The organism is Paenibacillus sp. OV219, from assembly GCF_900110075.1.
Taxonomy (GTDB): domain Bacteria; phylum Bacillota; class Bacilli; order Paenibacillales; family Paenibacillaceae; genus Paenibacillus_Z.
On sequence record NZ_FOCJ01000001.1, the window covers coordinates 692,057 to 749,524 of the forward strand.

At 50.6% G+C, this 57,468-nt stretch carries 59 protein-coding genes and 4 tRNA genes (2 of these 63 only partly in view); 48 read left to right on the forward strand and 15 right to left on the reverse strand.

Annotation, left to right across the window (positions count from 1 at the left end):
* Positions 1–244: the 3' portion of an ArsB/NhaD family transporter gene (locus tag BMY11_RS02960; RefSeq protein WP_090572967.1), read on the forward strand. The gene continues 1,043 nt to the left of window position 1, outside the view; the window shows 244 of its 1,287 coding nt (coding positions 1,044–1,287); its start codon lies off the left edge, out of view; it ends in the stop codon at positions 242–244.
* Here the strand turns inward: BMY11_RS02960 and BMY11_RS02965 are convergent.
* A complete protein-coding gene (locus BMY11_RS02965; protein ID WP_143069200.1) occupies positions 230–958 on the reverse strand; it encodes a hypothetical protein in 729 nt (242 codons plus the stop codon). The genes BMY11_RS02960 and BMY11_RS02965 overlap by 15 nt on opposite strands.
* A gap of 197 nt (positions 959–1,155) precedes the next feature.
* On the opposite strand from BMY11_RS02965, the gene BMY11_RS02970 reads away from it, so the two are divergent.
* The 13 genes from BMY11_RS02970 to BMY11_RS03030 all read left to right on the forward strand — a co-directional run bounded on the left by BMY11_RS02970 (position 1,156) and on the right by BMY11_RS03030 (position 11,293).
* Complete coding sequence (locus BMY11_RS02970; protein ID WP_090572969.1) at positions 1,156–1,725, forward strand: xanthine phosphoribosyltransferase; 570 nt, start codon at positions 1,156–1,158, stop codon at positions 1,723–1,725.
* Positions 1,726–1,802: 77 nt separating this feature from the next.
* Positions 1,803–2,123, forward strand: a complete 321-nt coding sequence (locus tag BMY11_RS02975) for a hypothetical protein (protein WP_090572970.1) — start codon at positions 1,803–1,805, stop codon at positions 2,121–2,123.
* Between the two features lie 97 nt (positions 2,124–2,220).
* The gene (locus tag BMY11_RS02980) at positions 2,221–2,430 is read left to right on the forward strand and encodes a hypothetical protein (RefSeq protein ID WP_177182472.1); all 210 of its coding nucleotides are present in this window, start codon (positions 2,221–2,223) and stop codon (positions 2,428–2,430) included.
* Between the two features lie 191 nt (positions 2,431–2,621).
* Positions 2,622–3,770, forward strand: a complete 1,149-nt coding sequence (locus tag BMY11_RS02985; RefSeq protein ID WP_090572972.1) for a GntR family transcriptional regulator — start codon at positions 2,622–2,624, stop codon at positions 3,768–3,770.
* 199 nt (positions 3,771–3,969) lie between these two features.
* Positions 3,970–4,995, forward strand: coding sequence for a carbohydrate-binding family 9-like protein (locus BMY11_RS02990; protein WP_090572973.1), 1,026 nt, complete (start codon positions 3,970–3,972; stop codon positions 4,993–4,995).
* 37 nt (positions 4,996–5,032) lie between these two features.
* Complete coding sequence (locus BMY11_RS02995; RefSeq protein WP_090572974.1) at positions 5,033–6,079, forward strand: glycoside hydrolase family 18 protein; 1,047 nt, start codon at positions 5,033–5,035, stop codon at positions 6,077–6,079.
* An 87-nt stretch (positions 6,080–6,166) separates the two neighbouring features.
* Positions 6,167–6,253, forward strand: a tRNA-Leu gene (locus BMY11_RS03000).
* Between the two features lie 215 nt (positions 6,254–6,468).
* Entirely contained in the window at positions 6,469–6,846 is a 378-nt protein-coding gene (locus BMY11_RS03005; protein ID WP_256217277.1) for a GntR family transcriptional regulator, read from the forward strand.
* Between the two features lie 3 nt (positions 6,847–6,849).
* Positions 6,850–7,566 carry an ABC transporter ATP-binding protein gene (locus tag BMY11_RS03010; protein WP_090572975.1) on the forward strand — a complete coding sequence of 239 codons (717 nt, stop codon included), beginning with the start codon at positions 6,850–6,852 and terminating at the stop codon, positions 7,564–7,566.
* Positions 7,567–8,310 (forward strand): hypothetical protein, encoded by a 744-nt coding sequence (locus tag BMY11_RS03015; protein WP_090572976.1) that lies wholly within the window; start codon positions 7,567–7,569, stop codon positions 8,308–8,310.
* Between the two features lie 5 nt (positions 8,311–8,315).
* Positions 8,316–9,386, forward strand: coding sequence for a DUF4097 family beta strand repeat-containing protein (locus BMY11_RS03020; RefSeq protein WP_090572977.1), 1,071 nt, complete (start codon positions 8,316–8,318; stop codon positions 9,384–9,386).
* A 40-nt stretch (positions 9,387–9,426) separates the two neighbouring features.
* Positions 9,427–10,356, forward strand: coding sequence for an ABC transporter ATP-binding protein (locus BMY11_RS03025; RefSeq protein WP_090572978.1), 930 nt, complete (start codon positions 9,427–9,429; stop codon positions 10,354–10,356).
* Positions 10,349–11,293, forward strand: coding sequence for an ABC transporter permease (locus BMY11_RS03030; RefSeq protein WP_090572979.1), 945 nt, complete (start codon positions 10,349–10,351; stop codon positions 11,291–11,293). The genes BMY11_RS03025 and BMY11_RS03030 overlap by 8 nt, the downstream gene beginning before the upstream one ends.
* Positions 11,294–11,305: 12 nt before the next feature.
* Here the strand turns inward: BMY11_RS03030 and BMY11_RS03035 are convergent, their stop codons facing one another.
* Together BMY11_RS03035 and BMY11_RS03040 are read right to left on the reverse strand one after the other, a co-directional pair.
* Complete coding sequence (locus BMY11_RS03035; protein WP_256217278.1) at positions 11,306–11,620, reverse strand: hypothetical protein; 315 nt, start codon at positions 11,618–11,620, stop codon at positions 11,306–11,308.
* A gap of 90 nt (positions 11,621–11,710) precedes the next feature.
* On the reverse strand, positions 11,711–12,106 hold the full coding sequence (locus BMY11_RS03040; RefSeq protein ID WP_090572980.1) for a winged helix-turn-helix transcriptional regulator: 396 nt from the start codon (positions 12,104–12,106) through the stop codon (positions 11,711–11,713).
* 153 nt (positions 12,107–12,259) lie between these two features.
* Here BMY11_RS03040 and BMY11_RS03045 point away from each other — a divergent pair, with 153 nt between their 5' ends.
* The 6 genes from BMY11_RS03045 (at position 12,260) to BMY11_RS03070 (ending at position 16,135) form a co-directional block, all read left to right on the forward strand.
* Entirely contained in the window at positions 12,260–12,613 is a 354-nt protein-coding gene (locus BMY11_RS03045) for a DoxX family protein (protein ID WP_090572981.1), read from the forward strand.
* 11 nt (positions 12,614–12,624) lie between these two features.
* Positions 12,625–13,392 (forward strand): DODA-type extradiol aromatic ring-opening family dioxygenase, encoded by a 768-nt coding sequence (locus BMY11_RS03050; RefSeq protein WP_090572982.1) that lies wholly within the window; start codon positions 12,625–12,627, stop codon positions 13,390–13,392.
* A gap of 107 nt (positions 13,393–13,499) precedes the next feature.
* Positions 13,500–13,583, forward strand: a tRNA-Leu gene (locus tag BMY11_RS03055).
* A 153-nt stretch (positions 13,584–13,736) separates the two neighbouring features.
* Positions 13,737–14,657, forward strand: coding sequence for a glycoside hydrolase family 43 protein (locus BMY11_RS03060; protein ID WP_090573507.1), 921 nt, complete (start codon positions 13,737–13,739; stop codon positions 14,655–14,657).
* Between the two features lie 88 nt (positions 14,658–14,745).
* Complete coding sequence (locus BMY11_RS03065; protein ID WP_090572983.1) at positions 14,746–15,168, forward strand: hypothetical protein; 423 nt, start codon at positions 14,746–14,748, stop codon at positions 15,166–15,168.
* Positions 15,169–15,313: 145 nt separating this feature from the next.
* Positions 15,314–16,135, forward strand: a complete 822-nt coding sequence (locus BMY11_RS03070; protein WP_256217280.1) for a divergent polysaccharide deacetylase family protein — start codon at positions 15,314–15,316, stop codon at positions 16,133–16,135.
* Here the strand turns inward: BMY11_RS03070 and BMY11_RS03075 are convergent.
* Entirely contained in the window at positions 16,103–16,858 is a 756-nt protein-coding gene (locus tag BMY11_RS03075) for an N-acetylmuramoyl-L-alanine amidase family protein (protein WP_090572984.1), read from the reverse strand. The two genes, BMY11_RS03070 and BMY11_RS03075, sit on opposite strands and share 33 nt — an antisense overlap.
* Positions 16,859–16,996: 138 nt before the next feature.
* Between BMY11_RS03075 and BMY11_RS03080 the strand changes: the two genes are divergently transcribed.
* A complete protein-coding gene (locus BMY11_RS03080; protein ID WP_090572985.1) occupies positions 16,997–17,251 on the forward strand; it encodes a YqzE family protein in 255 nt (84 codons plus the stop codon).
* On the opposite strand, the gene BMY11_RS03085 is transcribed toward BMY11_RS03080, so the two are convergent.
* The 4 genes from BMY11_RS03085 to BMY11_RS03100 form a co-directional block, all read right to left on the reverse strand.
* Positions 17,231–18,139: a hypothetical protein gene (locus BMY11_RS03085; RefSeq protein WP_090572986.1), complete on the reverse strand. Its 909-nt coding sequence runs from the start codon at positions 18,137–18,139 to the stop codon at positions 17,231–17,233. The two genes, BMY11_RS03080 and BMY11_RS03085, sit on opposite strands and share 21 nt — an antisense overlap.
* 192 nt (positions 18,140–18,331) lie before the next feature.
* Positions 18,332–19,342 (reverse strand): YqhG family protein, encoded by a 1,011-nt coding sequence (locus BMY11_RS03090; RefSeq protein ID WP_090572987.1) that lies wholly within the window; start codon positions 19,340–19,342, stop codon positions 18,332–18,334.
* Entirely contained in the window at positions 19,339–21,138 is a 1,800-nt protein-coding gene (locus BMY11_RS03095; RefSeq protein ID WP_090572988.1) for a DEAD/DEAH box helicase, read from the reverse strand. Before BMY11_RS03095 ends, BMY11_RS03090 begins: the two co-directional genes overlap by 4 nt.
* A 155-nt stretch (positions 21,139–21,293) precedes the next feature.
* Positions 21,294–22,067, reverse strand: a complete 774-nt coding sequence (locus BMY11_RS03100; RefSeq protein WP_090572989.1) for a hypothetical protein — start codon at positions 22,065–22,067, stop codon at positions 21,294–21,296.
* Between the two features lie 131 nt (positions 22,068–22,198).
* Here BMY11_RS03100 and BMY11_RS03105 point away from each other — a divergent pair, with 131 nt between their 5' ends.
* Positions 22,199–22,981, forward strand: coding sequence for a GNAT family N-acetyltransferase (locus BMY11_RS03105; RefSeq protein WP_090572990.1), 783 nt, complete (start codon positions 22,199–22,201; stop codon positions 22,979–22,981).
* 23 nt (positions 22,982–23,004) lie between these two features.
* A complete protein-coding gene (locus BMY11_RS03110; RefSeq protein WP_090572991.1) occupies positions 23,005–23,421 on the forward strand; it encodes a DUF1284 domain-containing protein in 417 nt (138 codons plus the stop codon).
* A gap of 5 nt (positions 23,422–23,426) precedes the next feature.
* Here BMY11_RS03110 and BMY11_RS03115 read toward each other — a convergent pair whose 3' ends face one another.
* Positions 23,427–24,341, reverse strand: coding sequence for a LysR family transcriptional regulator (locus tag BMY11_RS03115; protein WP_090572992.1), 915 nt, complete (start codon positions 24,339–24,341; stop codon positions 23,427–23,429).
* 115 nt (positions 24,342–24,456) lie between these two features.
* Here BMY11_RS03115 and BMY11_RS03120 point away from each other — a divergent pair, with 115 nt between their 5' ends.
* From BMY11_RS03120 to BMY11_RS03145, 6 genes are all read left to right on the forward strand, one after another.
* Entirely contained in the window at positions 24,457–25,737 is a 1,281-nt protein-coding gene (locus tag BMY11_RS03120) for an adenylosuccinate synthase (protein WP_090572993.1), read from the forward strand.
* Positions 25,738–25,839: 102 nt separating this feature from the next.
* A complete protein-coding gene (locus BMY11_RS03125) occupies positions 25,840–26,685 on the forward strand; it encodes a phytanoyl-CoA dioxygenase family protein (protein ID WP_090572994.1) in 846 nt (281 codons plus the stop codon).
* Between the two features lie 177 nt (positions 26,686–26,862).
* Entirely contained in the window at positions 26,863–27,738 is an 876-nt protein-coding gene (locus BMY11_RS03130; RefSeq protein WP_090572995.1) for a cation diffusion facilitator family transporter, read from the forward strand.
* A 157-nt stretch (positions 27,739–27,895) separates the two neighbouring features.
* Positions 27,896–29,038, forward strand: a complete 1,143-nt coding sequence (locus BMY11_RS03135) for a hypothetical protein (protein ID WP_143069201.1) — start codon at positions 27,896–27,898, stop codon at positions 29,036–29,038.
* Between the two features lie 162 nt (positions 29,039–29,200).
* Positions 29,201–30,877, forward strand: a complete 1,677-nt coding sequence (locus BMY11_RS03140) for a hypothetical protein (RefSeq protein WP_090572997.1) — start codon at positions 29,201–29,203, stop codon at positions 30,875–30,877.
* Positions 30,878–30,921: 44 nt separating this feature from the next.
* Positions 30,922–31,911: a 3'-5' exonuclease gene (locus BMY11_RS03145; protein ID WP_090572998.1), complete on the forward strand. Its 990-nt coding sequence runs from the start codon at positions 30,922–30,924 to the stop codon at positions 31,909–31,911.
* Between the two features lie 95 nt (positions 31,912–32,006).
* Here BMY11_RS03145 and BMY11_RS03150 read toward each other — a convergent pair whose 3' ends face one another.
* Positions 32,007–32,837 carry an AraC family transcriptional regulator gene (locus BMY11_RS03150; protein WP_090572999.1) on the reverse strand — a complete coding sequence of 277 codons (831 nt, stop codon included), beginning with the start codon at positions 32,835–32,837 and terminating at the stop codon, positions 32,007–32,009.
* 208 nt (positions 32,838–33,045) lie between these two features.
* Between BMY11_RS03150 and BMY11_RS03155 the strand changes: the two genes are divergently transcribed.
* Positions 33,046–34,449, forward strand: a complete 1,404-nt coding sequence (locus BMY11_RS03155) for a HEAT repeat domain-containing protein (RefSeq protein WP_090573000.1) — start codon at positions 33,046–33,048, stop codon at positions 34,447–34,449.
* A 71-nt stretch (positions 34,450–34,520) separates the two neighbouring features.
* Here the strand turns inward: BMY11_RS03155 and BMY11_RS03160 are convergent, their stop codons facing one another.
* The 4 genes from BMY11_RS03160 to BMY11_RS03175 form a co-directional block, all read right to left on the reverse strand.
* Complete coding sequence (locus tag BMY11_RS03160; RefSeq protein WP_256217282.1) at positions 34,521–35,438, reverse strand: ribokinase; 918 nt, start codon at positions 35,436–35,438, stop codon at positions 34,521–34,523.
* A 176-nt stretch (positions 35,439–35,614) separates the two neighbouring features.
* Positions 35,615–35,691, reverse strand: a tRNA-Pro gene (locus BMY11_RS03165).
* 12 nt (positions 35,692–35,703) lie between these two features.
* Positions 35,704–35,779: transfer RNA gene (locus tag BMY11_RS03170), tRNA-Thr, on the reverse strand.
* Positions 35,780–35,857: 78 nt separating this feature from the next.
* Positions 35,858–36,334 (reverse strand): GNAT family protein, encoded by a 477-nt coding sequence (locus tag BMY11_RS03175; RefSeq protein WP_143069202.1) that lies wholly within the window; start codon positions 36,332–36,334, stop codon positions 35,858–35,860.
* Between the two features lie 141 nt (positions 36,335–36,475).
* Between BMY11_RS03175 and BMY11_RS03180 the strand changes: the two genes are divergently transcribed.
* The 17 genes from BMY11_RS03180 (at position 36,476) to BMY11_RS03260 (ending at position 54,385) form a co-directional block, all read left to right on the forward strand.
* Positions 36,476–37,837: an aspartate aminotransferase family protein gene (locus BMY11_RS03180; RefSeq protein WP_090573003.1), complete on the forward strand. Its 1,362-nt coding sequence runs from the start codon at positions 36,476–36,478 to the stop codon at positions 37,835–37,837.
* Between the two features lie 15 nt (positions 37,838–37,852).
* A complete protein-coding gene (locus tag BMY11_RS03185; RefSeq protein WP_090573004.1) occupies positions 37,853–39,109 on the forward strand; it encodes a M20 family metallo-hydrolase in 1,257 nt (418 codons plus the stop codon).
* Between the two features lie 13 nt (positions 39,110–39,122).
* A complete protein-coding gene (locus tag BMY11_RS03190) occupies positions 39,123–40,487 on the forward strand; it encodes an NAD(P)-dependent oxidoreductase (RefSeq protein WP_256217283.1) in 1,365 nt (454 codons plus the stop codon).
* A gap of 32 nt (positions 40,488–40,519) precedes the next feature.
* Positions 40,520–41,791 carry an NAD-dependent dihydropyrimidine dehydrogenase subunit PreA gene (preA, locus tag BMY11_RS03195; RefSeq protein ID WP_090573005.1) on the forward strand — a complete coding sequence of 424 codons (1,272 nt, stop codon included), beginning with the start codon at positions 40,520–40,522 and terminating at the stop codon, positions 41,789–41,791.
* Between the two features lie 5 nt (positions 41,792–41,796).
* Positions 41,797–43,194, forward strand: a complete 1,398-nt coding sequence (gene hydA / locus BMY11_RS03200) for a dihydropyrimidinase (protein WP_090573006.1) — start codon at positions 41,797–41,799, stop codon at positions 43,192–43,194.
* Between the two features lie 15 nt (positions 43,195–43,209).
* Complete coding sequence (locus tag BMY11_RS03205; protein WP_090573007.1) at positions 43,210–43,440, forward strand: hypothetical protein; 231 nt, start codon at positions 43,210–43,212, stop codon at positions 43,438–43,440.
* Between the two features lie 136 nt (positions 43,441–43,576).
* Entirely contained in the window at positions 43,577–44,350 is a 774-nt protein-coding gene (locus BMY11_RS03210) for an IclR family transcriptional regulator (RefSeq protein ID WP_090573008.1), read from the forward strand.
* A 217-nt stretch (positions 44,351–44,567) separates the two neighbouring features.
* Positions 44,568–46,517: a primary-amine oxidase gene (locus BMY11_RS03215; protein WP_256217284.1), complete on the forward strand. Its 1,950-nt coding sequence runs from the start codon at positions 44,568–44,570 to the stop codon at positions 46,515–46,517.
* Positions 46,514–46,927 (forward strand): hypothetical protein, encoded by a 414-nt coding sequence (locus BMY11_RS03220; RefSeq protein WP_090573010.1) that lies wholly within the window; start codon positions 46,514–46,516, stop codon positions 46,925–46,927. The genes BMY11_RS03215 and BMY11_RS03220 overlap by 4 nt, the downstream gene beginning before the upstream one ends.
* 138 nt (positions 46,928–47,065) lie before the next feature.
* Positions 47,066–48,346, forward strand: a complete 1,281-nt coding sequence (locus BMY11_RS03225; protein ID WP_218150163.1) for an ammonium transporter — start codon at positions 47,066–47,068, stop codon at positions 48,344–48,346.
* A 149-nt stretch (positions 48,347–48,495) separates the two neighbouring features.
* Positions 48,496–49,386 carry a phytanoyl-CoA dioxygenase family protein gene (locus tag BMY11_RS03230; protein ID WP_090573011.1) on the forward strand — a complete coding sequence of 297 codons (891 nt, stop codon included), beginning with the start codon at positions 48,496–48,498 and terminating at the stop codon, positions 49,384–49,386.
* 136 nt (positions 49,387–49,522) lie between these two features.
* Complete coding sequence (locus tag BMY11_RS03235) at positions 49,523–50,194, forward strand: PspA/IM30 family protein (protein ID WP_090573012.1); 672 nt, start codon at positions 49,523–49,525, stop codon at positions 50,192–50,194.
* 118 nt (positions 50,195–50,312) lie between these two features.
* Complete coding sequence (locus BMY11_RS03240; RefSeq protein WP_090573013.1) at positions 50,313–50,717, forward strand: DUF350 domain-containing protein; 405 nt, start codon at positions 50,313–50,315, stop codon at positions 50,715–50,717.
* A 26-nt stretch (positions 50,718–50,743) separates the two neighbouring features.
* Positions 50,744–51,250, forward strand: a complete 507-nt coding sequence (locus BMY11_RS03245; protein WP_090573014.1) for a DUF4178 domain-containing protein — start codon at positions 50,744–50,746, stop codon at positions 51,248–51,250.
* Positions 51,251–51,266: 16 nt separating this feature from the next.
* The gene (locus tag BMY11_RS03250) at positions 51,267–52,007 is read left to right on the forward strand and encodes a DUF4247 domain-containing protein (RefSeq protein WP_090573015.1); all 741 of its coding nucleotides are present in this window, start codon (positions 51,267–51,269) and stop codon (positions 52,005–52,007) included.
* 165 nt (positions 52,008–52,172) lie between these two features.
* Positions 52,173–53,369: a lysophospholipid transporter LplT gene (gene lplT / locus BMY11_RS03255; RefSeq protein WP_177182474.1), complete on the forward strand. Its 1,197-nt coding sequence runs from the start codon at positions 52,173–52,175 to the stop codon at positions 53,367–53,369.
* A 122-nt stretch (positions 53,370–53,491) separates the two neighbouring features.
* The gene (locus tag BMY11_RS03260) at positions 53,492–54,385 is read left to right on the forward strand and encodes a helix-turn-helix transcriptional regulator (protein ID WP_090573017.1); all 894 of its coding nucleotides are present in this window, start codon (positions 53,492–53,494) and stop codon (positions 54,383–54,385) included.
* Between the two features lie 146 nt (positions 54,386–54,531).
* Here the strand turns inward: BMY11_RS03260 and BMY11_RS03265 are convergent, their stop codons facing one another.
* Positions 54,532–55,698 (reverse strand): iron-containing alcohol dehydrogenase, encoded by a 1,167-nt coding sequence (locus tag BMY11_RS03265; protein ID WP_090573018.1) that lies wholly within the window; start codon positions 55,696–55,698, stop codon positions 54,532–54,534.
* Between the two features lie 248 nt (positions 55,699–55,946).
* On the opposite strand from BMY11_RS03265, the gene glgB reads away from it, so the two are divergent.
* A protein-coding gene (glgB, locus tag BMY11_RS03270) for a 1,4-alpha-glucan branching protein GlgB (protein WP_090573019.1) crosses the window boundary here: on the forward strand, positions 55,947–57,468 show its 5' portion. The gene runs 425 nt beyond the window's last position; only the first 1,522 of its 1,947 coding nucleotides appear in the window; it begins with the start codon at positions 55,947–55,949; its stop codon lies off the right edge, out of view.

A 57,468-nucleotide genomic window follows, 5' to 3' on the forward strand; every position in this document is an offset into this window, starting at 1 on the left:
CGTGTCCTCGCTTTCGATTGAACATATGGCAGGACCGCATTACTTGCCGTTTGCAAGTCTTCTTGGAACATCGGTAGGCGCGAAGCTGACCCCGATTGGGTCGCTCGCTACACTGCTGTGGATGCAACTGCTCCGTAGAGGCGGCATCGAGATCTCCTGGCGGGAGTACGGCAAGTTAGGCTTGCTGCTGACGATGCCAATCCTGTTCGTTGCGCTTGTCACGCTCTGGCTAGTTTGGATTTGAGAACAGCTTAATGGAGAGAACCTGATTGTTAGCGGGGTCAAGATCGAGCTTCAGTAAAGCACCGGTTCCTTTGTAAGCAAGAACGCTTGCGGTTTGTATGTCGGGTTTTCCGAGCGATTTAACGACAGCATTCTGGCTGTCGCCAACGTTCAGCCCATTTAAACCTGTACCCGCACTCTTGTCAAATACATCAACGAATTTGACCTTCTTATCGGCACCGTAGCCGACGGAGAAAGCTGCATATTCGGACACCGTGACGGACTCTTTATCATCATCTATCTTGTAGATGTCCGCTGGCTTGCCGAGCTTGCTGTCCCAATTCGCTTTGGAGTCGCCGATGGCAATGCCGAGGAGCTTAGGGGCGTTGGAGTCCCACTTCTTCTCGTTCTTCGCTGCAGGCGACTTAGCAGACGGCTTCATAGTGGTGGAGGTGGATTCTGTTGTTGCATCGGCAATCGTTGTCGCATCGTTATTTGCAGGAGTCTCGCCAGAATTGACTTCAGCTGCAGATAGGTTTGTATCCAGTGCTTTCTGCGGACTGTCTGATTGCTCATTCGTTGAAGCGGAATTGATGTGGCTCACCACAGCATTATCGTTGTTTTCCAACGAGTATTCGCCAGTGCTGAGCTGACAACCCGCCATGAGAAGAATCATGAGGCATGCAGCCCCGGTTAAAGCAGGTTTTTTTAATCCATGTATCGAAGTCATATTCATGTGCATTAGCACCACCTGTATGTTCTGCAGAACACGCCATTTAAGCTAGCGTTTCTGGTAACCAATTAGACGCTCATTTTGGAAGAAAGTTGCAGTGAATTTGCTTTGCATTGCTATTTTTGTACCTGTAAGTTGCACACCTCAGGGTACATATGGTAACTTTAACGGAAAAGATTTTTACGGTGGAGGTTTAGCGAATGGAACTGTTAAAAGAACGCATACTGCGCGAGGCTTCTATTCTGAATCAGGACGTCCTGAAGCTGGATGCATTGCTTAATCATCAGGTCGATCCGCTGTTAACACAAGAGATGGGCAAGGAGTTCGCACGCCTCTATGCCGAGACTCCGATTACAAAGGTTATTACGGTGGAATCCTCTGGTATTCCTGTTGCTTACGCGACAGCGCTTGCCCTTGGAGTACCGCTCGTGTTCGCTAGAAGGAAGAAGACGCTAATCGCTGACCCGGATGCCTACTGCGAGCGCGTGCCTTCTTTCACGAAAGGAATTGTAACGGATATTATGGTTTCCCGTCAATTCTTACATGCGGATGATACGGTCCTCTTTATTGATGATATTATTGCCAACGGCGATGCAGCGCGCGGGCTGATCAAGATTATAGAGCGCTCCGGCGCGAAGCTTGCAGGACTTGGTATCGTTGTGGAGAAATCATTCCAGTCAGGAGCACGTACGATCCGCGAGCAAGGTATTCGCGTAGAGTCGCTTGCGAAGATTGCTTCCCTGGATGGCGGTCAAATCCGCTTCGAATAATACCAAGATTCAGTATCTTTCCACACGCTCTAATTTGACTTATAATGTTCATAAGCAATGGAGGGAGGCGTCAATATATGGGTAAACTTACAGCAGATTACTTAATTAGCAAATTGTCGGACGCGAAAATTCATTTCGAACGTGCACTCGACTGCAAGCATACTGAATTTGATGACTTGTACCCTTATATGATTGAGCACCCGCAGTTCTTCTGGTACAAACGTTATGTCGCATGGTCAGAGCTACTGACAATTGTGAAGCTTGCCGAAGAGCTTGAGATTGACTGGAAAGAACAGTTTTCCGAGAAGCAGTCGGAGTATATTGCGAGCCGTGTCATGTCGTCCCGTGTGTTGGATGAATGGTATGAGACGAATGACTCCAAGGAGCATGTCGGTTAGCGAGAACGAGAACTGGAAGGCCTCAGGGCAAGGAGCAATCCTCCACGCCCCTGAGGTTTTTTTATAACGATGAAGCGTAAAGGAGTGGAATACAATCGTGATTTCCGAAGAGCAGCTGGATCAATACCGGATAGAAGGGATCTCACTCCGTGTCGTTCGTGACGGCATGGAGGCCAATGATGTGATGGGCATCGTCGTTGCCTGGGACGCAGATAGCGTCGTCATCCGCAAGCGCAATCGTAAAGTGGTGAAGCTTAGCCGTGGCTATACTTATGAGCCGGTTACCGCACCAAGAACGCAGCTGTAAACATAGCACAAACCGTACATAGCTTTCTTATTGCAGAAGCCCCTTGATGATAATCAGGGGGCTTTTTTTTCACAGGCTAGTTTTTATAAATTGTATTGGATTCGCAGCCTAAATACCGATATACTGACAATTGAGAAAAGGTTTTGTAAATCAAACTAACATTTGAACCTATAGGCTGAGGTGTAACTATTTTGCTGAGCGATAATAAACCGTTATATAGTCAAATACTCGGGATATTGCGCGAGCGCATTTCCCAAGGAGAATATGTTACCGGTCAGCAGCTTCCGACGGAGCTTGAGCTCGCGGATAAGTTCGGCGTCAGCCGCATCACGTCCAAACGTGCATTAATCGAGCTAGAAAGAGAAGGTCTAATCTACCGGAGACGAGGGAGCGGCAGCTTCGTGAAGAAGCGGGATGAGGCTAAGAAGCCTGCAGAAGTGCCGATTAAGCCATCATCCAGCATGATTATCTCGATGGTGCTTCCTTTCGTATCTCCGAACAATTCATTGGAGCATATGCAATCCGTTGCCAAATATTTGGAGTCCAAAGGCTACTACTTGAGCATTCATAATAGTAATTGGAACATAGAACGGGAGCGAGAGCTGCTTATTTCATTGCCAAAGCGGGGGACGGCAGGCATTATTCTCTATCCGGTGAGCACGCAGCATAACCTCGATGTCGTCCATGCACTTCATATGAATGATTATCCGATCGTGACGCTCGATCAATATTATAATTTGTTAACGATGGGGAGCGCCGTGTCTGATAATGCGGACGGCGGGTATATCGCTGCATCCAAGCTAATTGAGCTAGGCCATACGCGAATCGCGTTTATATCGACGGTCGGCATTCAATACCGAAGTACCGTTCGAGACCGATTCTTCGGTTATAGCAAAGCATTGAATGATAACGGGATTCCTCTTGATATCGAGCTATGCTTCAGTAATTTGCCGAGTGATGCCGAAGGTGCTGGGCCTGCCCGCCGAGAGTTTTATAAGAAGCTCGTCGGGCAGCTTCAGGAGCTGAACGTAACTGCCATTCAGGCCGAGCATGATATGGTCGCGCTCGATTGCTTAAAGGCAGCGCTCGATCTCGGGATCAAGGTTCCGGAGGAGCTATCGATCATCGGTTTCGATAATAATGAGCTCTGTGAACAGGCTGAAGTTCCGATCTCGACGCTCGAGCAGAATTATGAAGAGATCGGCCGGCGCTCAGCGATGATGATCGTCGATCAATTGGAGAATGGAGCAATCCAACAGGAGCGCGCTGTTATCCCTGTGAAATGGGTTTCAAGGCAGTCGGTCGGCCCTGGTCCTGAGCTGCATGAACGAAATGAATAATTAGCTGCTTAGCAAGCCTTCTTGGGAGGATCTCTATATGAGCCTCGTGGGGAGGTTCTTTTTTTTGATATATAAATATTACGATTTTGAAGATAAAGATATATCTTATGCTTACATTTTCCGATAAAAACGGTATAATTAAGGCAGTTAACTACGAAAATATGATTAAAAGATATATCTAATAAGGAGAGAGACGAACATGAACGTTAGTAGAGTTGAGGAGCCAGCTATCTTGGACTATGCTCCAAAGCATTATGTTTGCCGTCGTGCTGCAGGGCCGCTTGAGCTGGATGGCAGGCTGGATAAGCCGTTCTGGGAGCACGCACAATGGACGGACGAGTTCGTAGACATTGAAGGCGATGCCAAGCCGCTGCCAGCAAAGCGCACACGTGTGAAAATGCTATGGGATGATGAGTATTTCTATTTCGGCGCGGAGCTAATGGAAGACGAGATATGGGCGACGCTTACCGAGCGTGACTCCGTCATTTTCTACGATAATGACTTTGAAATCTTCATTGATCCTGACGGCGATTCGCATCAATATTATGAGTTTGAGATTAACGCTCTGAATACGGTGTGGGATTTGCTGCTTGTTAAGCCTTACCGTGACGGCGGGCCGCCTGTCGATGCTTGGGATATTGCCGGATTGAAAACTGCCGTGCATATCGTTGGAGAACTGAATAATCCGCTTGCGGCTAACCGCAGCTGGAGCGTTGAGGTGGCCATGCCTTGGAAGAGCTTGCTGGAATGCTCGAACGACCGCAAGCGTCCATCAGTCGGACAGTTTTGGCGTGTCAACTTCTCCCGGGTTGAATGGCAGGTAGAAGTGAAGGATGGCCGTTATGAGAAGGTCATTAACCTGGCAACAGGTAAGTCTTATCCGGAAGATAATTGGGTATGGTCGCCAATGGGCATTATTAACATGCATTACCCCGAGCTATGGGGCTATGTTGTTTTTGGCGATGACGCTACACCTTCTGCATTCACGCTGCCGGCTGATGAGCTTGTGAAATGGGAATTACGTCGCTTGTACTACCGTCAGCGCAATTATTTCGCGGAGCATGGTCAATATACGGCAGATCCATCGGTCCTAATGGGGAATGAATCTTGGACCATTCAGCCGCAGATCGGCATGACAAGCCGTCTTTTCCAAATTTCGGCTGCCTCGGCAGATGGCCAAGGCACTTATTATATCGGGCAAGATGGCAAGTTGTGGAGCGAGTAACAGCACATTCATTTATACATAGATGGAGGAGAACGAGTTGAATTCGAACTATATTAAAGCAGGCTATGTAGGGGATGCATGGCTGTCTAGAGTAAGTGAAGAAGATGCGCGTAAGCTTACGCATATGAACATTGCATTCGGTCATGTCGTGAATGACGGAATCAGTATCAGTCATTTGAAGCAATTGGGCAGTCTGAATACGCTGAAACAATACAATCCAGACTTGGTCATTCTACTTTCTGTAGGCGGTTGGAGTGCTGGTGGATTCTCTGAAGCCGCATCAACCGCGAATGGCCGCAAGCGGATGGCGGATACAGCTGTCGAGATTTTGCTCCAATATCCGATTGATGGAATAGATCTGGACTGGGAATACCCTTGTTATGGTGTTGCAGGCATCGGATCGAGTCCTGATGACCGTGTCAATTTTACACTGCTGCTCAAAGAAATAAGGGAAGCGATTGACCTCCTGGGGGCAGAGACTGGCCGTCATTACTTATTGACGATTGCAGCAGGGGCGGACCAATATTATATCGACGGGACGGAAATGGATCAGGTGCATCGATATCTGGACTTCATTCAATTGATGACGTACGATATGCGCGGTGGATTCCAAACTTTGACCGGACATCATACAAATCTGTATGCCGCAACTGGCGATCTGTTCCGTATCAGTGTCGAAGCGTCGGTTCGTTTGTTTAGAAATGCTGGAGTGCCGAAGGAAAAGCTCGTCATCGGTGCAGCGTTCTACTCACGCTTATGGATGCATGTGCCTAATGTGAATCATGGCCTGCACCAGATGGCAGGAACAGCTGGCGGCTACGGCCCGGATTTCGCGAAGCTTGCGAATGAGTACATCAACAAAAACGGATACATCAGGTATTGGGATGACGAAGCGAAAGCGCCGTACTTGTTCAATGGACAGAGCTTCATTACTTATGAAGACGAGGAGTCTCTGAAGAATAAGGCTGATTTTGTCATCCAAGAGGGGCTTGCAGGCATTATGTTCTGGGAGTATTACTGTGATACAACGTACCGGCTGTTTGATGCGATTCATCATGGTTTTGAATCCGATATGAAGAAATAAAAAAATATGAGTTGTTTGTTGACTTGTCATATAGCATTATGGTATATTAATTTCCGTTGCTTCACTTGGAAGCAATAACTGCAAGATGCGGTCGTGGCGGAATTGGCAGACGCGCTAGATTCAGGTTCTAGTGTCAGCAATGACGTGGAGGTTCGAGTCCTCTCGACCGCACCATCTATCAAACACAACTCTTCGAATTATTCGAGGAGTTTTTTTGTGTCTAGTGACACAACAGTGGGCAAATGCGGCATCCGAGAGGGTGTCGCTTTTTTGCGTGCTCTTTCCACAGGTTTCAGTAAAGAAGAATTGACAACAGCAATAAGAAATTATAACATCATAGTGCACTAGTTAAATAGTGCACTGGTACGCGGTCAGAAGGAGGGTCGGACGTGCAACTGAATTTTAACAGTCCTAAACCGATTTATTTGCAAATGGTGGATGAAGTTAAGAAAGCGTTGGCCCGAGGAGAGCTTTCGCCGGGAGATAAAATCCCTTCACTTAAGGAAAGAGCGCAAATGTCGCAAGTGAATCCCAATACAGTGCAACGGGCATATCAAGAAATGGAGAGGGAAGGCTTGACGGAAACGCTTCGGGGCCAGGGTACGTTCATTAAGAACGACCTCGCATTGCTGCAAACGATCAGATCAGAAATGGCGCAAGCGGCGGTACGGCATTTTATCGTGGAGATGCAAGAGCTTGGCATCGAGCCAGTAGAGATGGAACGTATACTGAACATGGAATTACATAAGGGGAGCAAGGAGGGATAGCTAATGGCGGAGACAGAACTGCATTCGAACATCATCGAGCTCAAGGATGTTCATAAGAGATATCTATTAAAGCAGGCTTTGAGCGGGATCGACCTGCAGATTAACACAGGTAGCATCGTCGGTTTGCTAGGCCCTAACGGAAGCGGCAAATCAACATTGCTCAAAATGATAGCAGGGCTGATCTATCCGACTTCAGGCAGTATCCTCGTTAACGGGAGGAAGCCGGATGTGCGCAACAAGCAGCACGTCGCCTATTTGCCCGAGATTGATTACTTATATGGCTGGATGACGGTTAAGGAAACGCTCCATTTTATTTCCGGATTCTATGCCGATTGGCAGGCGGATAAAGCGGCTGATATGGTGCTGGCGATGGAGCTAGACGAGAAGCAGAAGGTTCGGTATCTCTCGAAGGGGATGCGGGCTCGGCTGAAGCTGGTTGCGGCGTTATGCCGAAAGGTGCCGCTGGTGCTGTTGGATGAGCCGTTCTCGGGCATTGATCCGCCTTCGCGGGCCAAAATCATTCAGTCCATCATTAGCGAGTTTCAGGCTGGCGAGCAGACGATTCTGTTATCCACCCATTCTGTGAAAGAATCCGAGCCGATGTTCGATGATGTCATCTTCCTTCAGAATGGTCGAGTTACAATTCATGACTCTGCGGAAAATTTGCGCTCCACGTATGGATGCTCGCTTGAGAATTTATGGGAGAAGGTGTACGTGTAGATGGCATTTCGTAAATTGTTCGTTAAGGAATGGAGAAGTGCGCTACCTCTGTACGGCGTGTTCTCCGCACTTGTTCTCGCGTTGCAACTTCTCGTTTTGTACAAAAGCAGTGGGTGGGATGATGCGGACATTTGGCTGTTATCCTTCTTCCTTCCTATTATTGGAGCAGGTCTAATAACGATTGGCACAAGCTACTATCAGCTTCATATGGAGTGGAGAACGAATTCCGTCTACCTACTCTTATCATTGCCTGTTCGCGGGTGGAAGGTATTGACGGCGAAGGCAGCTGCGGTTATATCTCTGCAGCTTCTGTCCTGCCTATGGATTGCAGTCAGCTTTACCCTTGTAATTGGATTGGCCAATTGGAATGACTGGGTGCTTGGCTCAGATCTTGAAGCGCATTACCCTTGGATGATCAATCTTGTTGCGAATAGCTGCTGGCTCTATTTTCTTATTACCGCTTTACTGCTGGTAGTTGTTCAGTTTGCATATTTGAGCGGTCAATTGGTATTCAAGTTCAAATGGCTTGTTGTGGGCAGCGCTTGTCTAGCGGCAATATGGTTGCTGCTTCGGATCAGCCCGTTGATATCGGATCTGCTGAACTGGCTGCCTGAGATTGTCGTTAGAGGCGGAGAGAAAGATATTGTGTATTTGCATTCAGGTCCTTTCATCGGCTTGCTGTTTCTGTGCGCCGGTCTGATGTGGCTGAACGGTTATATTTTCGAGAAGGAAGTGGAGGTGTGAAGGGGATGTTTCGTAAGAAAAAAAAGCTTCTTCTCGCCTCGATTGCGGTTCTTATCGTGCTCATGATTGCTGATATTTGGACCAAACAGTTTTATCAGATCTTCGAACAGTTCGGGGAACAATTCGTCAATGAACAGAAGACCTATAATTATTCGAAGGCGCATCCGGATGCTACAGCAGACTCCAAGCATGAGCTTACGGTTGACAGGAAGTCGATAGAGCACGTGCTGCTCACCGGGGTAGAGGGGGATATCTCCGTAAAACGAACACCGGAATCGGTCATACGGTTGCAGTATACGGTTACCGCTAAAGCCAACGATCAGAATGAAGCGAACCGGAAACGAGACGCCGTTCAAGTCGAGAAAAAGGTCGAGAACGGACAATTAACATTCGTAACTTTGGTGGATGGGAAACCGATCGGCAGCGATTCAATCACGACAGATTATGTGCTTCTTATTCCGGATCAGCTCAAGCTCTCCGTGGAGAGCGAAGAAGGGTCGATACTAATTGACGGGATACATGGGGATGTAAATGTGAAGTCAACTCACGGACTAATGGATGTGTCTAACACGGTTGGAACGGTCTCTGTGGACACCGCATCCGAGAATGTTTATATCGATGGCATTACAGGGGATGTTCACCTTGTCAGTCATTCAAGTGAAGTAAATCTGAATCGCGTTGCAGGCAACGTTACAACAGATGTTCACCAGGGCAGCATCTTTCTAACTCAAATTAAGGGCGACGTAACAGGAGTATTCGAGAGCAGTCCATCGTACATGCGGGAAATTGCAGGCTCTGTTAAGGTTGAAGGTCAGTATTCCGATATTCAGATGGATCAAATTCGCGGCGCCGCCCAAATTGTGTCTCATGGAGGAACCACCCGGTTGGTGCTGTCCAAAGACGTTGGCTACACGTTGCGCGCATCGGTTGATGGAGGAGCCATTCAATCGAACCTTCCAGCAAAGCAAGAAGCTAGCGATGACAATAAGGTCCAGCTAAACCGTACAATTGGTAACGGTACTTGGCCAGTTGATGTGGATGCGGAATCGTGCACCATTATTATTCATTCCAATTGATTTGGATTTTGATTGAACGACTAAAGAGGAGGCGTAGAACATGAGCAATGAAGCAGTCGTAAGCTTGCGAAATGTGACCAAACGCGTCGGGCGAAAGACACTTATCAACAATCTTACATTTGATGTTCCGCAAGGGGAAATTTTCGGATTTTTAGGGCCCAATGGAGCCGGGAAGACGACAACGATTCGGATGATGGTCGGCCTGATGTCGATTACAAGCGGTGAAATCATCATTAAAGGGAAAAATATAAAAAGCGAGTTTGAGCAGGCCATTCGCCATGTTGGAGCTATTGTAGAAAACCCGGAGATGTACAAATTTCTTAGCGGCTACCGCAATTTGATTCACTACGCGCGCATGGTTCCGGGAGTGACCAAGGAACGGATTGACGAAATCGTGAAGTTAGTCAAACTGGAGGATCGAATTCACGATAAAGTGAAGAGATATTCGCTTGGCATGCGCCAGCGGCTAGGCGTCGCGCAAGCGCTGCTGCACAGGCCATCGCTACTGATTCTCGATGAGCCAACCAATGGACTTGATCCGGCAGGTATTCGCGAGCTGCGCGATTACTTGCGCTATTTGACCCGCACAGAGGGGATAACGGTCATCGTCTCCAGCCACTTGCTAACCGAAATGGAGCTGATGTGCGATCGGGTAGCGATTCTGAACCAGGGAAAGCTGGTGGACGTCAAGCCAATTGAAGATTTCATTGGTTCGAATGATCAGGCGCAGACTTACCTCATTGAGGCATCGGTAGATGAGGTTATGATAGCGAGCATACGGGAAATGGCTGGTATTCAGGAGGTGCAAGCTGTTCCGGAAGGGCTTGAGATCGTTACCGAACGCAACCAGATACCAGACATTTTGTTCTATTTGACGGAGAAGGGCATTCGCATTTATGGCGTTCGTGCCGTTCGCCAATCGCTGGAAGATCGATTCCTGGAAATAACCGGAGGTGGGCAAGTTGGTTAATTTGATTTTGAATGAAAATATGAAGATCTATCGTCGTACGCGAACATGGGTCATGATCGCTGTTATGATTGTTATTGTTCTTTTCGGTAGTTTCATAGATTGGCACTATGACGACAAGGAAACTGGCCAGGCTACCTGGCAGCAGCAATTGACGGAGCGAAATCAGCAAAATGCCAAGTTGCTGACCGACGAGAAGCTGGATCAGGATGATAAGGAACGGATTCAAGAAAATATCGATATGAATCAGTACCAGCTTGATCATAACATCCATCCTGAAGGTTCGACCATGTGGAGCGGGATTAACGGTTCTGCGCAGCTTGTATTACTCATTACCTTGTTTACCGTTATTATTGCAGGGGATAGCCTTGCCGGAGAATTTTCAAGCGGAACAATCAAGCTGCTGCTCATTCGGCCAGCGAGCAGGCTCAAAATTTTGATATCCAAATACGTGTCCATGATTATGTTCGGATTATTGCTGCTTGTCATTTTGTTCATCGTATCTGTGCTGTTTAACGGGTTGTTATATCGGTTTGAGAATATGAATTTGCCTCTTCTGCACCTTGATACTGCAGGCCATATTGTCGAGAAGAACATGTTCGCTAATCTATGGCAATCCTACTTGCTAAATGGAGTATCGACGATCATATTCGTAACGATGGCCTTCATGATTTCCTCTGCGTTCCGCAGCAGCACCATGGCAATTGGCTTCTCGCTCTTTGCTCTATTCGCGGGTGCAATCTTGATGGAGCTGTTGCATGATTACGATTGGAGCAGATATATCCTGTTTGCTAATATCAATTTATCGGGATATCTCACCGGCCATCCGTATCAGAAAGGCATGACCCTCGCGTTTTCCATTAAAATGCTGGCTGCTTACTATCTTGTATTTAGTCTGGTGGCATGGCTGGTATTCACCAAAAGAGACGTTGCTGCGTAGGTATTAACAAGATTAACTCTTCGACTTGTTCGAGGAGTTTTTCTTATGTCGCCTGAACGAGATTCCGCCAAAGCCGCTGATGACCGCAATGTAAAATCCGGCGTCGTACCACCATCCGATGTTGTGAGCTTCATATACTCGGATGTGGTGTTTGAATATGCCAATAATGAGAGAGATGGGAGCAATCCAGCCGTGCCATATGCCCCAGAAGAATCCTGCGGGTCGATCCGCGTTGTTGACGCCGTCGCCTGGCACACAGCCTGTTAATGTAAGTACAGTTACGGTTAGTAGTATCAGGATGAAGAGCGCTCTTACTTTCATTTTCATAAATAGCACCTGCCTTTCTTAGTATGAATCTATTCACAAAAGGACGACCCCATGCACCTCAGCGCATCTGGTCGTCCCTTTTTCTTATCGCTATTTAGCTTCAATCTCGACAATGTCGTTGTTCACGTTCTCGCTCACGACTTCTTGCTCAGGCTGCCTCTCTCCGTGTAATGAGTGAAGGTGCTCGAGATGAGCCTTACCCCAATCATTCATCGCCATTAGGACCGGAGTTAAACTGCTGCCGTGCTCAGTCATGGAGTATTCCACTTTAGGTGGAATTTGCATATAGATTTTGCGGTTAACGATATCGTGATATTCCAGTTCCCTCAGCTGCGTTGTCAGCATCTTCTTCGTAATTTCCGGCAAAGCGCGCTGTAGTTCACTGAATCGCATCGTTCCATTCATGAAGAGCTGATACATAATCGAAGGCTTCCACTTTCCGCCTAGAATTTCAAGTACTTTTGTAAATTCACAGTTCTCAGACATTAACATTCTCCTTAGGTATCTTTTTGTATACTATGTCACATTAATGTGCCTACTTTTCAATATGGTCCCTAGAGGCTATTATACAGCCATAACATACACGCATTCAATTGAAGGCATAGTTGTTAAAAATAACCGATAAGGGGAGAATGAAAGATGAATATTGCACTTTGGGTTATTCAAGGGATATTGGCATTGGCGTTCCTTATGGGCGGCATGATGAAAGCATTTCAGTATACGAAAGTGAAGGCGAGTATGCCTTGGGCACAAGATTATTCCAAGGGAATGGTCCATTTCATCGGGTGGTCGGAGTTGCTTGGAGCCATCGGTTTGATCGTACCTTTCGCGACGGATGTTGCACCAGTTCTCACTTCCATCGCAGCGATTGCACTCGCTGTAATCATGGTACTGGCAATTGGCGTACATGCGAAGCGTAAAGAGAATCAAGCGATTGGGATGAACGTAATCTTCGTCGTGCTGCTCGTCATCGTTGCAATTGGTCGCTGGTAGGAGGGACTGCTATGATTTCACCTGTATTTCTGGCGCACGGGTCGCCAATGACGATATTCGAGCAATCTGAATTTACGGCTTTTCTTAACCGTTACGGCAAAGAGAATCGTCCAAAAGCAATTGTAATCTTCTCCGCGCATTTCGAGAGTGAGATGACAACCATTGCCGCTACAGACGATGTTCATGAGATGGTATATGACTATTATGGGTTCCCGCCATCGTACTATCAGGTGCAATACCCGGCAAGAGGCTCGTCGATTGTCGCGAATATAGTAGAGGAGCGGCTTCGCCGTCACAACATCCCTGTACAGCAGAAGTATCGCGGGCTCGATCACGGTGTCTTTCCGATCATGCTGCATGCCTATCCGGAAGCGGATATTCCGATTGTGCCCGTATCGGTTAACCCGTTCTTGTCTCCAAGGGAACATATCGCAATCGGCGAAGCGCTGCAGGGGCTTGAGAAGGATGGCATTCTTGTTATTGGAAGCGGGTTTCTGACGCATAACTTCAACGAGATTGATCGTGCAGGAGATGCTGCGCCGCGGCAGTGGGCTGTGGAATTTAGAGATTGGATTCGCGAGAAGGTACTGGCGCGCGATATCGAATCGCTCAGCAACTACGATACGCTAGCTCCGCATGCAAGACGCGGCGTTCCGCGAGCAGAGCATTTTGTACCGCTGCTCATTGCGCTCGGGGCGAATACGCCGGGGCATGAGATTCGTGTTCTCTATGATACGATTGAGCACGGTTCGCTAAGCACGCTCAGCGTGCAGTTCTAGTTAGGCGATCCGGTTTCTTTCGAAAGAAGTGTTGACTTCACTTTAGTGACCGTGGTATATTAATTCTCGCCGCTTCTGAAGAAATGAAGAAGCTGCTTATGAGATTTGCGGTCGTGGCGGAATTGGCAGACGCGCTAGATTCAGGTTCTAGTGTCAGCAATGACGTGGAGGTTCGAGTCCTCTCGACCGCATTATACTTAAAGGTGAAGCCCTTCAGATGATTCTGAAGGGCTTTTTTTTTGTTTACACGAATTGATGATAGTTCCTGTTCCTTCTCTTTGATATAATTGCCTCTACACCATAATCTAGTACAACCAAAGGGAGAAGAAACAGTGACTGAGAACATGTTGAAGCGAACGTCAGGCAATCCGATCTTTGAAGGCTGGTATGCAGACCCTGAAGCTAGAATTTTCGATAACAAGTATTGGATTTACCCGACTTATTCCGCCCCTTATGAGGAGCAGACTCATTTCGACGCGTTCTATTCTACGGACCTGATTGAATGGACGAAGGTTGATCGTATTCTTGAGATGAGCAGCATTTCGTGGGCGTGGAGAGCATTATGGGCACCATCTCCGATTGAGCGCGGCGGCAAATATTATTATTATTTTGCGGCAAATGATATTCAGAGTGACGATGAGATCGGTGGCATTGGCGTAGCGGTCGCTGACCGGCCTGAAGGGCCTTATCGCGATGCGATTGGCAAGCCGCTTATTGATAAGTTCCATCACGGCGCTCAGCCTATCGACCCGCATGTCTTTATCGACGATGATGGAAGCGCATACTTATACTACGGCGGCTGGGGACATTGCAATGTCGTGAAGCTGGATGATGATATGATCAGCATCGACAATTTTGAAGATGGCGAGACGTTCAAGTCCGTTACTCCGGAGCATTTCGTTGAGGGCCCATGCATGATTAAACGCGATGGCTTCTATTACTTCATGTGGGCGGAAGGCGGCTGGGGCGTGCCGGATTATTCGGTCGCGTACGCAAAAGCAACGTCGCCGCTTGGGCCGTTCGAGCGTGTAGGGAAGATTTTGCAGCAGAATCCGGCAGTCGCAACAAGCGCAGGTCATCATGGCATGATTCAAGTACCTGACACAGATGAGTGGATTATCGTCTACCATCGCCGTCCTCTTACGGAGACAGACCGGAATCACCGCGTCGTCTGCTTGGATCGCATGGAGTTTGAAGAGGATGGAAGCATCCGTCCTGTACAGCTGACGTTCGAAGGGGTTAGCGCACGCCCAATCGGAGATTAGCAGGCAACGGCAACAACTCGTCCACACCAAATGAATGCGGTTTTCATAGATTAGCATATCTGGTGATGGAAGGAGTTGAACTATATATATGACGCATCTCATTGATTATAATGTCAGTGTTCCTGCTGTTGTTACAGACCAGGTGCATATTCCGATACCTCAGACGCCGGACAAAGTCATTCTGGCTGAACTCGGCATCTTTATTGCGCCTCACTTTACAAACAACCGTGTGCAGCTGATAGCGAATGTCGGCGTAACGGGAGATCCAATTGAAGCAAGCATATCGCAAATCTTGTTCCGTGTTTTCCGGGGTACCCAAGAAATTTACTATGCCCTGCAAGGGGTTGAGGCGGACTTCGAGAGAAACGAGATCGTTACGCTGCAAGTTATCGACATTAACGTGCCGATTGGAGCTCACGGCTATTCCCTCTATGTGGAGAAGTTGAGCCAATTCGCGGAGGTTACGATTGTCGGTCCAATCAACATGAGCGCAGCTGTATATGCAGTCTAACCGTACCCAACGACCAAGATGGGGATCAGCGATGATCCTCATCTTTTTCTTTTGCGCGCCACTCTTAACAAATACATAAATTTTCCTGTTCACACAAACAATGAAGGAGAGTGAGTCTTGATACAACGAGAGGAACGTGTGCAAAATGACCCAGATGAAGCGGGCGAAATGGACAGGCGTATGCGCCATAATGGCTGCGAGCATGCTGCTTCTGCCCATTGGCGGCGGTACGGCTAAGGCAAGTATACAGAGCGACTTGAAAGGCAACCGCCAGGTAGCCATTGTCATTGATGATTTCGGCAACAACATGACGGGAACGCCAGAGATGATGGAGCTCCCGGTTCATTTTACAGTGGCAGTGATGCCGTTCCTGCCGACGACGAAGCAGGATGCGGAGCTTGCGCATAAGCTCGGTCACGATGTGATCGTCCACATGCCGATGGAGCCGGTGCGCGGCAAGCCGGAATGGCTTGGCCCTGGCGCGATTACAACCGTAATGAGCGATGAGGAGATTCGCAAACGCGTCGAAGAAGCGATTAGCGCTGTGCCACATGCCGTTGGGATGAATAACCATATGGGCTCCAAAGTAACGGCAGATGAGCGGGTCATGCGCGTCGTACTTTCCGTCGTGAAAGCACATGGCATGTTCTTCCTCGACAGCCGAACAACCTATAAGACGGTGCTGCCGAAGCTGACAGCAGAGCTTGGCGTACCTCTATTATCGAATCAAGTCTTTCTTGATGATGTATATACAGCCAGTCATATCTCGAAGCAGATCGGCATTCTGAGGAAGTATCTGGAGGATCATGACAGCTGTGTCACGATCGGCCATGTCGGCCCTCCGGGCAAGCTGACAGCTTCGGTTCTTAAAGCGAGCATTCCAGGCATGAAGTCCAGCACAACGTTCGTCACTTTATCCCAAATGATCGTTCCGTCAGCGGAGAAGGATATAATTCCGCACCCCTGAGTTGATCGCCTCCGCAAGCTCAACCTGCTTGCGAGGATCGAGCAGCATCTCGCGGTCGCCCTCGTGACTGAGAAATCCCAATTCTACGATGACGGCGGGCTTCTTAACGACATTGAGCAGATAGAAAGGCCTGCCAACGCGCGGAAGCGCCCTAGTATTCTGTTTGCGGTTCAGCGCATCCTGAATGCAGAATGCAAGCAGCGCGCTCTCTCCCTCATTCTGATGGAGCACGAGCGGTCCGTGCTCAGTCTTGTCAGGCGCCCAATTGACATGAATGCTGACGAGGATGCGCGTCTGGATTTCTTTGGTCAATTGGCTCCGCTGCGACAGGTCGCGTCTGTGCCTTGAGCTGGCTGGGTTCCATCTATTGTCGTCGCTTAGCGCGTAGTCGGCATCGCGATTGAGAACAGCTTTAATGCCGTTTGCACTTAGAAGCAAATAAAGCTTCTTGGCAATCGCGAGGTTGATGTCTTTCTCCAGCACATGTTCGTGATGAGCGCCGCCGTCAATGCCGCCATGTCCGACGTCGATCAGCACTTCCGCGCTTGGCAACGCTCGCTGGTAATCCGGTGGCAGCACTTGAGTGCCGGTATACTTTGCAGGCGCATCCAGCGGATAAGTGTCGGCGGCACATAATGCCGGCTGTGAGGAGCTTAGGGCGAGAACCGTGCAAATCGGTAAAAGGAGACGGATCAGCGTTCGGTGAATGAGATCTGCTGACATGATTATGCCAAACCTCCAGTTCCAGAAGACTTTAGGTTAGCGTGGCACAGTCCAAGGAAACTCATTCATGTTTGAAAGAAATGATTAGCGGAGACACTGTAGATATGCAATTCACACGGGAAAAGGAGTGGAAACGTTATGGCTGTTGAAAAACCGGAAGATTACATTAAGTTCATCACAGGCAAAGCGATTAACTTCATTGATACGCCAATGGATACACGCAGAGAGAATCGCCAAAAAGCCAAAGCGACGAAAGAGCCTTGGCTGACACGTTGGTTCGGTATTGGCGGATTAGGTGTCATGCAGTGGATTAAGTCATCGTCTCGTGATCAGACGAGCGAAGAACGTCCTGAGTTACCGGATTTACCTGATTTACCGGTAAAAATGACCTAAATCGTTCATCGTCGCCATCGGGATGTAGCGCGATCCTTCATAATCCACTTCGACGAAGATGGACGAGCTGTTCCACCTGTGATAACCGATAGCGGGGAATACGAAGAGCACAGTCTGGCGATACAGCTCCGCAGTATAGCGGATTTGGCTCATTTGATCCAGATATTCAGGGAGATGCAGCCGAACCTGATCATACGATAGCGGAGATTTGGTCAGCCAGGGCATCCGTTCATACGGATCGAAGCAAACATTGGCTCGAGCCCCGGATACGGCGGAGAGCGTCTGGGCCTGCTGCTTCAGCTTCGCGGACACAGCTGCTGACTGTTCGTCCCACATTTTATTATTAATAGGCAATGCTTCCGCTGTCCACGCGTCCAAATAATAAGTTCCGCTAGTTGCTGTTGTCCATTTCCAAACAGCGAGCACCGGAGAGAGGTAAAGCCGTTCCAGATGGAGCGGCTTTTTTGTGGCTTCAGCGAATGATGTAATCAGTCCTTGACGGATCAGGGAGCGATAAAGGGTATTAGGATCAAAGGCGGGATGATTGCCAGCTCCGTATTCCCCAAGCGCAAATCCGCCGTTCGCGGTTGCATTAACAATCATATAGCCAACAGGTTGATGATTGACTTGGAAGGTAACCAGCCATCCGTGCGTGCCAGGGCCGATTGGGACGATGACAGGCGTTGCGTTCTTCCACGCGCCGAACCCTTGCTGCTTGGATAATGTGTCGGACCATGCTTTCACTTGCTGCTCCAGCTTCGACTTCACTTTGGCAGGTGCATGAATGTCGCGAGCGGCAGCAGCGGCGGCTGAAACCTCGTTATTCATCAAGAAGAAAGCGGAGACTAGTAGGGCCAAAATGAGGATAAGGCGACGTAAGCTGTGCAATATGCATCACCTGCTGCTTCCTTAAAATTTGACTTCCTCGGCGAGTATTCGATCCTGACACCGTCATTGTAACGAAATGGGGCGAAAAAGGGTGTAGGAACCTGTCAATCGGCATGGACAAGCATTGTTCTATTTTTGCCGGATGATTGGTTCATACCGCTGTTCTTGTCGCATCATGCTGACCTGTATGGTTCAGCCTATTCCTTGCAAGTAAAAGATACCGCAATTGATGGCGGAAGCCGTCACGCGCGGCTCGTATTGCCAACGGATTTCATCCCGTCGACGCTCGAATTGCTCCGTAATTTGAGGTTTGTTCTCTTCCTCGGCAGATTCCAGAAGCGGCTCGTAATAGTGGTTAATCGTTTCGAGCTCCTCGTTTAACCGCTTGGCAGCAGCAGCTGCCCATGAATAATCGTAATTCCGCAGCTTTCGCTCGAGCGTCTGCTCCGCAATAGCGGCTGCTTTGACGAGTGTGAACGCATTCTTGGCGGTATGCACATTCGGCGGCAACTTCGGTGTCATGCGGTATTGCAGGAGCCGGTCATGGAACTGTTCGATGCATTGCCCTGTCGCCAGTGATATGCCGAAGGAGTGGATTTCTTCACGTTTCATATCGCAGGCGAATTCGACCTTCATGTTGACACCTAACCACGCGCTGTAAGCGGTTGAATCGAGCGGGTGGTTGCTGCGCTTATCCGGCTCCTGGAATAAGCACAGGTAGCTGCCGCCTTGACGCGAAGATTCGAACAGCTGATTAAGCCGTCTTGAGCCAAAATAAAGATCTTCTCGTGGGACGCGAATGTTCGTGTTCAGTGTGCCGTGAATGTAGCCGAAGGAGCGGCCGAGCACGGCCTCTGTGGAGTTCGGTCCTGGAGCTGTCTGCGGAACGCCGACTACTCCATTTGCTCCAACAGCTCCGCTCGTCCCGGTGCTACTGGGAGGTTGCTTGGTTTGCGAAGCTTCTGCCAGAGCTGTCGTTTGATTGTCGTACTTCTGCTTATCAGTCACGAGCAGGAGTGACATCGTCTCAGGCTCTGCGCCAGTGCGATCGACGAAGCTCCAATAATAGGGGCGGTTCGTCAGGTCGCGATCTGCCTTCGGTGACAGCTTGACTTGAAAGTGAGCTGGCGATTTCTCCACGATATGGCAGCCGGTAGCATCCAAGTACCGCTGTACGAATTTTTGAATTTGACGTTCGTTCATGGTCTCACCTCAATTGTTTGGCCAACGGCATTCATAACAGAGTTGATTGCACTCATCTCATCATCTTCTAGCTCCACTTCATCGCGGATGCGGTTGAGGGAGTTGCCGAGATCGTCAATTTGCTTGCGCAGCAAATCACCATTGCCTCCGGTCTCCAGCATGAGCCTAGCCAGCCGCTGCTCCAACGATTCGTTCTTCTCGAAACGTTCGAGAATATGATCTAACTCGCCGATGACAAGCTCGAACAGATTGATTTTCTCATGGAGCAGACTGACGATATGTTCTTCGATTGTACCTACCGTGCACAGATTGTAAATCCGCACATCGCTCGTCTGGCCGAGTCGATGGACCCGTCCAATTCGTTGCTCCACTCGCATCGGATTCCATGGCAAGTCGAAGTTGATCATATGGTGGCAGAATTGCAGATTAATGCCTTCACCGCCGGCCTCGGTTGCGATAAGAACTTGAGCGCGGCCGCGGAATAAGTCCATCATCCAGTCTTTCTTGCCTCGGTTCATCCCTCCGCGGTACGGAACCGCAACCATATTGTTGGCGCGGAAATACTGAAGCAGGTATTCTTGTGTCGCCCGGTATTCTGTGAAAATAATAACTTTGTCATTCATCTCGCGGACAAGCTCCATCGCTTTCTCCGCTTTCGTATTGGAGGTGATAGTGCGAATGACTTCGACAAGCTCCCATATCTTCGCGCGATGCGGAGAATCCTCCGGAGTCTTCTTGAACATATTGACGAGCGTGACGAATACGGCATCGCGGCTGCTGCACACCTCGCGCTGCAGTGTGACGAGTGAAAGTAGGCTCGACAAATCTCCGTCCGATTCACTTGCGCGATCCCGGACGAATTTCGTCACACCATCATAGAGCGCTTGCTCTTCGGTCGAGAGGTTCAGCGGAATATTCTTCACGATCCGTTTCGTGAATTGAATATCGCCATCGCCGCGGCGGTTGCGGATCATGACGGTAGACAGCGCTTCGTGCAGTTGCTCCTCGTTCTTCGGCAGCCGCTTATCGAGGACGAAGTTCGCAGCGAATTCATTCTGCCCACCGAGCTGACCCGGCTTGAGCAGCGTAATCAAGTTATACAGCTCGTCCAAATCGTTCTGCACGGGCGTTGCCGTCAGCAGAAGGCAATATTTCTTGCGGAGCTGGTTGACGAACTGGTAGTTGGTTGTTTTCTTGTTCTTCAGCTTATGCGCCTCATCAATGATGAGCACGTCATAGTCCTGCGCGAGCAGCCGTTCGCGGTGTGGTTCACGCTTCGCGGTGTCCATCGAAGCGACGACGACATCGTTGTTCCAAGAATGCTCTTTCTTCTGCGCGACAGCTGAGATGCCGAATTTGCTGTTCAGCTCGCGCACCCATTGCAGCACGAGAGAGGCAGGAACGAGGATAAGTGCCTTCTTCACTAAACCTCGCACGATATATTCTTTCAGTACGAGACCAGCTTCGATCGTCTTGCCAAGGCCAACCTCATCGGCAAGAATGGCTCGTCCGCTCATCTCATGCAGCACCTTGCGCGCTGTCGAAATTTGATGCGCCATCGGCTCGAAGGAAGGGAGGCTGCGTAAGCATTGCAAATCATCGAAGCTCTCAACGAGTCTCGACTGCTCAGCTTCAATCGCCAGCTGATACATCGTCCAATCGTCCCACGGGCCGTTGCGGTCAACACGATCCTGCAGATTGTGAAGCCAGGTGCGGTCGAATTGTAAATCAACGCTCGGATGCAGCTTGCGTTTGACGGCCGGAGCCTCTTGTATGGGGTCGTTAGTCGGTTGCATGTGCTTATCGGACTCCTTTCAGTGACCAGGCTTAGCATAAGAAAGCTTGACCTATCTAGTAGTATGGCCTTTAAGTATGCTTTTCATAAGGAAGGAGAGGGGCGGGGGATGGGCAAAAGAAAAAGACCCTCAAATGGAGGGTCTCTCGTGAACATTTATAGCTTCTGAAGCTTCGAAGGATTGTTGATCTTGTAGCGGACAGGATGCTTGGTCAGCTTCTTCTCCACGATTTTGCACTCGAACGTAATCGTATGTCCGATTTCGAGCTCCAGCTTCTTCAGCGTCGCACTGTAGCTGGACCATGCGTCACCGAGCTCGATGACAGGCTCCGTAATAGAAGCCGCTTCATAAATGATGACTTCATCCTCAGTTTCAGTGAAATTGTTCGGCACGGTCGTGAATTCCTTCACCGTTGCCGTCATTCTCACCTTATCCTCCGGTAGTACAAGCTTAGGCGCCTTCTCTTTCTTAGGCGCTTTCTTCTTCGGCTCCGCTGCAGCAGGAGCCTCGGTTGCTGCATCAGCTTCTGCAGCCGCCGCGGCCGCATGAACAGCGGCAGTCTCAGCCGATTCCACAGCCGCCTCAGTCGATGCAGATGCCGTATCGCTGACAGGAGCTTCTTGCTCGCTGCTGCTTTCATCGGCCTGAGCCGCTTGCTTCACACCGAAGCTTGCTGTCTGCATTTCTTTCAAATAGGAAGGGTGAATGCAGTGCTGTTGCTTATTATCAAATTCGAGTACTGCCGTCATGTTATCGACGTAGCCGACAATGGAGCAGGTCGTGTTAAGGCCGCCGCCCTTATATGCGAAAAGTTTCGTCTTCGTAGCTTTCTCGGATAATAAGCCCCATTCTTTACATTGCTGGATTTGCTCATCTTCGCTAGCGAAGGGAGTGTAAGTGAGGGGCGCGATCATGAACGTATGTACCATTAATTCTCCGCCTTTCGATAGGGATACAACAACCAGTTTACCATGTTTTACGTGCGGGATACACGTTTTCTCTATTGAATAATTAGTCGTTAATATGTATATTTATACAATATCTATGGAGGTGAGCGCTAATGAACATGAACGTGGTAGAGTCAATTGAAGAACTAACGATGAATGCGTGGCCGTCCCTGCAAACCGTAACCTATGGGGGCTGGTTGCTGAGATTTGCGAATGGTTATACAAAGCGGGCGAATTCGGTCCATGCGATGTATGGTGCAAATAGGGATGAAGCAGAATCAGAAGCCGTGCTTACTGCACGTATTGAAGCAAGCGAGGCATTGTACGAAAGAGAAGGGCAGCCTGCAATCTTTAAGCTGACTCCGATATGTCCGAGCCTGCTTGATGCTGAGCTTCAGAAACGAAATTATGCCATAGCCGATCCTTCACGTGTTATGCTAATGGAAAGTCTGGAACATGTGCCAGTGCCGCACCTATCGCGTATTGTCGTAGAAACAGCACTAAGCAATGAATGGCTGGCTCGCATGTGCGCGTTCAATGAGATTACAGAGGCGAATAAGGTGAACTGCGCCAATATGATCAAACAGTCGAAGGCGAAGCAGGCTTTCTTCACGCTCTACGATGACGACCGTCCGGTTGCTTGTGGGCTAGGCGCATTAGAGCGGGGTTACCTCGGACTCTATGATATCGTGACGAATCGCTCAGACAGAAACCGTGGCTATGGCGCGGAGCTCATTCTCCATATGCTTGCATGGGCTAGAATGAACGGAGCAACGAAGAGCTATCTGCTCGTCGTAGGGAACAACGCGCCTGCAAACCGTTTGTACGAGAAATTGAATTACAAAGAAGTCTACCGTTATTGGTACCGCGTACAACAAAACGTTGGCTTCATATAGCTAGTATAAAAGGAGGATGCGGCATGGAGATCCGGCTTCGCGGACATCATTTGCTCTGTCTGCTCGGATTCCGAGGGATGGGCTATTCTGTTGAGTTCTCAGCGAATATGCGCGTTGTATATAACGAGCTGCGCGACAAGCCTAAGACGCTTATCACGATTATCGGCGGACCTGATGACTTGTGCGCATGCTTCCCGAAGAACGCCGAGCAGCACTGCGAGAATCGTTCCGTATACGAACACGACAAACGCATACTCGATAAGCTCCATTTCGTTTCTGGCATGACCTTGCCATGGGAGGATGTTATCCACCGCGTTCGAGCAAGCATGCAACCAGAGGACATCAACACCCTCTGTTATACATGCGAATGGCGCTCTTATGGGGTCTGCGAGGCAGGCGTTCGGACGATTAATCAAGGAGATTGGATGCCGCCGTTGTAAGCTTATTAAGCTTCAGCTTTATGTACGATAGGGAGCAATGTCATGAATCGCTTCGAAGCGGAAGTCAGCGGAACGCCGCGAAGGATTGCAATGCCGATGTGCCGCTCTGGCGGAGCAGGAGTGAGCGGGATTTCGACCAACTCGCCACGAGCGAGCTCCTGCTCCACATAATTACGAGTTACAAAAGCAAGTCCGAAGCCGCTCATGGCAAATTGGATGAGCAAATCCATGCTCCCAAGCTCAAGCTCAGGCTTCAGCTGCACGCCGCCCGCTGTAGCATAACGGTCAAGAAATTGCCGCGTGCTACCGCCTGGCTCCAGCATAATTAGCGGATATTCGTGCAATTGTTCGAGCGCAAGCGGCTGCTGCTGCAGCCGGCGTGATAGCTCCGCATACACCTTACCGCCGACCAGACAATCCTGCTGCGGCAAGCTCTGCTTGAATTCGATTTTGCGATCTTCCACCGGCAAATTGACGATACCGATATCCATCTTACCCTCTTTGAGCAGTTGCAGCGTCTCCGGCGTCGTTTGATTCGTCACATGAATGCGGATGTTCGGATATTGGTTATGAAACTTCTCCAGAAAGGGAAGCAAATAATGCTTGCTCAGCGTATCGCCCGCTCCGATTCTAATCTCGCCATCGTCCAAATTACGCATGTCCGATATGCGCTTCTCCCCGGATGCGATCAGATTGAACGCCTGCTCCACATATTGCAGCACGACTTCACCTTCAGCGGTTAATGATACCCCTTTGGCCGAGCGGAAGAACAGCGGTCCGCCTAATGCTTGCTCCAGCTGCTTAAGAGTATGACTTATCGCCGGCTGTGTAATATGCAGCTGCTCAGCGGCTCGAGATAAACTACCCATTCTCGCTGTCCAGTAGAACGTTCGATACCATTCCATATTAATCTCGTTCATCGCATTACCTCATCTTATAGTTGATATTACTTATATCAATTATTCTAATGCCTACTCCTGCCATTATAATCAACCTTGCAAGCCAAGTCATTAACTAGGTGCGGGAGGCGATAGTATGCCAGTAACGGCAATTGTAGGGGCAAACTGGGGCGATGAAGGTAAGGGCAAAATGACGGATGTGCTCGCAGCGCATTCATCATTCGTTGTGAGGTATCAAGGTGGCAGCAACGCGGGACACACGATCATTAACGAGTACGGCAAGTTTGCACTTCATATGCTCCCATCGGGCGTATTTTATCCCCATGTTACGAATGTGATTGGTCCAGGTACGGCGCTTGATGCCGATGTACTGCTGCAAGAGCTGCAACAACTAGAGGATCGCGGCGTTCCGAAGCCGAGCGTGTTCATATCAGATCGGACTCAGCTTGTCATGCCTTATCACCGGTTATTCGACCAACTGGAAGAAGAACGATTAGGCTCGTTAAGTTTTGGTTCCACACGCCGGGGGATTGCGCCGTTCTATGCTGATAAATATGCGAAGCTCGGCATTCAAGCTGCCGAACTGTTTGAGCCAGCCAGACTTCGCAGCCGCTTGTCCCAATCACTCGCAGCCAAGAACGTATTATTGGAGCATCTATACGGTATGCCTCCGATTGATCTTGAAGCGCTGCTATTGGAGCTCAACGAATACGCTGCTAAGCTTCAGCCATATCTACTGAACACAACAGAGCTGCTGCATCGTGCTAACCAGAGTGGAGCATCTATCCTCGTGGAAGGTCAGCTCGGTGCGCTTCGCGATCCGGATCATGGTATTTATCCATACTCTACTTCATCCTCAACATTAGCTGGATTTGCTTCGGTAGGTGCAGGAATTCCGCCAGGCAGCATAGAGCGTGTCATCGCAGTGGTGAAAGCTTATTCCAGCTGTGTGGGGGCAGGGCCGTTCATCTCCGAAATTACAGGTGAGGAAGCGAATGCACTCCGCCTCAGAGGAGGAGATGCAGGAGAATTCGGTGCGACGACCGGAAGGCCGAGACGGATGGGTTGGTTTGATGCGGTTGCGACCAGATATGGCTGCATGGTCCAAGGGGCGACGGAATTAGCGCTCACGAACCTCGATGTGTTGGGATATTTGGAGGCCATCCCCGTATGCAGCGCATACCGGCTGGCGAACGGAACCATTACTCAAGAATTCCCGGTGAACGCCAAGCTGGAGGGAGCGGAGCCGGTTCTGAGCAAGCTTCCAGGATGGAGCTGTGATATTAGCGGCGTCAGAGAGTTTGATCAGCTTCCGCCAAACGCGATTTCGTATGTGGAGTGGATGGAGCAAGCGATTGGCATACGTATCGGCTCCATTTCCGTTGGTCCGCATCGGGATCAACTCATTAAGCGGTAGCATGAGTGAGCAAACACTTACATAGCTATACAGTAAGAACAAGCTGTTTCTGCATGATTCCAGCTAAAGTTCGCTTAGCTATGGAGGTGTCTGTACAAAACGATGTTTAAAGTGACGAGACAACAGCAAGCTTTCTTCGATACGTTTGGCTATTTAGTGTTCCGTGGATTGATGCAGGACCGAATGATGGAGATAACGGAAGAATTCGACCAGGTGTTTCAGAAGCTTGGGGGCAACTACAATGGCAAGCCGCATAATTTCAGAAAGACGTCGACCATTGTCGCCTTTCTCGGCCACAGCGAGAAGCTCGCTTCGTTGCTCGATGATCCGCGTGTCCATAACATTTGCTCGACGCTGCTTGGCGAGGACTATAATTATCTGACGAGCGCAGGCAACAAGTATGTCGGCGACACCGGCTGGCATTCGGACACAACGATGGAAAAGACGTGGCCGGGGAACTTGAAGAGCATCAACCTGTCGTTCTACCTCGATCCGATGACAAGTGAAACAGGCGCACTCCGCATCATACCGGGAAGCCAGTTCATCGGCGACCAGTTCTCAGAGCTGCTGAAAGCACAGATTCATACGGCGGATATGCATGGTCTGTGGGGCGTGGAACGGTCAGAGCTTCCTGCCATTCCGATTGATATCCGTCCAGGCGATCTGCTTGTCTTCAACAACTATGTGAAGCATGCGGCATTCGGAGGGGGCAATAATCGCAGAGTGCTGCTCATTAATTTCTCCAGACATTATACAGAGGAGCATTTGGACGAGCTTCATGAGTATGTCAGCACATTTGCTCCTTACTGGGTGGAAGAGCTGCATGGCGAAGCCGTATTGAACGAAGCGGGCGAGGAGCGGATGCGTCATCTTCGCCAAATCCAAGACAATCAGGCGCATCTACCTGCGCTTGCACGGGCGGCACGGGCTGCAGCTCAGCAATCGTAATATGAAATTAGGCGGCAGGTTCATCCGCGCAAGGCGGAAGAACCTGTTTTTTTATCGGCATCTCGGGTAAGCTTAAATGGATTTGATTTTGACTGGTACAAAGTGTAAGATCACCTGTATTATGAGCAATGGCAACAAGAAGAAACGGGGAGAGACTTCGTGGGTAGTAAAGCATCTATGATCGCAATGTGGATCTCTCTGCTGAGTAATGTGCTGTTGACGGGATTGAAACTCATCGTGGGGGTCATGTTTAACAGTCAGGTACTCATCGCGGACGGCATCCACAGTGCTGGCGACATTATTGCTACGGCAACCGCGTACAGCTCGATGCGTGTGTCGGGCAAGCCGCCGGATGAAGATCATCCGTACGGTCACGGCAAAGCGGAAGTGCTCGGCGCCGGTGTCGTTGCGTTCATCTTGATTGCAGCGTCACTCTATATGGGCTATCATGCCGTCCTTGCATTCTTCGGGCCGCCTTCGGAAGCGCATCTCATCGCACTTGGAGCAGCCATTATCTCCTTGATCGCGAAGCAAATTCTATATGTCTACACGCTTCGGCTGAGCAAGCAGACGAATAGCAAAGCGATGCTGGCGACTGCTTATGACCACTTGGCGGATGTCTATGCATCACTTGCGGCGACAATTGGTATCGGGCTTGGCTGGCTCGGCGAGCGAATGGATATTGATTGGCTCAGCTACGGGGACCCTGCTGCAGGCGTCGTCGTGTCGTTGCTTGTACTGAAGCTCGGCGTCGATATGGCGCGCGAGACGATGGATGTACTAATGGACAAGAGTCTCAGTCCTGACAAAATCGAAGATATTACGGAGCATTTGCGCGAAGTGTCCGAAGTAAAGCGAATTGATCGGCTGCGTGCACGGGAGCATGGGCATTATGTGCTCGTTGATGCGCGTGTCGCTGTTCTTGGAACGCTGACGATTCAGGAAGGGCATGATATTATTCGCAAAATCAAACAGAAGTTGATGGATGCCCATCCCGAAGTAGACGAGGTGCTCGTGCATTTGAATCCGTGGTACGAGGACGATCAGCAATGATGTGGAGAGCCGGTTTGGATCATTATCCAAACCGGTTTTTTGTCGAATTTTGCTTTTTTAATTGTGCTGTTGCAACCTTTTCCAAATAGCCGCCGTCAGTAAGCGTGTAAGACAGTTTAACCTACTAAACTTACTACGAAGGTAGCGAGAGGAGAAAATGATGATGAACAAGAAGAAAGTATTGATAGTAGCTACACTAGCGGGGCTTATGGCTACGACGGCAGCGGTTGAGGCGTCCGGCTTTTTGCAAAAGGTACAAGGCTTCCTGCGCAGCGATGTAACGGTAACGGTTGACGGTGAGAACACTCAGATGAAGCCTGTCTTTATCGACGGTAAAGCTTATCTTCCGGCGAAGAGCGAGGCGGCTGCTCTTGGCTATGATGTATTCTATAACGCGAAGGAAAAGCGTCTGGAACTGAAGTCCAAAGAAGTTGTTGAACAACCGGGGGAGCAGGATTTGATTCGGATGCAAGGCATTATTGAAGACGTAACAACTGGCACGGACGGCTCGACTCGCATTACGGTGCTTGGCAGAGGCGGCAGCAACTGGATGGTTCTAAGCATTGATAAGGATACAGTACTTACAGACAGCAATGGCAAGGCGCTTGATCCGAAGGCGCTGAAACCTGGTCAAGATATTCAAGAAGCGCAATATGGGCCAATCGTAGCGATGAGCTACCCAGGCCAATCCCATGCAGCGAAAGTCATTGTTGGCACTGACCACCTTGTGAAGGATGCAGTTATCCAATCGGTGAAGAAGACCGATGACGGCTGGCAGGTGATGATTAATAATAGCGTGAACGGCGAGTCGGCAACAGCAGTTGTTCTGAACGCGGGCAAAGAAACGCAAGTCGTTGACCAGGAGCGTCAGCCGCTTGAATTCTCGAAGCTGACGGCAGGCATGAAGGTCCGCGCTTACTACGGCCCAATCATGACGAAGAGCCTTCCGCCAATCAGCCCATTGTTCTACTTAGTTGCAGATACCTCTGCAAGTGCGACGCTCTCTCCAGAGGCAGTAGCAGAGTTTCAAACGCTGAGCTGGAATAAGCTGACTGACGATCAGAAGAGCCATCTGAAATCGAAGAAGGAAGAAGCGGAAGTGACTCTAACGAGTGCAACCGACTCCGGTATTCTGGCGAGCACGGATGAGCAGAAGAAAGCTCTTGCCGATCTGAAAGCGAAGGGCGGCAATATCGTCGTTGTTTCTTACAAAACAGATCAAGACGAGCTAATTGGACCATTATCGCTTGGCTTCGACAGCGAGTCGAAAACGTTCATTGGCTACGGAATCCGTAAATAAGGTATAGGATTAAGAATGAAGGATTGTCACGCAGCCATCCGTGGTTGCGAAAGGCAATCCTTTTTTTTGCGGAGACCTAAGAAACTATGGATTGCCAATCTTTGGTCTTGCCGGATAGAATGGAGGATATGTCAGTTTATTACTTTTAAGTGAGGGGAATCCATGCCACAGATCCTACACCGCATTTGGAAATATCGGCTCCACTACATAATCGTCTTTCCGGCGCTAATGCTGCTGTTTATATTCAAAGGCATTCCGTTATGCGAAATGGCATACAGCGCCTTCGTGGATTACAAAAATATGCAAGGTTTATGGGGCAGCGAATGGGTGGGACTAGCGAATTTCCGGGCATTATTCGATAGTCCGGCGTTCGGCACGGTTGTGAGAAATACACTAATTATGAAACTAGGCTATACACTTGCTTGCGGCATTGCGGCCTTTGTTGCTGCGCTTGCGCTCAGCTGTATACGCAACTCTCGCTATCGAAGCGGGTTAGCGGCGCTCTTCCTCGCACCGTATTTTATCCCGTCGCTCTTATTTGCTTACTTGGTTATGTTCATTCTATCGCCGGCACAATCCCCGTTAGGTGGCATTCATACATTAGTGTTAGCGAGACCGGAGCTGTTTCGCACATTGTTTATCACATTGGAAGTGATCAAGACTTGCGGTATCCCGATCATGCTCGCGTTGGCAGCAATCGGGGCGGCGCAGGCGGCGATGGAAAAAGGGCTAATTCCGAATCGCGCGAGCTTCAGCGGACGGCATATCCTGCCCGCAATACAAGCCATTGGCGCGTTCATGCTCATGCAGTTGTCGACCGTGCTTACACAGGACACAGAGCTGCTTCGGATGCTCGTCAATCCGTTCGTCTTCGAGAAAGGTGATGCACTTGGCAGCTACTCGTTCCGGCTTGTCTATGAGAATTTTGAAGTGAATCTCGCTGGTCCACTTGGCTTGTTCTGTCTGTTGATTCAGCTGGCAGGCACGCTGCTCGCGTATGCAGTGATTCGGCGGACATTCGCTAGGACACTTTTCGCAGCAAGCTCAGCGAGTGAGAATGCGATTCAGCCCAATCGTCGTTATAACGCAGCTGGGATCATAATCGGTACAGTGCTGGCGCTTGTCGCAGCTTTCGTTCTCTACATGTTCTTTGTTTACCCATTCACCGTCAAGTATGCGAAAGGTCTAGGATTAGGCTCCTTACTCTCACTGAGAAATTACATACAATACTTGGCGTTAGATCTAGCTGATGTGATCCCGTTCATGCTCATTACGGTGACGCTAGCGTTCCCGCTTACTGTCAAAGATTTGCCTGGGAGAGGATTGTATCGACTCGTACTGCTAATTCTGCTTGTTATGGGGAGCGGAACATTCTATGAATTCCTCTTCTACAAAGACTTGCAGATGCTGAATACGATCTTCCCGATGTTCATCTCCGGTATGTTCTCCATTCTGCCTATCTTTATCTTGCAAGGCATTGCAAACAGCCGAATGGCGATGCATGAAGATGCAGAGGGGAAGGGAGAGCTGCATAAGTTTTTCTACGTTTACTTGCCTACTTGCAGGCGGCCATTGCTAGCGCTTGGTGCACTGCAGTTCGTGATGCAGTGGAACTCGGTGACATTGCCTACCATCATCTTAAGCAATCCTTCGATGTTCCCGCCATTGCAGCAATTTATGCAGGTGATGCATGCAGGCACCGGTACGGACGCCGCCTATAGTCCGGCAGTGCTGCTGCAGTTCGGAGCTATCATTCTACTGCCTTCTCTCATCGTGCTGCTGGTTTTCCGCAAGTGGCTGACAGTCGCTGTATTGACTTCTCAAGTTCGAAATCTATAGTGGTCAAGAAATGATTTCCATCCTATTGACAGTAGGTGAAGCAGATGCAGCGTTCCATTATTTTAGCAGCCAAGCTCTTTGAACATAACGATGAGAATCGGATGACGTTTTACTGCCTGGTCCCGGACGTTAAGGAAGGATATATGGCACTTAATTTAGGGTTTGGCAGGGCCGATTACGGATTTTGGAACGGTCTTCATCGGGTGCTCTCCATCCTGAATCGCTCCTACCGCGAATGCGGCATCGAACTTGCGGTATCACCGGCTCTTTTCTCGATTATTGGACAAGCCAAACAACAGGTAACCACGCTGCTAGATAGCTTCTCATCCTACCAGCTCATTCCTGCCGATACCTACTATGATCGTCTTGATATCATTCATGAATTGAGCATTGCAGATGGGATAAAGCCAACGGAGCTCAAAGGGTACACCCTTGTAGAGGCTGCTGCTGCAGCGTTAAAACCACCCGTTGCTTCAAATGAGAAGCTGAAAAAACACGACTATTATACGGAACTCTCGATACCTTATGAAGGTGTGGTGCTGGATTTCGAAACCACTTCTCCGATCGTAGAGTATGCCAAAATCATTGAGATCAGCGCGCTAAAGTTTCGAGACGGCCAAATCATTGATACCTATAACACGCTGGTTAATCCAAAATCTAAGATCCCGAAGCAGGTTAGACTTTTAACCGGTATAACCGATCAGGATGTAGCTGATATGCCAACTTCGTTTCAAGCGCTTAAGCAGCTGAATCGGTTTCTCCAAGGGACGCCAGTGCTCGTTGGGCACAACATTCAATATGATTACCGGGTACTAAAGGCGATGTGTAAAAGAGCCAATACACGACTCTGGACGGGGAAGCTGCTATGCACATTGAAGCATTCAAGGCAGCTCAATCTTCCGATAATCAGCTATGATCTATCTACCCTATGTGAAGTGTTCGACATTGTGAATGAGCAGCCACACCGTGCGTGGGCGGATACGAAAGCTACGTTTGAGCTAATGAAATGCATTTACCAATCGCAGCTCGTGTAGTGTTATTCGTTGAATAGTAAACCAAAAGGGCTCTTCATCGAACAGCGTAAATGCTGATTCGAAGCAGAAGCCCTTTATTAATGCGCGTATATGAACTACGAGTTATTCGCTCGGTACTCAGTCGGACTCTGCCCGGCTTCCTTGCGGAAAAATTTGGCGAAATGATTCGTCTCCTTAAAGCCAATCTGATCGGCAATTTCCTTGATGCTGAGCGTCGTCGTTGTTAAGAGGATGCGTGCTTTATCCGCTCGTTTGCGGCTCACATATTTAAGCGGCGGCACGCCGAAATGCTTCTTGAAGTAAGCGATAAAATAGTTCGGATGCAGATGCGCCGCTTTCGCCATATCTTCAATCTTCAAGTTGCTCTCGAGATGGCTGTCGATATATTCTTGGATGAACTGGATGCGCTTCATATCCTCTGAGCGATGCTGCAGAATCGTAATCGGCACATGCTCCAGATAACGCGCGATAATCTCCAGCATAATCGACTTCTCCCGCAGCCGTGAAATAAGCGACGGGTTTGCATGCAAGCTGACGAGCAGCTTGAACAGAGCCGTCATCTCTTCCTGATCGGCAGTCGTAATGCGCAGCGGAACGCCAATCCATTGGAACAGGTCGAATGGACCGATAGAGGCTGTGAAATGACACCAATATTTCAGGTACGGTTTCTTGCCTTCCAGATACGAATACGATTGCTGCGTGAAGGCGGGCATCAAGCAGAGTTCACCGGGAACCGGGTACATCTCATTGCCGTCTACCTTCAAGTAGCCTTCTCCTTCGACGATATAGTAGAGCTTATTATACTCGGGTACGTAGTCCATATCCCGCCAATCGGTTGTCACTTGCGTCTTCTGAGCATGACTTACGTCGACCTGCAGTGCCTGCAGCAGCTCCATTAAGGCGGAAGCTTCGCGTTTGTTTTTCATGGGATTCGATTCTCCTATTATTGCTTCTAAACAGGTTCTAGTTTCGGCTGTAATCGTTTTCTATATCATAGAGCATTTTGGAGGCGGGCGATACCGCAACCTTAATTTTGGCACCTTCATTCTTATTCTTAGCCATTGGAAACGCATTCTTGTTAGTCCATAATCGAGACATAGCTCGCGTTGCACAATTATGGGAGGTTGGATGAAGATGACGACAATCGCACAACCGAAATTGCTTACAGACGAACAGATGAAACAATTTATTACGGATGGATTTTTGATTTTGAAGACGGATTTCCCGCGTGAATTCCACGAACACCTTGTTGAGCAGCTGAACAACATTTATGACAATGAGGGCAACCCTGGCAACAACATTTTGCCGCGGATCCGGGAGCTTCAACGGGTATTCGAAAATCCGGTCATTACAGGAGCGCTCACAAGCGTGCTTGGACCAAACTACTTGCTCCATACACACCGTCACGGCCATTACAATTCCGTTCCTAAGCCAGGCGGCTGGCATAAGGACAGCTACTGGGGCTATGACCGTCTGCGCAACCATCATCCATGGTGGGCAATGATTATGTACTTCCCGCAGGACACGCCGCTAGAGCTCGGACCAACAGGCGTTATGCCAGGTACGCAGTATCAAGATCAGCGTAACTTTGTTTCCGATGAGAATGCAGAGGAAGCTACGGCAAAAGGCGAAGCGGGTACGTTTGCGCTCATTCATTACGATATTTGGCATCGTTCGACGCCGAACCTGCTCGGTCAGCCGCGATTCATGCTGAAGTTTGAGTTCATGCGGACTCAGTTCCCGACTGCGCCAACGTGGGATAATAAGGCGAACAGCTGGCAAGAGATTGCGGATGGCTCTGAGCTGAACGGTGTGATCGGCGAAGAAGTGTGGAACTGGCTCTCGGGCCGTACGGCTGCAACTGCGAATACACAGTCAGGCGATGCTGCTGAGATTGCGGCACTGCTGGAGGCTGTGAGCAAGACGGATCAGGAGCCTGCTGCGCTGACAGCAGCGTATGAGCTGGCGAGAAGGGGAGAAGCGGGCATTGCAGCACTGCTTCAAGCCGTTCAAGATGAGAACAAGCGCGTATCTCGTGCTGCTTCTTACGGACTATCGGTTGCAGGAGCAGGCGCTGTTGAAGGACTGAAGGCTCTGCTAGACGATAGCAGCGAACAGATCGTGAATCTTGCCCTATTCGCATTGTCCGAGCTGCGCGATCTGGCAGAAAGCGCCGTGCCTGCTGTTGCCGGACTGCTTGATCATCCGTCTGTGAAAGTGCGCCGTACTGCAATTGAAGCGCTCGGAATTATTAGCAGTGACGCAGCTGCTGTCGTACCTGCTCTTATTAAGGGACTCAAGGATGAAGATACACAGGTTCGCTTCACGACGGGCTTGTCGCTTGTGCGTATCGGTTCCGCAGCGTCCGAAGCAGTGCCGCATCTCGCGGAAGTGCTTGACGACGAGAACCGTTATGTACGCGGACATGCGCTTGAGGCGCTACGCTATATTGGCACGAAGGAAGCGCACGAAGCGTTGATGCAAGAGCTGTTCAATACTCGCTGGTGCTCGGATACGACGCCTGCAAGCACATTCTAATTTCTATTGAAGAAAGCCTTCGAAGCTGCGAACAACGCAGGTTTCGAAGGCTTTTTTTAACTTAGTACAAATTAAACGAGCTTGTCCATAGTCGGCATGCCGTCTTGCGCGCCGAACACCGTAACGGAGTAGGAAGCTGCTCGAACCGCGAGCGGAAGCGTCTGCTCCAGTGGCCAGCCGTTTGCAACGCCGTAGCATAGTGCGGCATTGAACGAATCGCCGGCGCCAGTCGTGTCAACCACCTGCACGATAGGGGCAGCGAAAGTAGCGATGCTGCCGGAATCTGCGCAGGAGATGCCGTGCTTGCCGCGCGTAACGATGAGCTTCTGTCCTGGGAAGCGAGTATTCCAAGCGGTCATTCGTTCGAATAGCTGCTCCTCGGAATCAATGTCGATCGTTCCGCCACAGTACATTTCGAACTCGGTCTCATTCGGTGTGAAGTAGTCAGCGAGCGCTATCTGCTCATCCGTAAGCGGCAGGGCAGGGGCGGGGTTAAGAATCGTCGTCACGCCAGCTTCGCGAGCGATACGTAGAGCAGCTTCGACGGCTGGCATTGGAATTTCAAGCTGTACGATCAGCGCATCGGCACCTCGAATAACATCGTCATATGGCTCTATAGTCGCTTCGGGTGAGCATTCGCCGTTCGCGCCAGGCACGATGACGATGCAGTTGTCATTCTCGGTATGCATAATGGTCGCTGTTCCTGTCGGAACGCCTTCAAGCGTCGCAATTGCTTCGGTCTTCACTCCGAACTGCTTCATACGATTCATAATTTCCGAGCCGAAAGCATCGTCACCGACTGCGCCGATCATCGTTACTTCAGCGCCAAGCTTCGCGCAGCCGACCGCCTGGTTCGCGCCTTTGCCGCCGGAGATGTAATGGATGGCGTCCCCTTGAATCGTTTCCCCGATCTTCGGCATTCTTTGCATGGAAATGACGAGATCCATGTTTAAGCTTCCAACAACTGCAATCGACGGGCGTCTGCTCACTCGTATATCATCCTCTTCTGTAATGGGATTGTGGTAACGGTTACATACATCTTTCACTGAATATAGCATGCGCCAAAATAGATCGTCAATCTCATCATGTCCGTGAAAAACAAAAGAAGCTTATGCACGAGGCATAAGCTTCTCTCCATCTATTCTATGTATTTCATGATTTCAAATGGTCGGGATGACACGATTTGAACATGCGACCCCCTGGTCCCAAACCAGGTGCTCTACCAAGCTGAGCTACATCCCGGAGTAAAGAAGATGGTGCCGGCGATAGGAGTCGAACCCACGACCTACTGATTACAAGTCAGTTGCTCTACCAACTGAGCTACACCGGCATCTCATTTACTGAAGCACAAGACGTATCTTATCACATGAATAAAAATCTAGGCAAGTCCCTTTTTGATTTTTTTTTGTTATTTTGTCACCTCATGTTGAATCTGTTTGTTGGTCCACAGAATTCGGCGATCTTCGAGCAGTGCAAAACCAAATTTGCTGTAGAAATAGCGCAGACGTTCAAGATGACCCTTCTGATCGGTGAGATGCATGCGCCCCTCGATATAGGCGATACCTTCACTTAGTGCACGCCTCAGAAGCTCCTCCATCATGATGGTTCCGTAGCCTTGTCCGATTTTGTCGCCGAGAATGCGAATGTATTGGAGCTTCCACGCATCCTTTCCAGGCACCTTCGTGACATACATGTTCAGATCGTTTACATACCGCTTCGACGCAACGCCGCTTGCATAAACAATCCGTGCATTAATATCGCAGCTGTCAACTGGTGAATACAGAATGACGGTATTACCATGCTTCGATTCGGTGATGTGAAGGACGCGGCAATCGTCTTCTTCAATATGGGCAAGCTCTGCATGCAATCTCGCTTCATCCATCATAAAGGACCTCCCAAACTTAAGAATGAGCTGTCGTAATTCCATCTTATTTGGCGTCCGAAGAAGAAATGACTTTCCCGCTGCCATATCTATGAACTTGGCCGAATACGCTAGTACAAAAGCAAGGAAGAGGTGGGGCGCCCCTTGAGCACACAGAAGCCGGTTGTAACGAAGGAAGAGCTGCTGCAGAAAGACCGCAAGTATGTATGGCATCATATGTCGCCGCATAATGACAACCCGCTCATCATTGTCTCGGGAGAAGGCTGCTGGATCACTGATGCGGATGGGAACCGCTACTTCGACGGGATGTCGGGGCTGTGGTGCGTCAACGTCGGACATGGTCGGGAGCGAATCGCATTGGCAGCGTATGAGCAGATGAAGACGATTGCTTATTCGCCGATGAGCCAGTCGCATGTGCCGGCTATTCAGCTAGCGGAGAAGATAGGCAGTTGGCTTGAAGGTGATTACCGGATCTTCTTCTCCAACTCCGGATCGGATGCGAATGAAGTAGCGTTTAAGATTGCCAGGCAATATTTTCATCAAAAAGGGGAGCCCGCACGCCATAAATTTATTGCGAGGCATCGAGCCTATCATGGCAGTTCATTTGGCGCGCTGAGCGCGACTGGGCAGGCGCAGAGAAAGCTGAAGTATGAGCCGCTCGGAGCTGGATTCCAGCATGTTCCTCCGCCTTATTGCTACCGCTGTCCGTTTGGACAAACCTATGGAAGCTGCGGGCTGGAATGTGCGGATGCAGTCGAGGCAGCGATCAACTGGGAAGGCGCAGATTCCGTGGCAGGCGTTATTCTTGAGCCGGTCATAACGGGCGGGGGCATGATCGTACCGCCTGCGGAATATTTGCCGAAGATCCGGGAGATCTGTGACAAGTATGGCGTACTGCTGATCTTGGACGAGGTGATATGCGGATTCGGAAGGTCTGGCGAGAAGTTCGGTCATCACAACTTCGGCGTGGAGCCGGATATCGTAACAATGGCGAAGGGGCTGACCAGCGCTTATTCGCCGCTCTCGGCAACGGCAGTCCGCAGCTCGCTGTACGAGAGCTTCAAAGGTAAAGATGGAGCAAGCCACTTCCGCCATGTGAACACGTTCGGCGGTAATCAGGTGTCCTGCGCAGTGGCGATAGCGAACCTCGAAATTATGGAAGAGGAGCAGCTCGTCGCAAGGTCTGCTCAGATCGGCAAGGAACTTAAGCGGCTGCTGGACCCGCTGCGAGCGCATCCGAACATCGGCGACATTCGACTCTTCGGCTCCGCGTGTGGCATCGAGCTTGTTACGGATCAGCTGTCGAAGAACCCTGCGGAGTCGGATATGGTGCTGCAAGTCATCGGCGGCTGCAAGGCGCGCGGCTTGCTCATTGGGAAGAACGGCGATACAGTGCCGGGCTTCAATAACATTATTACGCTCTGTCCGCCGCTCATTACGACGGATGACGAGCTCACCTTTATTGCAGGTACGATCACGGAGGCACTTGAGTCAATCCGCTTGTAGGCAGGGGGGAGAAAAATGTCAACAGCCGGTAGTCTGACCATTAACAACGAGCGACTGCACCAGCGGATAGAGGAGCTTGCTCGGATTGGTAAGCTTGGCGATACCGGAGTATGCCGGCTTGCGTTATCGCCTGAAGACTTGCAAGGTGTGCTGCTGGTGAAGAGCTGGATGGAGCAAGCAGGTCTTGCTGCTCGCATCGATGCCTTCGGCAATCTGATCGGCAGATTAGAAGGGAAGGATCCGGGCAAGCCGATTCTGATGCTCGGCTCGCATATTGATTCCCAGCCGTATGGCGGCAGGTTTGACGGCGCGATTGGTGTGCTTGGCGCTCTCGAAGCGGTGCAGACGTTGATCGAGCTGGGCGAGCAGCCAGAACAGCCCATCGAGGTTGTCGCATTCTGCGATGAAGAAGGCTGCCGTTTCAATAAAGGACTGTTCGGCGTTCGCGGTATGACCGGGAAGCTCGAGGTAGGGGAGCTTGAGCGCCAGGACGGGAACGGCATTACGCGGCGCGAGGCACTGCTCGCCTTCGGCGGCGATCCGAGCCGGTTCGAGGCAGATCAATATCCTGCGGGCGCGATCGGCGCATTCCTCGAGCTGCACATCGAACAAGGGCCCGTGCTTGACGCGCGTCAAGAGCCGCTTGGCATCGTGACAGGCATAGCCGGACCGCTCTGGCTGACAGTGGAGCTGACCGGCTTCGCAGGTCATGCCGGCTCTGTGCCGATGCCGATGCGCCGGGATGCTCTTGTTGGCGCCGCTCGTATCATTACGGCACTCAATCAGCTTGCGCGCTCAGAGGCCGGTGCGCCGACAGTCGGCACGGTCGGCGCGCTATCGGTATTCCCGAACTCGCGGAATATCATCCCCGAGAAGGTGACGTTCACCGTCGATCTCCGCGACATCGATATGACACGCCGTGCCGACCGGGAGAGACAGCTTCGCAATGTGCTTGAAGAAGTGTGTGTTGAACATGGCCTCACGTATACGGTTCGTGAGGATACGAACAATGAAGCGAGATTTTGTGCGGATTGGATAAGGGCGATCATGCGCGATGAAGCGACGGGGCTGCTTGGTAACGCGCCTCCTGAACTCATGAGTGGGCCGTTTCACGATTCGCTCGCACTGTCGTATGTGTGCGATTATGCAATGATTTTTGTTCGCTGCAAGGACGGCATTAGCCATAATCCGCTCGAATACGCTGCTCCGCGGGACATTGAGCTCGGAGCTGAACTGTTATACAAGGCGATGGTACGTCTTTGTAAAGGGTGAGGAGGTGTAAAACTTGTTTATTTCTGATGATGCATTGCAGCGCAATTTTGCAGAAGTGAAGCCAGGAATGCGACCGAAGCAGGCGTTCGAGGAGGCACACCGATGTCTGTATTGCTACGATGCGCCGTGCATTAAAGCATGCCCTACAGGCATTAACATTCCGTCCTTCATTAAACGGATCGCGAACAAGAATATGCTCGGCTCGGCAAGGACGATTCTGGAGGCGAATCCGATGGGAGCCAGCTGTGCGCGGGTCTGTCCGACCGAAGAGCTGTGCGAAGGGGCTTGTGTGCTGAATGATACATCGAAGCCGATTCTGATTGGCGATTTGCAGCGGTTTGCAACCGATTGGGCGATCCGCAACAATCAGCAGCTGTTCGCTTCTGGAGAGCGAAATGGTCGTTCTGTCGCAGTCATCGGAGGCGGTCCGGCAGGGTTGTCCGCAGCACGTGAGCTGGCGAGATTCGGCTTTGCCGTTACGGTATATGAGGCGAAGGCACAAGCAGGCGGGCTGAATACATACGGCATCGTGTCATTCCGTCTGCCGAAGGAAATCGCTCTTTGGGAAGTGGAGCAGGTTCGAAGACTCGGTGTCGATATCCGGACGAACACGGTTGTTGGGCGGGATGTGTCAACCTCCGAACTGCTCGCATCGTTTGACGCAGTCGTTCTGGCGGTAGGAATGTCCAAGGTGCCGATGATGGGTATTCCCGGCGAAGAGCTTGAAGGAGTCTACGATGCAATTGAGCTTGTTGAGAAGACGAAGGTCTCGCTGTCTGGCGAGCTGAGCGGCCGCCGAGTTGTCGTTATCGGTGCAGGCAATACCGCGATTGACGCGGCAACCTGTTCTGTGCGTATGGGGGCAGACCATGTCGAGATCTGTTACAGGCGATCCAAGCAGGAGATGACCGCGTATGAATTCGAATACGAATTTGCGAAGAGTGACGGTGTTGCATTCCGCTGGTTGACAGCTCCCGTACGTATCATTGGCGATGAGCATGGACGTGTAAAGGCTATCGAGTGTGTAAGGATGAAGCTGGAGCAGGCTGAGAGTGGCAGACGCGCGCGTCCGGTGCCGATTGCTGGAAGTGAATTTACAATTGAAGCGGATGCCGTCATCAAGGCGATCGGCCAAACCCGGCATGCTTCGCTTGTAGATCAATTTCAGCTCGCTCATAAGCGCGGTGTTGTTTCCATTGATCGAGAGTCGTATCAGACATCGAATCCGAAAATATTCGCAGCGGGAGATGTCATCTTCGGTGAAGGCCAAGGGGATGCGATGGTCGTATCCGCTGTGCAGCAAGGAAAACTGGCGGCTTTCGCAATCTACAAGCAGCTCGTACTGGACGATCCAGACGGGGAGCGTCAAACAACGTAAGTCAACATTTCATAGAAGGGCAGGGCGTTCCTATGGCTGATTTGCGCATTAACTTGGCGGGGATCGAATCCCCGAACCCGTTCTGGCTCGCCTCCGCTCCGCCAACCAATACGGGGTATCAGGTGCAGCGGGCTTTCGAAGCTGGCTGGGGAGGTGCGGTGTGGAAGACGCTTGGCGATCCGATCATCAACACTTCCTCTAGGTTCGCCGCCGTACATTTTAACGGACAACGGGTTGCAGGCTTTAACAATATCGAGCTCATTACGGACCGCCCGCTTGATGTCAATTTGAAGGAAATTTATGAAACGAAGAAACGATTCCCGGACCATGCGCTTGTCGTGTCTCTAATGGTTGAGCCAAAGCGGGAGAAATGGCATGAGATTGTAAAGAAGGTCGAAGCCGTCGGCGTGGACGGGCTGGAGCTAAACTTCGGGTGTCCGCATGGCATGGCGGAGCGAGGGATGGGTTCGGCCTCGGGTCAACAGCCGGATCTCGTGGAGCGTCAGACGTATTGGGCGAAAGAGGCTGCGAGAACGCCTGTTATTGTTAAGCTGACGCCGAATATCACCGATATTACGGCAACAGCGATTGCGGCTGCGAGAGGCTGCGCGGATGCGATCTCGCTCATCAACACGATTAACTCGCTTGCAGGCGTCGATCTTGACTCCTGGAACACAATTCCGCATGTGGGCGGCAAAGGCTCGCATGGCGGCTACTGCGGTCCTGCCGTAAAGCCGATTGCGCTCAATATGGTAGCGGAATGCGCGCGCAATTCAAAGGTAGGCATCCCAATCTCGGGCATTGGCGGCATCTCGGATTGGAAGGATGCGGCAGAGTTTATGTTGATGGGCGCTACTGGTGTGCAAGTGTGCACCGCAGTGATGCATCATGGGTTCCGCATCGTTGAAGAGATGATAGACGGATTGTCGAACTACCTCGACAGCAAAGGGATTGAACGTGTTAGCGACCTCACCGGACGCGCCGTTCCGCGATATACGGATTGGGGCAACTTGGACCTGAATTATGCGGTGGCAGCCCGAATTCATACGGACACTTGCATCAATTGCAACAAGTGCTACATTGCCTGTGAGGATACAGCGCATCAGTGCATCGAACGGATTGAAGAATCAGGTCGGAGCTACTTGAAGGTGCGCGAGGAAGATTGTGTAGGCTGCAATCTTTGCGCGATTGTTTGTCCCGTCGAAGGTGCGATTGAGATGGTGGATCTGCCATCCGCTGGTGTGTCAATGAGTTGGAATGAAAGGCAGACAGCGATAGCGAAGCTGAAGATGAAAGGGGCGTAACGCGGATGGCACGACTCATTACGAACGGTATCGTCGTGACGGCGGCAGATACGATGAAAGCCGATGTGCTTATCGAGAACGGCATCGTGACTGCAATTGGCAGTTCCTTAGCACAGCTTGCTCCGCAAGACTCGGAGGTGATTGATGCTGCCGGGTGCTACGTCTTCCCCGGGGGCGTCGATCCGCATACGCATCTGGATATGCCGTTCGGCGGCACGGTGACGGCCGACGACTTCGAGACAGGTACAATTGCGGCTGCATTCGGCGGCACAACAACCATTGTTGACTTCTGCCTGACGGAGAAAGGGAAGCCGCTCAGCAGTTCTATTGACACATGGCATCGCAAAGCCGAAGGAAAAGCAGTCATTGACTATGGCTTTCACCTGATGATCAGCGAGATCAATGATCAAGTGCTCTCAGAGCTTCCTAACATCATCAAGCAGGATGGCATCACGTCCTTCAAAGTGTTTATGGCGTACAAAAATGTGCTGCAAGCCGATGATGGTATTCTGTATCGGACGCTCCAAAATGCGAAGCAGCATGGCGCGCTCGTCATGGTGCATGCCGAGAATGGCGATGTTATTGATGAGCTGATCAAGCAGGCGTTATCGGCAGGACATACAGAGCCAATCTATCATGCGCTGACACGCCCTTCGATACTGGAAGGCGAGGCGACTGGCAGAGCTGTAAGGCTGACGGCGCTTGCGGATTCTCAGCTTTATGTTGTTCACGTTACTTGCGAGGAAGCGGTGCGTCAGATTGCGCAAGGCCGGCTCGAAGGCTATAACGTGTGGGGAGAGACATGCCCGCAATATTTGCTGCTAGATATTACGCAGCTGGAGAAGCCGGATTTTGAAGGGGCAAAGTACGTCTGGTCGCCACCGCTCCGCGCCAAACAACACCAGGAAGTGCTGTGGAACGCACTGAAGAATGGACAGCTGCAGACGGTCGGCTCGGATCAATGCTCGTTCAATTTCAAAGGGCAGAAGGAGCTTGGAGCAGCGGACTTCAGCAAAATCCCTAATGGGGGTCCGATCATCGAAGACCGCTTCAGCTTGCTCTACTCGGAAGGAGTCGGTAAAGGGCGACTGACGCTCAATCAATTCGTCGATGTAATCGCAACACGCGCGGCGAAGCTGTTCGGGGTCTTCCCGCAGAAAGGAACGATAGCGGTCGGCAGCGATGCCGATATCGTCATCTTTGATCCGTCTGTAGAGCGGGTCATCTCCGCGCAAACCCATCATATGAATGTCGATTACAACCCATTCGAAGGGCTAGCTGTGAAGGGTGAGCCCGTCTCTGTACTAAGTCGTGGCGAGTTCATTATTCGGGATCGGCAGTTTGTCGGTACGAAGGGGAGCGGTAAGTTTCTACACCGTAAGACATTCGGAACTTCTTATTAAGGGAGGAGACTTCTTATGTCGGATTTCCAAGATTTTCTGGCGGAGAAGAATGCGATAGACGGGTATTTGGAGCAAGATTATCGCATCGTTGGGGTGACGGAGGAGCTGGACGGCGACAGGCTGCGGCTTCAACCTCCGTCAGGTGCACCGGACAGCAAACCGGTCACGCTGCTAATTCAGAATGCGAATGCGCGTAAATACTGGTCGACGCTGCTGTTTGCAAGCTCTGAGTCGGATGATCTGTAATCGGCTGAGCCAAGGTGAGATCGTAAGCATTTGAGCCTTTTCCCACTATGCGGGAAAAGGTTCTTTTGTTTGCGGCTGCTTTTGATATAATGATGTCAACAAAGTTAACGTGAAACTCTGTCGCGAGGTGATCAGCATGTCCGGTGTCATTGGCAAAGCGATCGATATTCTGGATGCGCTCGTTCCGCAAGGGATGGAGAAGGAACTCAGTGTGACGGAGATCAGCAAACAGCTGGAAATGCCTGTCCAGAGCGCGCATCGGATACTAAACACGCTCACCCAGTACGGCTTCGTCACCCAGAATAGCCGAACCAAGAAGTATAAGCTCGGCCTCTCGCTTATGAAGTACGGCTTCCTTATGTGGGATAGTCTGATGTTCCGTTCCGTCGCACGGCCCTACATCGAAGAGCTATCGCAAAAAACACGAGAAACCGTATACCTCGCAAGCCGCGAAAATAACGAAGGTGTGTACATCGACTCTATCGATTCCCCGCAAATCCTCAAAATTTCCGAACCGATCGGGCTTCGGCTCCCACTCTACATCGGCGCGTCTAATCGGGTCATTCTCGCGTATATGCCTCATAAATTGCAAGAACAGCTGCTTCGGGGCGTCGATTGGGCAAAAGTGCCGTCACTAAAGCCGCTCACGCTGGAGTATGTCAAAGCGGATCTGCAGCGTATCCGAGCGCAGGGCTACAGCGTTACGACCGGGGAGGCGACGGAAGGTACGACCGGCATCGCCGCGCCGATATTCTCTTATGAGCGCACTGTTGTCGGGTCCATCAACGTTGCAGGACCGGAGCTGAGGTTTCAAACCGATACGATTGAGAAGTACAGCTATTATGTCAAGAAATATGCGGGTCTGATCTCAGCTGAGCTCGGCTACTCGGGCAGCTCCGAACGAGCATAACTGTAGCGAACGACCTTGATATCTCCGGTGCACCTCTTTTGATAAGGGGATGCCGGGGATTTTTTTATGTAAAATTTATAGGTCTTCCCATTATTCGGGAAATGGCTATTTGGAGTGCTAAGGATTGTCACTATAATGTGAGGTAACCTAACCTCTATCGTTCGTTCTTCGTTTCAGGATTGAGGAGGCACTTGGCAAGAGAAAGAGAGGAATGGAGATGGAACTCATACAGAAACAGAAGGTGAAGCATCCGCTTGAGCCGCTTAGCACAGAAGAGATTGCACTTGCTGTGAAGGTGCTAAGAGAGACGAAGCATCTCGGCGCATTCGACCGGTTCGTATCCGTCATGCTGAAGGAGCCGAAGAAGAGTGATGTGTTACTCTTCGATAACTCGAAGTCGCTCGATCGGGAAGCGGCCATTATTATTCTGAACAACACGCAGAATGCTTGCTTTGAAGCGACCGTCTCGCTCACAAGCGAAACGGTCGTATCGTGGGTGCATGTTCCGGGCGTGCAGCCGACAATTATGCTGGATGAGCAGATTGAATGCGAAATCGCGGTCAAGGAAGATGTGGCGTTTCAGGCCGCACTTGCCAGGCTTGGTGTAATGGACGCCTCGCTCGTCATGGTCGACCTTTGGTCTGCTGGTAACTTCGGAGGTGCCTATGAGAATTCTCGCCGAATCGCAAGGCCGCTGTGCTTCCTGCGAAGCAAACCAAGTGAGAATGGCTATGCTCGGCCGCTCGGGATTATCCCGGTTGTCGACTTGAACGAGATGAAAGTGCTGCAGGTCGAGGAGTATCCTTACAAGGCGATCCCGTCACAGCCGGCTCATTATGCACTAGCTGAGACAGGACCGTTGCGCGCTGACTTGAAACGAATAGACATTACACAGCCGGATGGCCCGAGCTTTGCGATAGACAGCCATGAAGTGAATTGGCAGAAGTGGAATCTTCGTGTCGGCTTCAATGCTAGAGAAGGGTTGACGATCCACACCATCAGCTATACCGATGGTGGAGTGAAACGTCCTGTGCTGTACAGGGCGTCATTATCGGAAATGGTTGTACCCTACGGCGATCCTGGACCTACGCAGAACCGCAAGAATGCGTTCGACAGCGGCGAGTATGGGATCGGCCAATTGGCGAACAGCCTGGAACTAGGGTGCGATTGCGTCGGCTACATCCGCTACTTGGACGCGGCAATGACGAACAGCCGCGGCGATACCGTCGTTATCAAGAACGCGATCTGTATGCATGAGGAGGACTACGGCATCCTGTGGAAGCATACGGACTGGCGAACGAATGAAGTCGAGGTCAGACGTTCGCGCAGACTCGTCATTTCGTCGATTTCGACGGTCGCCAATTATGAATATGGCTTCTTCTGGTATTTCTATCAGGATGGCAATATCGAATTTCAAGTGAAGCTGACCGGCATTCTGTCCGTCGGTTGTCTAACCGATGGCGAGAAGCCTCTGTACGGCACGATGGTAGCGCCTGAACTCTATGCACCGAATCATCAACACTTCTTCAATGTACGGCTTGACCTACAGATTGACGGGAACGAGAACTCCGTTTACGAAGTCGATACAGTGCCTGCTCCACTTGGTCCGGAGAACCCGATGAGCAACGCGTTCATGGCGAAGTCGACGCTGCTTGCTGTGGAGAACGAAGCTGTTCGAGATTTGAAGTTGGAGACGGCGCGTTACTGGAAGTTCGTGAATGACAATGTGAAGAATGATATGAATCAATCCGTCGGTTACAAAATCGTCCCAGGCGAGAACTGCTTTCCCTTCGCAGCACCGGAGTCTGATCTCATCAAGCGCGCCGGATTCATTACGCACCACATGTGGGTCACTCCATACGATCCAGATGAGTTGTATGCAGCAGGCAAATATCCGAATCAGCATGCGGGCGGCGACGGTTTGACGAAGTGGTCCAAGCAGAACCGGTCCGTGGAGAACACGGACATCGTCGTCTGGTACACGATGGGCCACAATCATATTCCGCGTCCGGAGGATTGGCCGGTCATGCCTGCAGCGTATACCGGATTTCTGCTGAAGCCAACAGGCTTCTTCAACTGCAGCCCAGCGCTCGACGCCCCTCCGACTTTGAAGAAAACAGCAGCAAGTGGAGGCGATACCTGCTGCTCTAGGGAGGGGCATGGATGAAAGAGAGCCGCGCTGTGATAAAAGGAGAAGAGAACCGCTTGTTTGCGCTTTCGACCGTACCTGTTGCACTTATGCTGCTCATTCATGGCATTCATCTGCTGCTCGCCCCGGCTCTTGCAGGTATTGGCCTTGGAGTAGCGGCGATGCATCATGCGCACCAGCATGAGATGGACTCGTCGATGGCGATGTCCATGCCGATGTCCATGCCGATGTCTGGTGCAAGCAGCTCGCTGTCATGGTTGACCGCCTTGCTAGTGATCTTGAACGGCATCGCGATCTACTGCGCTTGCCGAATGCTGTACCGGATGGTGAAGCAGCGCGAGACGGGAAGAACACAAGCAGCACGGTTGAAGGCTATTGTGTCTGTACTATCCATTCTTATTGGAGTTGCGACTTTCGTTGTTATGTAAATGATGGAGGCGATGCAAATGAATAGAAGGAAGGGTTACGTATCGCTGTCGTTGGCGGTTCGAGTTGGACTCGCGGTAATCGCGCTATGGTGTTTAACGATGACCTCCGTATTTGCGGAAGAAGCTGCAGCACCTGTTGTGGATACAGGCGATTCCGCTTGGATGCTGATTTCCTCTGCAATCGTGATGTTCATGTTCGTCCCGGGGCTTGCGCTCTTCTACGGAGGGATGGTCAGCTCGCGTAATGTGCTCTCGACGATGATGTACAGCTTAAGCAGCATGCTAGTCGTTAGTATCGTATGGGTGCTGTGCGCCTACACGCTTGCGTTTGGACCTGATGTAGGTGGCTTGATTGGTAAGCTTGATTTTGCAATGTTCAGCGGGGTGAGCGGAGACCCGGCAGGTGCGATGACGATTCCGCATTTCATCTTCGCGATCTTCCAGTGCTTGTTCGCCGCGATTACCGTTGCGTTAATCTCCGGTGCCGCTGCGGAACGGATTCGGTTGTCGGCATGGGTCATTTTCTCGGTTTTGTGGGTCACCTTCGTTTATGCGCCGATGGCGCACTGGACATGGGGCGGCGGCTGGCTGATGAAGCTGGGCGGGCTTGATTTTGCCGGAGGAACGGTCGTTCATATTCTTTCAGGCGTCAGTGCGCTCGTCGTTGCGCTCATGATCGGACCGCGTGAAGGGTTTCCGCATCAGAAGGAATCGATGCATAATGTCATCTTATTCTTCATTGGCGGCATGTCGCTTTGGTTTGGCTGGATGGGCTTCAACGGCGGCAGCGCGCTTGCTTCTGGTTCTCTTGCAACACTCGCCTATGCAACGACACATATGGCAGCAGCAGCTGGTGGTATCGCATGGATGGCGATTGAATGGTACAGACGCGGCAAGCCGACGCTCGTAGGCACCGTCACTGGTGTTATTGCCGGACTCATCGCCATAACCCCAGCGGCAGGGTTCGTCTCCGTCGCCTCTTCGCTCCCGATCGGAGCTACCGCGAGCATTGTCTGCTACTTCGGCGTTCATTTTCTCAAGTCTCGCTTTAACTATGACGATACGCTTGATGTGTTTGGCTTGCACGGTTTAGGCGGCATTTGGGGAGCTCTTGCAACAGGCATTTTCGCCAGCAAATCGGTCAATCCGGCCGGCAATGACGGACTGCTCTTCGGCAATCCGAAGCAGGTGCTAATCCAACTGCTCGATGTTGGCGTGGCGATCGTGCTCGCCGCTGCTGGCACCTACGTGCTGCTGAAGGTTATCAGCCTCTTTGTGCCCCTTCGCGTTGCAAAAGATCAAGAGGAGGTGGGGCTCGACATCAGCTTGCACGGGGAGAATGCGTATAAGGAACCTTCGCCATCGCCTGTGGTCGCAGTATCAAATCGGCAGTCGTCGCCTGCCCTTGTCGGCGATTGATGCCATTTATGTTCACCTATATAAAATGAGATTAGATCCTCTGTCTGCTGACAGAGGTTCTTTTTTATAAGTATGCACAAAGACAAACTAGCCGCGGCGGTTTATACTTGGGCTATACGATGCTTCAAAATATTAGGAGGCGTAAGCGGATGAGCTCAACCGTTGTAAAGATGGGCACGCGGGAGCTGGTCATGAACGGGCCGTACATGACGGAGCTGCGTGAATCAAATGATATTCTAGATGACGAGGCGGCGCTTCGTAGAAGGCTCAAGGAAGACGGGTATTTGTTCATCCGCGGCTTTCATGACCGCACGAAGGTACAGCAAGCGAGGTTAGCATACTTGCAGCGCATAGCAGAACAGGGCAAGCTGATGCTAGGAACAGCGATAGAGGAAGGCATCATCAACTCGCACAATAAAGGCGCTGCCTTCTTGGGCAGCGAGAATCAACCGCCAGAACTGCTCGAAGTTGTCAACAGTGAGTCGACCATGCAATTCTTCAACAGATTTCTAGGCGGGCCATCGCTTACCTACGATTACAAGTGGGTGCGGGCAGTCGGTACCGGCGACTTCACTGGCGCGCATTACGATATCGTGTACATGGGACGCGGCACCAAGAACCTGTACACGCTATGGACGCCCCTTGATGATATCTCCTATGAGCTCGGGGGACTTGCGATTTTACTCGGGTCGCAGCATTTTGACCGTGTTCGTGAAACCTATGGACAGATGGATGTTGATCGCGACCGCGTCGATGGCTGGTTCGCGGATGATCCGCTCGAGTTGATCGAGAAATTTGGTGGCCAATGGGCGACAGCAGAGTTCAGAGCAGGCGACGCGCTTATCTTCGGCATGTACACGATGCATGGCTCGCTGACGAATCAGACGAACCGCTACCGTTTTAGTGCGGACACCAGGTATCAGCTTCAGAGCGAACCAGTTGATGAACGCTGGATCGGCGCCAAACCGAAAGGCCATTACGGTTGGCACGCCGGTCCGACGATCAGTATGGAGGAAGCGCGGACGAAATGGGGCGTGTAACAGCTGCAACTGCCACTTTCTTGAAGAGACCGGTTATGATAAATTTAATAAATAATTTCTGAAACATCTTACTGGATATGTCGTATAGAAAAGCATGAACGAAAACGAACATCATTTTCGAGGAGGAACTTGAACCATGTCTGTATTTAAACGATTGCGAGATCTTACATTGTCGAACGTATATTCATTAATTGAGAAAGCGGAGGATCCGATTAAACTAACCGACCAGTACATCCGCGATATGCAGGAGGATCTCGAGGATGCAGAGAAAGCCGTAGCTTCGCAAATTGCCATTGAAAAGAAGTTCAAACAATTGTATGAGGAGCAAGACGCGCTCGTAACGAAGCGTGAAGAGCAGGCGCATACGGCTGCATCGCTTCAGAACATCGAGCTTGCCCGCCGCGCGTTGGAAGAGAAGAGAGCAGCTGAGCAGAAGCGTAATGAGTACAAGGCGAGCTTCGATCAGAACAAAGCGGCAGCTGATAATCTTCGTGCGAAGCTTACTGAAATGCGCGGCCAGCTGACAGAGATGAAGAACAAGCGCGAGACGCTTGTGGCGCGTTACCAAGCAGCGAAGGCGCAAGCGGATATTAACAAGTCGATGGCAGGATTCAGCTCCGATACGGCGATGGCTGGTTTGAAGCGGATGGAAGAGAAAATGCTCCAAGCTGAGGCGATGGCAGAAGCGAGCAATGAGATGAACAGCAAGGCCAAATCGCTTGACGATGAATTCGAAGCGCTAGGCAAGAACAAGGAAGTCGATGATGAGCTTGCAACGTTGATGAAGAAGTACGAGAACAAAGAGTAAGCTTGGTGCTGGTGAAGGAAGAACGTCTGCAGGCAAGTCTGGGTCATTCCAGGGTGCCGAACGACGTTTTTTCTTTGCACAGTAGATGAGCTCATATTGATGATGGAGGATCAATCCGATGACATTAGATGAGATGCTAGGTATTCTGGTATGGACAGGCGCAGGTGCAGTGCTACTGATCGTGCTGATGGCGATCGATTCATTTTTTACGCGGTATAAGGATTTGGAAGAGATCAAGAAGGGGAATGTGGCGGTGACGAGCAGATTCATTATGAAACTGCTCGCACAAGCCTATATTCTGGCGCAATCCATCTCGAGCTCAGACCATCTTGGCGATGCACTGCTAGCATCGGTCATTTCCTTCGTCATCCTGCTGCTTATTGAGAGCTTGGTTGAAGTCGCGCTTAGATCCACGGTCTCCCTTGACCTCGGCGAAGGCACGAAGGAAGGTAAGATGTCGCATGCGCTTCTGGCGGGCTCGCTGCATGTCGCTGGGGCGCTCGTTATCGGTTCGTGTCTATAAACTTGAACATTAGGGAGTAATCACTCATGGGTTTATTCAAACGGATTAAAAATATTATGGCGAAGCCGGAGCCGCCGCGTGTGGAGAAGAGCATGCTAACGATTGGGCCTGGTGATGTGTGTGAAGTATCGCTTATCACCTACCAAGTGGTCGGCCGGCTGCATAACCGCCAGCGGAACATCGTAGTGCTTACGCTTCAGGATGGTTCAGCAATCAGTTACTTGACCATTGAGGAGCGGGAACGGACAGAGTTCGCGCTTTATGGGCCAATTGACGGCAGACTTGATTCCGTTGAAGAAGTGCCGACAGAGCTAGAGCTGGATGGCCGGATGTATTATTTGGAAGAACAATATTCCGGTTTTGTCGTGACGACAGGCCGGACGCCGTTTGTACAGGGCGGCGAGCAATACGTGTGGCAGTTTCAGTCCGATGATATGAAGCTATTGCGCATAGAGTGGCAGGACGGACGGTTTATGTTGTACGAAGGTGAAGATGTGTTGTCAGCCGATGTGCGCGTTCTCCGCGGCAGTTAGGAGTGGATGAGCTAAAGTGCGAATTCATCGTTCTTATTTGATCAAAATATTGCTTGTCATTTCACTGATCTTCCCGCTTCTTGCCGCTTGCGGCATCACGGACACGATTCAAGAGAAATATCCGCTCGAATCGGTGAACGGCAGTGGCTCGCAGACATCCTATGTCTACCGGGCTGCTGGAGTCAGCGTTCCGGAAGTGGCGAAGGCGCTTATTGAAGAGTCGAAGCCGCAGCAGCAGTCGCCTGAGAAGACGGATCATATGTTTCTTGTCTACTCGGACAAGATCATCCATCTACAGCAGGATACGAAGAAGATTGAAGATACGCTCATCGAGGTCGATTCCAAGGAGTATGTTCGCAACAATTACAGCTCCAGCTTCCTTGAAGGGTATTTGATTGCAAGCCTACTTGGCGATCTGTTCGATAATGGCCGCTATGGCCAAGGCACATATCGCGGTTATGACGATCGGGACAAGTACAAGCCGAAGAGCGGCAATTATCACGCTCCGACGACGCAAGAGAAGAAAGCAATTCCGCCAATGACAGTGAACCGGTCCGGTTCGATCTTCAAGCGGTCGAAGAATGCGGATACGAGCAGAGTAGGTGAGGGTGGTCTGTTCAATAAGGCGCCCCCGAAATCATCCGGATCGATTACACGAGGCTCGGATGGTGATAAGAAATCAAGCTCGTTCACGCCGCCGAAGAAGTCAAAGCCGAAGACAAGAGTTGGATTCGGACGTGTTAAGAGGCGCAGATAGGAAGTATAGTAGCAAGAAAAGAACAGCAAGAACGGCATGTGAGGGTGATAGCGCCTTCGGATGCCGTTCTTTTTTTTGTAACTTTATGTTCAGCTGCGAAATGGTATATGATGAAAAAAATGATGATTTTGCATAATGATCCAAACAGGAAGGGGACCTAATGGGATGAAACGCTTATTGTCACCGCTGAATACGGTGGTGCTCACGCAGTTTTTAAGTGCGTTCGCGGATAATTTGAATTTCTTTCTCATCGTTGGAATGGTCAAGCGTCAAGGAGTAGAGAACCCTGATATTGCAGTCAACTACATTCAGATCGCTTTTCTATGCGCGTATGTATTTCTTGCTCCGATTGTTGGCGCGTTCGCTGACAAGAAGGCGAAATCGCATGTATTGCTGCTCGGCAATATATTGAAGGCCATTGGAATAGCGATGCTGCTGTTTAACTTGCCGCCGGCGCTATGCTATATGTTCGTCGGAATCGGTGCGGTCGTCTACTCGCCGGGCAAGTACGGTATCCTGACGGAGCTTACTTCAACGGAGGATGAGCTTCTTCGTGCAAATGCCAAAGTGGAAGGCTCTACGATACTCGCGATTCTGCTTGGTACAGTGGCAGGAGGCTTCTTAGCAGAAAGCTCCGACATGCCTGCGATTATAACTTGTCTCGGCGTCTATCTGGTGTCGCTATTCATGACGTTTATCATTCCGGCAAGAGCTGGAGACAAGTCGATTAGGTATGGACCGGAAGCGATGCAGTTTCTTCGCGATGTCTCGCTGCTGTTTCGTAACCCCCGGGCGCGGTTCTCCTTGATCGGCACCGGCTCGTTCTGGCTGACAGCTGCTGTGCTGCGTATTGCGCTAATCGCGTGGTTGCCGCTCAACCTGGGTATCGAAGATACAGACCAGCAGTCGATGATGATTGGCATCACGGCAATCGGCGTCGTCTTCAGTGCGTTCTTGACGCCGCGCTTCGTGCCTGCTGGCAAGCTGCACCGCGCTTTCTATTTCGGGCTATTCATGGTGGCTTCGGTGATGGTGGCATCGTTTACGTATGTGTTATGGCTAACGATTGTGCTGCTCTTCCTAATTGGTCTCTTCGGCGGCATCTTCGTCATTCCGCTCAATACGATGTTGCAGGAGGAAGGGAAATCCCTCATCGGCTCAGGCAAAACAATTGCCGTTCAGAACTTCAGCGAGAACATTCTTACGGTTACCGGCTTGTGCATCTATTTGACACTGAGCCAGATGCATGTATCCGTGAATGGCTCCGTTATTGGCATCGGACTAGTGCTGCTTCTATTTATTCTCTTCTTGGCGACGCAGCTTTCCAACATTCGCGGAAGAGGGGACAGGCCGCTGCACTAAATGAGCAGCAACAATAAGGTATAACCGTAACTGAAGATGAATAGTATCAATTGGCTATATCTCGATTGTCAATTGTCTGCTAAACTATACGGACGTTACTATTTTTGTAGGAGGCTTCACTCGTGTCGTCGGAACCGCTGCTTACATTTCTATCACCGCCGCTTCCTTATTTTATTGAGTCTAACCGAACTACATATCAGCCGGGCGGCGAGCATCCGAACCGCCTTAATATCGGTGTGTTCGATCTGTTATTCGTACATAGCGGAAAGCTGTATATTGGCGAGGAATCTCATACTTGGGAAGTCGGCCCGGGCCAGATGCTCATTCTAAGGCCGGACAAATGGCATTATCCGACAAAGCCTTGCACAGAGGAAACCGTGTTCGATTGGGTACATTTCCAAACGGCAGGACCGTGGGAAGAACTAAGCGACATCAACTGCGGCACGCTCCGCGGTGATTATTACTCCTATGCTATCCGGTTGCCGAAGACGATGTCATTTTCATATCCGCAAGAAGTCATTACTCTGTTCGGGAAGCTTCATGAAGCTGCGCTTGGCACGTCACATGCTGCGTTCTGGCAGCGCCAGCAATGGTTCCTGCATCTGCTGCAGCTGTTCGATGAAGGTTGGAGAAGCGATGCGGCTAAAGCGCCGATTGCGGTTGCCGAAGAAGCGGCTGCTTACTTAAAGATGCATTTCCGGACAACGGTGACCAACGGTAAGCTTGGTGAAGTGTTGGGGCTTCATCCTAACTATATCGCGCGCTGCATGAGCGATGTGTTCGACTGTACGCCGCAGCAATATTTGCTCTCTTATCGGATGGATCAGGCGAAGCTCATGCTGATGAAGACGAATTGGCCGATTTCGCGTATAGCGGATGAGACGGGATTCAAGCAGACGCCGCATTTCTCACGTTCGTTCGCGGAGCATGTCGGCATTACGCCGCTGTCTTACCGCAAGAGGTTCACTGGCAGTGCGAGCACCAGGCACGCTGAGCCGCGCGAGGACGGGTATTAACGCCATCTTTCATTCCATGTAAAAAAAGGTCGTCCCTTCTTAAGGGACGGCCTTTTTATTTGGCGTGCTTCTGGTTGGATAACGAATCGTAATGACTCTATTGAAGCCCGAAAGTCGATTACAACGTCCACGCAATTGCAAGTCGATTACAGCGCTAGTTCAAGAATCTGTCTAACATCCTCTTGCTGCAGCTTCTTGAAGTTGCCGAGCGGTCCGAATAGCACCGCTTCTCTCGCCATGACATCGAGATTGTCACTGCCGATGTTATAGTGTGCAAGCGTTGCAGGAGCGCCAATGCGATTGAAGAACTCGCGAGTCGCTTCAATGCCGGCAAGTGCCAGTTCATCATCCGACTTTGATCCGCGTTCGACTCCCCATACCCGCTCCGCATATTGCGTGAAGCGGTCAATCCGCTCTTTATACACGTATTTCATCCAGTTCGGGAACAAGATGGACAAGCCTGAGCCATGCGGAATGTCATAGATCGCGCTAACCTCGTGTTCGATGCCATGCGAAGCCCAGTCGTTCTGCGTGCCGACACTAATCAATCCACCGTTCAGTGCCATCGTGCCGCACAGCATTAAGTTCGCGCGGGCATCGTAATCGTTCGGATTCTCGAGCGCTTTCTCTGCATTCTCAATAACCGTGAGCAGCACGGATTCACAGAGACGCTCCTGAAGCGGCGCGTTCTCCGTCAGCGTGAAGTATTGTTCGAATACGTGCGACATAATGTCAACGACACCGTTGACGGTTTGGTCGCTTGGTACGGAGTAGGTCAATGTTGGATCGAGAATGGAGAAACGCGGGTAAACATGCAGGCTGCTGAAAGCTCGCTTCTGCTTCGTTTCCCAGTTCGAGATAACGGCGTTGCCGTTCATTTCCGAGCCGGTTGCCGATAGCGTCAAAATTGTGCCGATTGGAAGGGCTTCCTGGATTTGTGCCTTTTGCATTAAGAAGTCCCATACATCGCCATCATACAGCGCGCCTGCCGCAATCGCCTTTGCTGCGTCAATTACGCTGCCGCCGCCAACGGCTAGAATCAGATCGACCTTCTCGCTGCGGCACAACTCGATGCCTTTATTTACGGACGTCAACCGCGGATTTGGCTCAACACCAGCTAGTTCTACGACCTTCGCGTCAATCGAATTCAATTGGGCTAGCACTTCATCGTACAAACCGCTACGTTTAATGCTGCCGCCTCCATAGACGAGCAGAACCGTTTTGCCATATGGCGCAACCAAGCTAGCGAGCTGGCTTACCGTGCCTTGACCGAATACGATATTGGTCGAATTTTGAAATGAGAATGAATTCATGAGAAGCCCCCTTTGTCATTTTTTACATCCAGTTCATCTTAGCGATTTTGCGATCTATAAGTCAAGGAGGGCCGTGGCAGCGCGTTTTCGGAGATCATTCTTAACATTATTAAAGAAGTATCTAAATTTTCTGAAAATATAGTGCGAATTGTTAAGATGCCGTGTATAATGGAATAAAATCGCGCTAGTGCTAATAAAGGTGACATTTTGTTCGCAAAAAGCTGTATTTTGGGAGGTGCTAGCCTTATATGGCGAATGCTGCTGCAATCGGATTATCAATGCGCGATTTATATCTATTCAACAAAGGTAATTATTTCCATAGTTATCGAACTTTCGGCGCGCACATCGTTCAGCTTGACGGGAAGACCGGCGTTCGATTCACAGTATGGGCGCCTAGTGCGAAGGAAGTAAATGTCGTGGGCTCCTTTAATGATTGGAATGGCACGGGGCATCGCATGGAGCTACTGGGTGAAACTGGCGTATGGAGCTTATTCATTCCTGGTATCGGCGCAGGTGCCAACTATAAGTATGAGATTCTCACAACGGGGGGCGAACGGCTGCTGAAGTCCGATCCTTATGCGTTCGCATCTGAGCTTCGGCCAAGCACGGCTTCAATTGTTAGCGAACTATTCACTTATAAATGGAATGATGGAGACTGGCATCAACGTAAGCTAGAAGACAGCCCCTATAGTGAGCCCTTACTCATTTATGAAGTCCATTTGGGCTCATGGCGCAATAATGGCAGGGAGCTGTTCTGGACCTACGAGCAGTTAGCTGACGAGCTCGTCGAATACGTGGTGCAGATGAAGTATACACACATCGAGCTGCTACCAATTACCGAGCATCCGCTTGACCAATCTTGGGGCTACCAGACGACCGGTTATTATGCCGCCACGAGCAGATACGGCACCCCGGAGCAATTGATGATGCTCATTGATCGCTGCCATCAGAGGGGCATTGGCGTCATTCTCGATTGGGTGCCCGGACATTTCTGCAAAGACGACCATGGCTTGCGGGAGTTCGATGGTACGCCGATTTATGAGGGGAAGGACTCGAAGCGGGCGGAGAAGCCGTCATGGGGTACGCTTGCTTTTGATTATGGCTGTACGGAAGTGCAAAGTTTTCTCGTTTCGAATGCTGTCTTCTGGATGGATGTGTTCCACATTGACGGCCTCAGGGTCGATGCTGTAGCTAGCATGATCGATCTTCATTTTGATAAACCGCCTGAGCTTTACACCTATAACGCTTTCGGGGGCTCGGAGAATACCGACGCCTTGCGATTCCTCAAACGATTAAACGAAGTTGTGTTTCAGTATTATCCTAACGCACTCATGATGGCTGAAGATTCTTCCGCTTGGCCTGCAGTGACATCACCTACCTATATGGGTGGTCTTGGGTTCAACTTCAAATGGAATATGGGTTGGATGAATGACATGCTTCGTTACATGGCGTTAGATCCGAATGACCGGATGCGCCACCACAACCTCATTACATTTTCATTAATGTACGCCTTTTCCGAAAATTACGTATTGCCTTTGTCGCACGACGAAGTCGTCCATGGCAAACGTTCTCTCCTTAACAAAATGTCCGGTACGTATGAACAGAAATTCGCACAGCTCCGTCTATTTTACGGCTATTGGATGACGCATCCCGGCAAGAAGCTGCTCTTCATGGGCGGCGAATGGGGGCAGTTTGACGAATGGAAGGACGCCGAATCGCTAGATTGGATGCTGCTAGATTACGAGCTTCACGGGGCGATGCAGAACTATG

Bases quoted from the DNA above. Each gene is read 5' to 3' on its own strand.
- BMY11_RS02965 (WP_143069200.1), bottom strand. From the start codon at position 958: ATGAATATGACTTCGATACATGGATTAAAAAAACCTGCTTTAACCGGG.
- BMY11_RS02970 (WP_090572969.1), top strand. From the start codon at position 1,156: ATGGAACTGTTAAAAGAACGCATACTGCGCGAGGCTTCTATTCTGAAT.
- BMY11_RS02975 (WP_090572970.1), top strand. From the start codon at position 1,803: ATGGGTAAACTTACAGCAGATTACTTAATTAGCAAATTGTCGGACGCG.
- BMY11_RS02990 (WP_090572973.1), top strand. From the start codon at position 3,970: ATGAACGTTAGTAGAGTTGAGGAGCCAGCTATCTTGGACTATGCTCCA.
- BMY11_RS03010 (WP_090572975.1), top strand. From the start codon at position 6,850: ATGGCGGAGACAGAACTGCATTCGAACATCATCGAGCTCAAGGATGTT.
- BMY11_RS03015 (WP_090572976.1), top strand. From the start codon at position 7,567: ATGGCATTTCGTAAATTGTTCGTTAAGGAATGGAGAAGTGCGCTACCT.
- BMY11_RS03020 (WP_090572977.1), top strand. From the start codon at position 8,316: ATGTTTCGTAAGAAAAAAAAGCTTCTTCTCGCCTCGATTGCGGTTCTT.
- BMY11_RS03025 (WP_090572978.1), top strand. From the start codon at position 9,427: ATGAGCAATGAAGCAGTCGTAAGCTTGCGAAATGTGACCAAACGCGTC.
- BMY11_RS03035 (WP_256217278.1), bottom strand. From the start codon at position 11,620: ATGAAAATGAAAGTAAGAGCGCTCTTCATCCTGATACTACTAACCGTA.
- BMY11_RS03040 (WP_090572980.1), bottom strand. From the start codon at position 12,106: ATGTCTGAGAACTGTGAATTTACAAAAGTACTTGAAATTCTAGGCGGA.
- BMY11_RS03045 (WP_090572981.1), top strand. From the start codon at position 12,260: ATGAATATTGCACTTTGGGTTATTCAAGGGATATTGGCATTGGCGTTC.
- BMY11_RS03050 (WP_090572982.1), top strand. From the start codon at position 12,625: ATGATTTCACCTGTATTTCTGGCGCACGGGTCGCCAATGACGATATTC.
- BMY11_RS03060 (WP_090573507.1), top strand. From the start codon at position 13,737: ATGTTGAAGCGAACGTCAGGCAATCCGATCTTTGAAGGCTGGTATGCA.
- BMY11_RS03065 (WP_090572983.1), top strand. From the start codon at position 14,746: ATGACGCATCTCATTGATTATAATGTCAGTGTTCCTGCTGTTGTTACA.
- BMY11_RS03070 (WP_256217280.1), top strand. From the start codon at position 15,314: ATGACCCAGATGAAGCGGGCGAAATGGACAGGCGTATGCGCCATAATG.
- BMY11_RS03075 (WP_090572984.1), bottom strand. From the start codon at position 16,858: ATGTCAGCAGATCTCATTCACCGAACGCTGATCCGTCTCCTTTTACCG.
- BMY11_RS03080 (WP_090572985.1), top strand. From the start codon at position 16,997: ATGGCTGTTGAAAAACCGGAAGATTACATTAAGTTCATCACAGGCAAA.
- BMY11_RS03090 (WP_090572987.1), bottom strand. From the start codon at position 19,342: ATGAACGAACGTCAAATTCAAAAATTCGTACAGCGGTACTTGGATGCT.
- BMY11_RS03095 (WP_090572988.1), bottom strand. From the start codon at position 21,138: ATGCAACCGACTAACGACCCCATACAAGAGGCTCCGGCCGTCAAACGC.
- BMY11_RS03100 (WP_090572989.1), bottom strand. From the start codon at position 22,067: ATGGTACATACGTTCATGATCGCGCCCCTCACTTACACTCCCTTCGCT.
- BMY11_RS03105 (WP_090572990.1), top strand. From the start codon at position 22,199: ATGAACATGAACGTGGTAGAGTCAATTGAAGAACTAACGATGAATGCG.
- BMY11_RS03110 (WP_090572991.1), top strand. From the start codon at position 23,005: ATGGAGATCCGGCTTCGCGGACATCATTTGCTCTGTCTGCTCGGATTC.
- BMY11_RS03115 (WP_090572992.1), bottom strand. From the start codon at position 24,341: ATGAACGAGATTAATATGGAATGGTATCGAACGTTCTACTGGACAGCG.
- BMY11_RS03120 (WP_090572993.1), top strand. From the start codon at position 24,457: ATGCCAGTAACGGCAATTGTAGGGGCAAACTGGGGCGATGAAGGTAAG.
- BMY11_RS03125 (WP_090572994.1), top strand. From the start codon at position 25,840: ATGTTTAAAGTGACGAGACAACAGCAAGCTTTCTTCGATACGTTTGGC.
- BMY11_RS03130 (WP_090572995.1), top strand. From the start codon at position 26,863: ATGATCGCAATGTGGATCTCTCTGCTGAGTAATGTGCTGTTGACGGGA.
- BMY11_RS03135 (WP_143069201.1), top strand. From the start codon at position 27,896: ATGATGATGAACAAGAAGAAAGTATTGATAGTAGCTACACTAGCGGGG.
- BMY11_RS03140 (WP_090572997.1), top strand. From the start codon at position 29,201: ATGCCACAGATCCTACACCGCATTTGGAAATATCGGCTCCACTACATA.
- BMY11_RS03145 (WP_090572998.1), top strand. From the start codon at position 30,922: ATGCAGCGTTCCATTATTTTAGCAGCCAAGCTCTTTGAACATAACGAT.
- BMY11_RS03150 (WP_090572999.1), bottom strand. From the start codon at position 32,837: ATGAAAAACAAACGCGAAGCTTCCGCCTTAATGGAGCTGCTGCAGGCA.
- BMY11_RS03155 (WP_090573000.1), top strand. From the start codon at position 33,046: ATGACGACAATCGCACAACCGAAATTGCTTACAGACGAACAGATGAAA.
- BMY11_RS03175 (WP_143069202.1), bottom strand. From the start codon at position 36,334: ATGATGGATGAAGCGAGATTGCATGCAGAGCTTGCCCATATTGAAGAA.
- BMY11_RS03185 (WP_090573004.1), top strand. From the start codon at position 37,853: ATGTCAACAGCCGGTAGTCTGACCATTAACAACGAGCGACTGCACCAG.
- preA (WP_090573005.1), top strand. From the start codon at position 40,520: ATGGCTGATTTGCGCATTAACTTGGCGGGGATCGAATCCCCGAACCCG.
- hydA (WP_090573006.1), top strand. From the start codon at position 41,797: ATGGCACGACTCATTACGAACGGTATCGTCGTGACGGCGGCAGATACG.
- BMY11_RS03205 (WP_090573007.1), top strand. From the start codon at position 43,210: ATGTCGGATTTCCAAGATTTTCTGGCGGAGAAGAATGCGATAGACGGG.
- BMY11_RS03210 (WP_090573008.1), top strand. From the start codon at position 43,577: ATGTCCGGTGTCATTGGCAAAGCGATCGATATTCTGGATGCGCTCGTT.
- BMY11_RS03215 (WP_256217284.1), top strand. From the start codon at position 44,568: ATGGAACTCATACAGAAACAGAAGGTGAAGCATCCGCTTGAGCCGCTT.
- BMY11_RS03220 (WP_090573010.1), top strand. From the start codon at position 46,514: ATGAAAGAGAGCCGCGCTGTGATAAAAGGAGAAGAGAACCGCTTGTTT.
- BMY11_RS03230 (WP_090573011.1), top strand. From the start codon at position 48,496: ATGAGCTCAACCGTTGTAAAGATGGGCACGCGGGAGCTGGTCATGAAC.
- BMY11_RS03235 (WP_090573012.1), top strand. From the start codon at position 49,523: ATGTCTGTATTTAAACGATTGCGAGATCTTACATTGTCGAACGTATAT.
- BMY11_RS03240 (WP_090573013.1), top strand. From the start codon at position 50,313: ATGACATTAGATGAGATGCTAGGTATTCTGGTATGGACAGGCGCAGGT.
- BMY11_RS03245 (WP_090573014.1), top strand. From the start codon at position 50,744: ATGGGTTTATTCAAACGGATTAAAAATATTATGGCGAAGCCGGAGCCG.
- lplT (WP_177182474.1), top strand. From the start codon at position 52,173: ATGAAACGCTTATTGTCACCGCTGAATACGGTGGTGCTCACGCAGTTT.
- BMY11_RS03265 (WP_090573018.1), bottom strand. From the start codon at position 55,698: ATGAATTCATTCTCATTTCAAAATTCGACCAATATCGTATTCGGTCAA.